General features: G+C 72.0%; 56 protein-coding genes (2 of these 56 running past the window's edge). 22 read left to right on the top strand and 34 right to left on the bottom strand.

Going from position 1 to position 56,549, the window contains the following annotated elements; all coding sequences use genetic code 11:
* The 8 genes from trpC to Acor_RS05775 all read right to left on the bottom strand — a co-directional run.
* Positions 1-218 carry the 5' portion of an indole-3-glycerol phosphate synthase TrpC gene (trpC, locus tag Acor_RS05810; RefSeq protein WP_155335488.1) on the bottom strand. It extends 604 nt beyond the left edge of the window, so 218 of the gene's 822 nt are visible here — the first part of the coding sequence; its start codon is at positions 216-218; its stop codon lies beyond the left edge, outside the window.
* A gap of 130 nt (positions 219-348) precedes the next feature.
* Positions 349-753, bottom strand: coding sequence for a DUF2752 domain-containing protein (locus Acor_RS05805; RefSeq protein ID WP_155335487.1), 405 nt, complete (start codon positions 751-753; stop codon positions 349-351).
* Positions 754-799: 46 nt separating this feature from the next.
* On the bottom strand, positions 800-1,384 hold the full coding sequence (locus Acor_RS05800; RefSeq protein ID WP_155335486.1) for a DUF4190 domain-containing protein: 585 nt from the start codon (positions 1,382-1,384) through the stop codon (positions 800-802).
* Between the two features lie 118 nt (positions 1,385-1,502).
* Positions 1,503-2,039: a Trp biosynthesis-associated membrane protein gene (locus Acor_RS05795; RefSeq protein ID WP_170316802.1), complete on the bottom strand. Its 537-nt coding sequence runs from the start codon at positions 2,037-2,039 to the stop codon at positions 1,503-1,505.
* Complete coding sequence (hisI, locus tag Acor_RS05790; RefSeq protein ID WP_155335484.1) at positions 2,036-2,383, bottom strand: phosphoribosyl-AMP cyclohydrolase; 348 nt, start codon at positions 2,381-2,383, stop codon at positions 2,036-2,038. Before hisI ends, Acor_RS05795 begins: the two co-directional genes overlap by 4 nt.
* 39 nt (positions 2,384-2,422) lie before the next feature.
* Positions 2,423-3,154, bottom strand: a complete 732-nt coding sequence (locus tag Acor_RS05785; protein ID WP_155335483.1) for a hypothetical protein — start codon at positions 3,152-3,154, stop codon at positions 2,423-2,425.
* Positions 3,147-4,838 carry a ThiF family adenylyltransferase gene (locus tag Acor_RS05780; RefSeq protein WP_155335482.1) on the bottom strand — a complete coding sequence of 564 codons (1,692 nt, stop codon included), beginning with the start codon at positions 4,836-4,838 and terminating at the stop codon, positions 3,147-3,149. The genes Acor_RS05785 and Acor_RS05780 overlap by 8 nt, the downstream gene beginning before the upstream one ends.
* A complete protein-coding gene (locus Acor_RS05775) occupies positions 4,831-5,391 on the bottom strand; it encodes a hypothetical protein (RefSeq protein ID WP_155335481.1) in 561 nt (186 codons plus the stop codon). Before Acor_RS05775 ends, Acor_RS05780 begins: the two co-directional genes overlap by 8 nt.
* 118 nt (positions 5,392-5,509) lie before the next feature.
* On the opposite strand from Acor_RS05775, the gene Acor_RS05770 reads away from it, so the two are divergent.
* Positions 5,510-6,649, top strand: a complete 1,140-nt coding sequence (locus Acor_RS05770) for a helix-turn-helix domain-containing protein (protein WP_155335480.1) — start codon at positions 5,510-5,512, stop codon at positions 6,647-6,649.
* A 3-nt stretch (positions 6,650-6,652) separates the two neighbouring features.
* Here Acor_RS05770 and Acor_RS05765 read toward each other — a convergent pair whose 3' ends face one another.
* A complete protein-coding gene (locus Acor_RS05765; protein WP_155335479.1) occupies positions 6,653-7,381 on the bottom strand; it encodes a cache domain-containing protein in 729 nt (242 codons plus the stop codon).
* Between the two features lie 3 nt (positions 7,382-7,384).
* Positions 7,385-8,110: a FadR/GntR family transcriptional regulator gene (locus Acor_RS05760; RefSeq protein WP_155335478.1), complete on the bottom strand. Its 726-nt coding sequence runs from the start codon at positions 8,108-8,110 to the stop codon at positions 7,385-7,387.
* A gap of 83 nt (positions 8,111-8,193) precedes the next feature.
* On the opposite strand from Acor_RS05760, the gene Acor_RS05755 reads away from it, so the two are divergent.
* The 4 genes from Acor_RS05755 to Acor_RS05740 are packed head-to-tail and all read left to right on the top strand — an operon-like array spanning position 8,194 to position 12,058.
* Positions 8,194-9,213: an ABC transporter ATP-binding protein gene (locus Acor_RS05755; RefSeq protein ID WP_155335477.1), complete on the top strand. Its 1,020-nt coding sequence runs from the start codon at positions 8,194-8,196 to the stop codon at positions 9,211-9,213.
* A 15-nt stretch (positions 9,214-9,228) separates the two neighbouring features.
* Positions 9,229-10,434, top strand: coding sequence for an ABC transporter substrate-binding protein (locus Acor_RS05750; protein WP_155335476.1), 1,206 nt, complete (start codon positions 9,229-9,231; stop codon positions 10,432-10,434).
* A complete protein-coding gene (locus Acor_RS05745) occupies positions 10,434-11,267 on the top strand; it encodes an ABC transporter permease (RefSeq protein ID WP_155335475.1) in 834 nt (277 codons plus the stop codon). Before Acor_RS05750 ends, Acor_RS05745 begins: the two co-directional genes overlap by 1 nt.
* Positions 11,264-12,058, top strand: a complete 795-nt coding sequence (locus Acor_RS05740; RefSeq protein WP_155335474.1) for an ABC transporter permease — start codon at positions 11,264-11,266, stop codon at positions 12,056-12,058. Before Acor_RS05745 ends, Acor_RS05740 begins: the two co-directional genes overlap by 4 nt.
* Positions 12,059-12,065: 7 nt before the next feature.
* Here Acor_RS05740 and Acor_RS05735 read toward each other — a convergent pair whose 3' ends face one another.
* Both Acor_RS05735 and Acor_RS05730 read right to left on the bottom strand, forming a co-directional pair.
* Positions 12,066-13,826, bottom strand: coding sequence for an ABC transporter ATP-binding protein (locus Acor_RS05735; RefSeq protein WP_155335541.1), 1,761 nt, complete (start codon positions 13,824-13,826; stop codon positions 12,066-12,068).
* Between the two features lie 2 nt (positions 13,827-13,828).
* Positions 13,829-15,625 (bottom strand): ABC transporter ATP-binding protein, encoded by a 1,797-nt coding sequence (locus Acor_RS05730; protein ID WP_170316801.1) that lies wholly within the window; start codon positions 15,623-15,625, stop codon positions 13,829-13,831.
* Between the two features lie 236 nt (positions 15,626-15,861).
* On the opposite strand from Acor_RS05730, the gene Acor_RS05725 reads away from it, so the two are divergent.
* Positions 15,862-16,515: a TIGR03085 family metal-binding protein gene (locus Acor_RS05725; RefSeq protein WP_155335472.1), complete on the top strand. Its 654-nt coding sequence runs from the start codon at positions 15,862-15,864 to the stop codon at positions 16,513-16,515.
* Between the two features lie 15 nt (positions 16,516-16,530).
* Here the strand turns inward: Acor_RS05725 and Acor_RS05720 are convergent, their stop codons facing one another.
* The gene (locus Acor_RS05720) at positions 16,531-17,718 is read right to left on the bottom strand and encodes an SAM-dependent methyltransferase (protein WP_218034142.1); all 1,188 of its coding nucleotides are present in this window, start codon (positions 17,716-17,718) and stop codon (positions 16,531-16,533) included.
* Between the two features lie 171 nt (positions 17,719-17,889).
* Complete coding sequence (locus Acor_RS05715) at positions 17,890-18,129, bottom strand: hypothetical protein (RefSeq protein WP_155335471.1); 240 nt, start codon at positions 18,127-18,129, stop codon at positions 17,890-17,892.
* A gap of 212 nt (positions 18,130-18,341) precedes the next feature.
* On the opposite strand from Acor_RS05715, the gene Acor_RS42000 reads away from it, so the two are divergent.
* The 3 genes from Acor_RS42000 (at position 18,342) to Acor_RS05710 (ending at position 19,785) form a co-directional block, all read left to right on the top strand.
* Complete coding sequence (locus tag Acor_RS42000; RefSeq protein ID WP_170316800.1) at positions 18,342-18,509, top strand: hypothetical protein; 168 nt, start codon at positions 18,342-18,344, stop codon at positions 18,507-18,509.
* A 127-nt stretch (positions 18,510-18,636) separates the two neighbouring features.
* A complete protein-coding gene (locus Acor_RS41995; RefSeq protein WP_170316799.1) occupies positions 18,637-18,798 on the top strand; it encodes a hypothetical protein in 162 nt (53 codons plus the stop codon).
* A gap of 345 nt (positions 18,799-19,143) precedes the next feature.
* Positions 19,144-19,785 (top strand): GOLPH3/VPS74 family protein, encoded by a 642-nt coding sequence (locus Acor_RS05710; protein WP_155335470.1) that lies wholly within the window; start codon positions 19,144-19,146, stop codon positions 19,783-19,785.
* A 3-nt stretch (positions 19,786-19,788) separates the two neighbouring features.
* Here the strand turns inward: Acor_RS05710 and hisF are convergent, their stop codons facing one another.
* From hisF to hisD, 8 genes are read right to left on the bottom strand one after another with little or no spacing between them, the layout of a single operon-like run.
* The gene (hisF, locus tag Acor_RS05705; protein ID WP_155335469.1) at positions 19,789-20,559 is read right to left on the bottom strand and encodes an imidazole glycerol phosphate synthase subunit HisF; all 771 of its coding nucleotides are present in this window, start codon (positions 20,557-20,559) and stop codon (positions 19,789-19,791) included.
* Positions 20,556-20,942 (bottom strand): RidA family protein, encoded by a 387-nt coding sequence (locus Acor_RS05700; RefSeq protein WP_155335468.1) that lies wholly within the window; start codon positions 20,940-20,942, stop codon positions 20,556-20,558. The genes hisF and Acor_RS05700 overlap by 4 nt, the downstream gene beginning before the upstream one ends.
* Positions 20,939-21,673: a bifunctional 1-(5-phosphoribosyl)-5-((5-phosphoribosylamino)methylideneamino)imidazole-4-carboxamide isomerase/phosphoribosylanthranilate isomerase PriA gene (gene priA / locus Acor_RS05695; RefSeq protein WP_155335467.1), complete on the bottom strand. Its 735-nt coding sequence runs from the start codon at positions 21,671-21,673 to the stop codon at positions 20,939-20,941. The genes Acor_RS05700 and priA overlap by 4 nt, the downstream gene beginning before the upstream one ends.
* Position 21,674: 1 nt before the next feature.
* Entirely contained in the window at positions 21,675-22,025 is a 351-nt protein-coding gene (locus Acor_RS05690; RefSeq protein WP_155335466.1) for a hypothetical protein, read from the bottom strand.
* A gap of 18 nt (positions 22,026-22,043) precedes the next feature.
* Positions 22,044-22,679, bottom strand: a complete 636-nt coding sequence (gene hisH / locus Acor_RS05685; RefSeq protein WP_155335465.1) for an imidazole glycerol phosphate synthase subunit HisH — start codon at positions 22,677-22,679, stop codon at positions 22,044-22,046.
* Positions 22,676-23,269 (bottom strand): imidazoleglycerol-phosphate dehydratase HisB, encoded by a 594-nt coding sequence (gene hisB / locus Acor_RS05680; protein ID WP_155335464.1) that lies wholly within the window; start codon positions 23,267-23,269, stop codon positions 22,676-22,678. The genes hisH and hisB overlap by 4 nt, the downstream gene beginning before the upstream one ends.
* Positions 23,266-24,339 (bottom strand): histidinol-phosphate transaminase, encoded by a 1,074-nt coding sequence (locus Acor_RS05675; RefSeq protein WP_155335463.1) that lies wholly within the window; start codon positions 24,337-24,339, stop codon positions 23,266-23,268. The genes hisB and Acor_RS05675 overlap by 4 nt, the downstream gene beginning before the upstream one ends.
* On the bottom strand, positions 24,336-25,640 hold the full coding sequence (gene hisD / locus Acor_RS05670) for a histidinol dehydrogenase (RefSeq protein ID WP_155335462.1): 1,305 nt from the start codon (positions 25,638-25,640) through the stop codon (positions 24,336-24,338). The genes Acor_RS05675 and hisD overlap by 4 nt, the downstream gene beginning before the upstream one ends.
* A 133-nt stretch (positions 25,641-25,773) precedes the next feature.
* On the opposite strand from hisD, the gene Acor_RS05665 reads away from it, so the two are divergent.
* On the top strand, positions 25,774-27,318 hold the full coding sequence (locus Acor_RS05665; RefSeq protein WP_155335461.1) for a dolichyl-phosphate-mannose--protein mannosyltransferase: 1,545 nt from the start codon (positions 25,774-25,776) through the stop codon (positions 27,316-27,318).
* On the opposite strand, the gene Acor_RS05660 is transcribed toward Acor_RS05665, so the two are convergent.
* Entirely contained in the window at positions 27,319-27,804 is a 486-nt protein-coding gene (locus tag Acor_RS05660; protein WP_155335460.1) for a hypothetical protein, read from the bottom strand. It abuts the gene before it with no gap.
* 152 nt (positions 27,805-27,956) lie between these two features.
* A complete protein-coding gene (locus Acor_RS05655) occupies positions 27,957-29,216 on the bottom strand; it encodes a S8 family peptidase (RefSeq protein ID WP_155335459.1) in 1,260 nt (419 codons plus the stop codon).
* A gap of 134 nt (positions 29,217-29,350) precedes the next feature.
* On the opposite strand from Acor_RS05655, the gene Acor_RS45345 reads away from it, so the two are divergent.
* Both Acor_RS45345 and ybaK read left to right on the top strand, forming a co-directional pair.
* Complete coding sequence (locus Acor_RS45345; protein ID WP_155335458.1) at positions 29,351-31,984, top strand: CHAT domain-containing protein; 2,634 nt, start codon at positions 29,351-29,353, stop codon at positions 31,982-31,984.
* A 5-nt stretch (positions 31,985-31,989) separates the two neighbouring features.
* Entirely contained in the window at positions 31,990-32,481 is a 492-nt protein-coding gene (gene ybaK / locus Acor_RS05645) for a Cys-tRNA(Pro) deacylase (RefSeq protein ID WP_155335457.1), read from the top strand.
* Here the strand turns inward: ybaK and Acor_RS44020 are convergent.
* Entirely contained in the window at positions 32,478-33,323 is an 846-nt protein-coding gene (locus tag Acor_RS44020) for an SEC-C domain-containing protein (protein ID WP_246238445.1), read from the bottom strand. The genes ybaK and Acor_RS44020 overlap by 4 nt on opposite strands.
* A 47-nt stretch (positions 33,324-33,370) precedes the next feature.
* Between Acor_RS44020 and Acor_RS05635 the strand changes: the two genes are divergently transcribed.
* The gene (locus tag Acor_RS05635; protein WP_155335456.1) at positions 33,371-34,762 is read left to right on the top strand and encodes an amidase; all 1,392 of its coding nucleotides are present in this window, start codon (positions 33,371-33,373) and stop codon (positions 34,760-34,762) included.
* Here the strand turns inward: Acor_RS05635 and Acor_RS05630 are convergent.
* Positions 34,734-35,213, bottom strand: a complete 480-nt coding sequence (locus Acor_RS05630) for a hypothetical protein (RefSeq protein WP_155335455.1) — start codon at positions 35,211-35,213, stop codon at positions 34,734-34,736. The two genes, Acor_RS05635 and Acor_RS05630, sit on opposite strands and share 29 nt — an antisense overlap.
* Before the next feature lie 87 nt (positions 35,214-35,300).
* Here Acor_RS05630 and murA point away from each other — a divergent pair, with 87 nt between their 5' ends.
* Positions 35,301-36,602, top strand: coding sequence for a UDP-N-acetylglucosamine 1-carboxyvinyltransferase (murA, locus tag Acor_RS05625; RefSeq protein ID WP_155335454.1), 1,302 nt, complete (start codon positions 35,301-35,303; stop codon positions 36,600-36,602).
* 47 nt (positions 36,603-36,649) lie between these two features.
* On the opposite strand, the gene Acor_RS05620 is transcribed toward murA, so the two are convergent.
* Both Acor_RS05620 and Acor_RS05615 read right to left on the bottom strand, forming a co-directional pair.
* Positions 36,650-38,917, bottom strand: coding sequence for a transglycosylase domain-containing protein (locus Acor_RS05620; protein ID WP_155335453.1), 2,268 nt, complete (start codon positions 38,915-38,917; stop codon positions 36,650-36,652).
* A 108-nt stretch (positions 38,918-39,025) separates the two neighbouring features.
* A complete protein-coding gene (locus Acor_RS05615) occupies positions 39,026-39,751 on the bottom strand; it encodes an NUDIX hydrolase (RefSeq protein ID WP_246238444.1) in 726 nt (241 codons plus the stop codon).
* 98 nt (positions 39,752-39,849) lie between these two features.
* On the opposite strand from Acor_RS05615, the gene Acor_RS05610 reads away from it, so the two are divergent.
* From Acor_RS05610 to Acor_RS44015, 7 genes are all read left to right on the top strand, one after another.
* Entirely contained in the window at positions 39,850-40,614 is a 765-nt protein-coding gene (locus Acor_RS05610) for a phosphorylase family protein (protein ID WP_155335452.1), read from the top strand.
* 106 nt (positions 40,615-40,720) lie between these two features.
* On the top strand, positions 40,721-42,118 hold the full coding sequence (locus Acor_RS05605; RefSeq protein WP_246238443.1) for an amino acid permease: 1,398 nt from the start codon (positions 40,721-40,723) through the stop codon (positions 42,116-42,118).
* 116 nt (positions 42,119-42,234) lie between these two features.
* Positions 42,235-44,145, top strand: a complete 1,911-nt coding sequence (locus tag Acor_RS05600) for a serine/threonine-protein kinase (protein ID WP_155335451.1) — start codon at positions 42,235-42,237, stop codon at positions 44,143-44,145.
* 21 nt (positions 44,146-44,166) lie between these two features.
* Complete coding sequence (locus Acor_RS05595) at positions 44,167-45,807, top strand: serine/threonine-protein kinase (RefSeq protein ID WP_155335450.1); 1,641 nt, start codon at positions 44,167-44,169, stop codon at positions 45,805-45,807.
* A gap of 30 nt (positions 45,808-45,837) precedes the next feature.
* A complete protein-coding gene (locus Acor_RS05590) occupies positions 45,838-46,557 on the top strand; it encodes an AzlC family ABC transporter permease (RefSeq protein ID WP_155335449.1) in 720 nt (239 codons plus the stop codon).
* Positions 46,554-46,865 (top strand): AzlD domain-containing protein, encoded by a 312-nt coding sequence (locus tag Acor_RS05585; RefSeq protein WP_155335448.1) that lies wholly within the window; start codon positions 46,554-46,556, stop codon positions 46,863-46,865. The genes Acor_RS05590 and Acor_RS05585 overlap by 4 nt, the downstream gene beginning before the upstream one ends.
* Before the next feature lie 26 nt (positions 46,866-46,891).
* Positions 46,892-48,190 carry a protein kinase domain-containing protein gene (locus Acor_RS44015; RefSeq protein ID WP_155335447.1) on the top strand — a complete coding sequence of 433 codons (1,299 nt, stop codon included), beginning with the start codon at positions 46,892-46,894 and terminating at the stop codon, positions 48,188-48,190.
* Here the strand turns inward: Acor_RS44015 and Acor_RS05575 are convergent.
* From Acor_RS05575 to Acor_RS05565, 3 genes are read right to left on the bottom strand one after another with little or no spacing between them, the layout of a single operon-like run.
* Positions 48,187-49,116 carry an RluA family pseudouridine synthase gene (locus Acor_RS05575; RefSeq protein WP_155335446.1) on the bottom strand — a complete coding sequence of 310 codons (930 nt, stop codon included), beginning with the start codon at positions 49,114-49,116 and terminating at the stop codon, positions 48,187-48,189. The two genes, Acor_RS44015 and Acor_RS05575, sit on opposite strands and share 4 nt — an antisense overlap.
* Positions 49,109-49,588 carry a signal peptidase II gene (gene lspA, locus Acor_RS05570; protein ID WP_246238442.1) on the bottom strand — a complete coding sequence of 160 codons (480 nt, stop codon included), beginning with the start codon at positions 49,586-49,588 and terminating at the stop codon, positions 49,109-49,111. The genes Acor_RS05575 and lspA overlap by 8 nt, the downstream gene beginning before the upstream one ends.
* Positions 49,589-49,638: 50 nt before the next feature.
* Positions 49,639-50,079, bottom strand: a complete 441-nt coding sequence (locus Acor_RS05565; RefSeq protein ID WP_155335445.1) for a TraR/DksA family transcriptional regulator — start codon at positions 50,077-50,079, stop codon at positions 49,639-49,641.
* Between the two features lie 493 nt (positions 50,080-50,572).
* On the opposite strand from Acor_RS05565, the gene ileS reads away from it, so the two are divergent.
* Positions 50,573-53,713, top strand: a complete 3,141-nt coding sequence (ileS, locus tag Acor_RS05560; protein ID WP_155335444.1) for an isoleucine--tRNA ligase — start codon at positions 50,573-50,575, stop codon at positions 53,711-53,713.
* A gap of 181 nt (positions 53,714-53,894) precedes the next feature.
* Here ileS and Acor_RS05555 read toward each other — a convergent pair whose 3' ends face one another.
* The 3 genes in view from Acor_RS05555 to Acor_RS05545 are tightly spaced (at most 53 nt apart) and all read right to left on the bottom strand, a layout consistent with a single transcriptional unit that may run on beyond the window.
* On the bottom strand, positions 53,895-55,361 hold the full coding sequence (locus tag Acor_RS05555) for a hypothetical protein (protein ID WP_155335443.1): 1,467 nt from the start codon (positions 55,359-55,361) through the stop codon (positions 53,895-53,897).
* Between the two features lie 53 nt (positions 55,362-55,414).
* Complete coding sequence (locus Acor_RS05550; RefSeq protein ID WP_155335442.1) at positions 55,415-56,338, bottom strand: DivIVA domain-containing protein; 924 nt, start codon at positions 56,336-56,338, stop codon at positions 55,415-55,417.
* Between the two features lie 44 nt (positions 56,339-56,382).
* On the bottom strand, positions 56,383-56,549 hold the 3' portion of the coding sequence (locus tag Acor_RS05545; RefSeq protein ID WP_155335441.1) for a YggT family protein. 127 nt of this gene lie beyond the right edge of the window; 167 of the gene's 294 nt are visible here — the last part of the coding sequence; its start codon lies off the right edge, out of view; it ends in the stop codon at positions 56,383-56,385.

Genomic DNA, 56,549 nt, shown 5'->3' with positions numbered 1-56,549 from the left:
GCGGCCGGGTCGGCGATGGCGGCGAGCGCGCCCTTGGACGGGCTGGACCGCTTCACCTCGGCGATCACCGAGACCCGGTCTCCGCCCAGCGCCGCCCGCACGTCACGGGGGGCGGGCGCACGTCCGGCGCGCTGCTTGAGCTCGTCGATCGACACGGTCTGCCGCCGCTCGGCGAGGTCCTCAAGGACCCCTTCGATGATCTCGTCGAGAACGCTCACGAACTCCGGGTCCCTCCGATTGACTGCGCTCGCGGGGCGGCCCCTGCATCGGTATCAGCCGGTGCGCCTGCCCCGCCTTGCCCTGCCGATGGTATCGGCCCGTCCGGCCCCGCCCGGCCACCGGGTGCCGTCACGGCGCGAGAATTCGCCCGAACGGGAGATTACGGACGAGCCAGAACAGCAGGGCCACCGCGAGGAACCCCCAGACCACCACCGGACCGGCCAGCGCGGTCCGCATCGGACGGCCGGTCCAGCTCGCGCGGGCCCACCGGAACCACAGGTAGACCAGCACCGGCGCGGTCAGCGTGAACAGCGGGTTGAGGTCCAGCGCGGTGAGCGGGTCGCCGTGCGCGACGGCGTGGACCGCGCGCAGCGCGCCGCAGCCCGGGCAGTAGAAGCCGCTGACCGCCAGGAACGGGCAGGCCGGGTATTGCCCGGCCGCGTTCGGGTCGACGGCGGCGACGTATCCGGCGGCGGCGACGGTGACCGCCGCCACCCCGGCGGGCAGCAGCGAGCGCCGCGTCGCCGTCTTCATCCCGACAGCTTAACCAGGCCCGGCCCCCCGCGCGGGCCCACCGGACTTAGTAGCTGCTGCTGAAGCCCTCGGTCGTTCCCGCGATCCCGACCAGGGCCAGGATGGCGGCGCCGAACGCCAGCCACAGGATCACCCAGAGCGCGATCGTGATGTAGGAGGTGACCAGGCCGGCCACGGCCATGCCGCGCCCCTCCTCGCCGCTCTCCTTGATCCGCGCCATCGCGATGTGGCCGAAGATCGCGCCGAGGATGCTGGTGACGCCGCACAGCAGCAGGCCGACGATGCCCATCACCAGGGACGCGACGGCGAGGCCGTTGGTCGGGCGGGCGGGCGGGTAGCCGTACCCCGGCTGCTGGTAGCCCTGCTGGTAGCCGGGCTGCGGGACGGCCTGGTAGCCCTGGTCGTAGCCGCTCGGCTGGGTGTAGCCGGGCTGGCCGTAGCCGGGCTGGGGCTGGCCGTACTGGTCGTAACCGGGCTGCTGCCCGTAACCCGGTTGCTGGCCGTAGCCAGGCTGGGGGTACCCCCCGGAATCCCCGTAGCCGGGCTGAGGCTGACCGTAACCGGGTTGCTGGCCGTAGCCCGGCTGCCCCCCGTGCTCCCCGGTGTCGCCCGGCTGGTTCCCGTAACTCATGTGAATGACTCCTAGCGGTCATCGTGAGAGGTGCGGGGCGCAGCCTAGCGATTTGCCTGGGTTACTTGGTGGTTACGTTCAATTGTGTGGACAAGTTGTGACCAGGTCTCCCCGTGTGTCATCTATGGTCGTCAGATTCGGCCGTGGGGTCCAGTCCCGCGTCGAGCGCGTCCCACAACTCTCGCTCTCCGGATGCCCTCATCGGGGTACGGCTGCCGCGCGCGGGAGCGGCCCACCGGGTGGCGCGGGCGACGCCGTACAGACCGGCCAGGACGAGCAGCGCTCCCCCGGCGACGGCGACCTGCGGCCACAGGGTGAGCTCGGCCGTGGCGGCGTCGGGCGCGAGGCCCGCGCTCCAGGCGGGCAGCGAGGCCAGCACGACGGCGGCGCCGCACAGGGCGACCAGGCCGGCCAGGACGGACCGCCACACGCCGCGGGCGGCCAGCACGGCGACGGATCCGGCCAGCGCGGCGAGCGCGACCGGGGTGAGCGCGGCGGCCACCTCGCCGCCGGTGAGCGCCGCGGCGGGCAGGCCCGGCGCGGCCGCGTCGAAGGTCAGCCGCGCCCAGTCCCGGCTTCCGGCGAGCAGCGCGAGCCCGCAGCCGGCCGCGCACGCGATCAGCCAGAGCGTGACCGCCCGCCGGGCCGGGTTCACGAGACGGTCACTTCGAGGGGGTCCGCGTCGAAGCAGGTCCGGTCGCCGGTGTGGCAGGCGGCCCCGACCTGGTCCACCCGGAGCAGGATGGTGTCGCCGTCGCAGTCGAGGGCGGCGTGCTTGACCCACTGCACGTGCCCGGAGGTATCACCCTTCACCCAGTACTCGCCCCGGCTCCTGGACCAGTAGGTGGCCCTGCCGGTGCTGAGGGTGCGGTGCAGCGCCTCGTCGTCCATCCAGGCCAGCATGAGCACCTCGCCGGTGTCGTACTGCTGGACGACGGCGGGCACCAGGCCATCGCCGGTGCGCTTCAACCGGTCTGCGATCTTCTGGTCCAACGGCATGCCGTAATTCTGCCTCATGCCAGCCCCCGACCAGCGACTTCACCGCCAGGTGATCTGGACGTGGCACAGCCGCTCGATCGCCGACCGCCAGCCTTCCAGGCGGCCGAGCACGAGGTCGGGGTCGGCTTCCCCCGCCACCGATTCGAGCGTCACCTCGATCTCCTCCGGCCGGGCGGACACCAGATGAGAGGCCACTCCGGCCTGCGGCAGGATCGCGGCCAGCAGGTGCTCGGCGACCAGGAGCCGATCGTGGGAGGGCGCGACCGTGCACAGCCAGGCGTCGTCGACCGCCCAGGGTTCCGGATCGATCCGGACCGGGCCGGACGCGCCGAGGACGTCGGTGGCCGCGATCAGCAGGGTCTGCCGCCCGGCGCGCCGCACGGTCACCGAGCCGGTGGCGACCACGCCGTTGAACCGGGGCAGGGCGGGCGCGGCGATGGTCTCCTCCACGTCGGGGCCGCCCGGCAGCCAGCCCCGGCCGAAGGCGACCAGCAGCGGCGCGGCCTCGACGCCGAAGTCGGCGGCGAGCGAGGCGATCTGCGGGGCGAACTCGGCCAGCAGGGTGCCCAGTTCGGCCGCCGGGACGTCGGCGGCCTCGGCGGAGGTCCCGGTCATCCGGCCGAGCAGGCGGGCGGGATCGGCGGGGTCCGGCGCGGGCGCGCCGGGGTAGCCGCTCTCCCGCACGCGGTGCAACGTGCGGGAGAGCGTGTGCCACCAGCCCGCGCTCAGCTCGCCCCCGGGGCGGCCGGGATAGAGCGCGGACTCACTCACCCGGCGCCGCCTCCCGCCGGTAGGCGGCGAGCAGGTCCGCGCCGGGCGCCTCGGCGGTGTAGGCCGTGGGATCGGTCCGCCCCTCCTGTTCGCCGCAGACCGGGCACGCCTCGTCCCGGCTCGGCGCCAGCCAGATGCTCTGGTACGCGTACTGCCCGTAGGTGTCCGCCAGCACCGACGCGAAGATCCAGTAGTCCGGCCGGTTGGCGAACACGGCGTAGTTGGCGCCCCGTTCCCGGACGCCCGCCGCGAACCGCATGGCGGCCACGTCCTCGGAGTCCGGGTGCAGCAGCCCGAGCGCCAGTTTGCCGGCGACCGAGCTGACGTGGTGGATGTCGACCAGCAGGCCGGGTTCGGCGATCAGCCGCCCGGTGCCGTAGTCGGTCCGCCGGAGCGGCGACTCCTGCTCGGCGGTGGCCGCCCGTACGCCGCCGGTGCTGCACCCCCAGCACGGCAGCCCGGCGGCCACCATGATCACCTCGCCGCCCTCGGCGCCCCGGTAGAGGGCGGGGAACACGGCCGGCTTGCCGAACCAGTAGGCGAGATGGTCCAGCCGCCCCTGCGCCTGGTTGTCGTCGGTGGCCGCGACCACCAGGTCGCACCCCTCCACCAGCTTGGCCAGGTCCTCGATCGGCAGCCCGTCCAGGGCCGCCGCATACCCGGCCACCTCGGCGGCGGGGTTGACCGCGCGGACCAGCCGCGCCAGCGCCTCGACTTTCGGCGTGCCCACGTCATCCACCCGATACGCCGACCTGCCGAGGTTCTCCGCCGCCACCTCCTCCGGGTCCACCAGCGTGAACGCCCCCACACCCGACCGGGCCAGCACCTCCGTCAGGTAGGAGCCGACCGACCCCGCCCCCACGACCAGCACCCGCCGGTCGGCCAGCGCCGGCGACAGCAGGCCCGCGCTCCGCGCCTGCAGCGGAACCTTCGCCGGCCGGGACCGCAGCCGCCCGACCACCCGTTCGAGCCGGTCCTCGCCGGGCACGCCCAGCTCCCAGTCCAGCGGGATCGGCCCGGACTCGCCCAGGAACACCAGCGGCGCGGTGGCCGGGTAGTCGGCGCCGAACAGGATCGTGACCAGCCCGAGGCCGCCGATCTCGCCGGTCGTGCCCAGCATGGCCGAGTCGCCGACGGTGATCAGCGCGGGCTCGTCCACCGCCGTGAACCCCGCCCGGGTCAGCGCCCGGCGCACCGGCAGCACGACCGGCCGCATCGGCGTCAGCCGCAGCCCCGACTCGGACTGGCTGGCCCCGAAGAACGACATCCGGCAGCCGTCCAGCACCAGCTCGTGCCCGTCCAGCGCGGTGGTCACGTCGTGCGTGACGATCGGCGCCAGATACCGGGTCAGCGCCGTGTTCAGCTCCAGCGACCGGGCGAACTCGCTCCGGTCCTGCCCCGACGGGTACGGCATGCCGCGCGGATGCGAGTGGATGATCCCCTTGAACCGCGCGGCGGTGCGCCGCTCGACCTGGTTGATCTCCTGGATCAGCCAGTCGGTGTTGTGGTAGCGCACCGAGGTCACGTCCGCGGACCTGTCGTGCACGAACTGGGTGACCGTGTCGCTGCCGGGGATGCCGAGCAGCGCCCCGCCCTGCTCCGGCGTGACCGCGCCGAGGGTGGCGGCGATGCCGTCCAGGGCGTAGTCGGCGACCCGGACCACCGGCAGGCGGGCGCTAGTCATCGAGGTTGTTGACGGAGAAGGGGAAGGTGTATCCGGCCAGCACCACGTCCATCCCGGTGGCCCAGAGGACCGACTTGGAGTAGGCCTCCTCCAGCGAGGGCTGGCCGGAGTTGTTGTCGTCGCTGAGGCAGATCCGGCCGTCGGAGTACAGGTGGCCCTGGTGCACCCCGACGTGCCCCTGCAGCTGCGGTTCCAGCAGGTAGACCTGGTAGTTGCGGCCGTCGAACTTGGCGAACAGCGTGTAGACCCGGCCCATCTGCGACCTGATCGAGTAGCACCAGCCCCGGCTGGGCCGGTCCACGAAGACCGTGTTGCGGGGCATGTGCCCGGACGCGTACCGCTGGTCGTTGAGTTCGCGGGTGTCCAGCGCGACCGCGAAGGTGCCGAGCTGGACCTTGGAGAGCGGCTGGTCGGCGGGCGCGTTGCCGGTGTAGATCTCGCCCTCGCGGCCGACGGTGATCTCCTCGGACGGCCGCCGGGCGTGCGCGGAGCCGGTCTGCTGGGCGTCGTGGATGATCCGCCGGAGCTCGTTGAGGTCTGGTGCGTTACTCACGCTTAATCTCCTTCTAGTTGGATATAGGCATCTTGATATAGTCGGGAATAGTTAAAGAAGGGTTGCGGAGTTGACTTGACAAGAGGCAACTCCGGAAACCAGACACCGGGGGCATTAGTTGGCTATCGATCTGTTCGGGCCGGAGCTCCGGCAGCGCCGGGAGGCCGCCGGGCTCTCCCTCTCCCAGCTGGCCGCCGGAGTGCCCTGCAACAAGGGCACGCTGAGCAAGATCGAGAGCGGCAAGGCGCGGCCCGGCGAGCTGGTGGCCCGGCGCTGCGACGAGATCCTGGTCGCGGGCGGCCTGCTGGCCGAGCTGGCCCGCGCCGACCGCACCCGGGCCAAGATGGCCGCCCCCCGCGACCAGCCCACGCCGGCCGGGGGCCTGCGCCATCCCCCGGAGATGCTGCTCCCCGCTCTGGAGGAGGCCATCCGCGACCTGCGCGGCATGGGCCGCCGGCTGGCCGCCCCCGCCGTGCTCCCGATGGTGTCCGCCCAGTTCGAGCTGCTCACCGAGCTGGGCGACGTCGGCGTGCTGCCCGGCTACTACGCCGAGTACGCCAGCTGGCTGGCCCAGGAGTCCGGGCAGCCCCGCCAGGCGCTGGACTGGCTCAAGGAGACCACCAGGCTGGCCGGCCTGTTCGGCGACCGCGACCTGGGCGCCTACGCGGTCGTCCGCCGGGCCGAGCTGATGCTCCCCGGCGACCACCTCGGCGCGGCCGAACTCGCCGCCGGGGTCCGCCGCCGCCCCGGCCTGTCCTTCCGCGTCCTGGCCCTCGCCGCCCACACCGAGGCCCGGGGCCGGGCCAGGTACGGCGACGAGCGCGCCTGCCAGGCGGCCCTGGAGGAGGCGGCCGGATTCCTGACCGCGGCCCCCGAGACCGAACTGCTCGGCCCCACCTCGGTGGGCGACCTGGGCGCCGCCGTCCGCGGCTGGTGCCTGTACGACCTGGGCCGCACCGCGGAATCGGCCGGACTCCTGGAAACCGCCCTGACCACCGTCCGCCCGGACGGCCTGCGCGCCCGGGGACTCCTGACGGCCCGCCTGGCCCGCGCCCACCTGCGCGCCGACCGCCTGGAGGAGGCCAGGAGGACCGCCTCGCGGGCCCTCGGCCTGGTGGCCCGAACCCACTCGGCGAGCACCTACGACCAGCTCCGCGAACTCTCCGGCGACCTGGGCGAATGGTCACGCCACGCGCCCGCCCGCGAGCTGCGCGCCGAGATCGCGACCGCCCTGCGCGGGCTCCCGCTCACCGGCTGAGCGTCAGCGGTCGGCGGCCACCAGCGTGAAAGGCAGGTCGCCGATGGCGTGTTTGGTGAAGCCGGGCGCGCCCCGGTAGGCGGAGCCGGCGATCCAGCGGGCGGTGTTGGAGGCGACCACGCGCCCCTCCGCGTTGGTGAGCAGGGCCGGGGCCGGGATCTCGCGCAGGGCGGGATCGACGGCCGCCTCGAACCGGCGGACGAACACGTCGGCGGCGGCGACGCCGATGAACGCGCCCGCCACGGTGACCGGGGCCGAGAAGGTGAGGCTGTACTCGTCGGTGCAGAGGTAGTCCACGTAGGGGCCGCAGATGGTGTGCTCGGCACCGGCCAGCGGTCCGGCGTACCAGTCCCAGTGGGTGTAGTCGTAGAAGGCGCTGCTGGACGGGTCGAGGTCGCGGAGTAACTGGACCGGGCGGCCGGACGGGTTCTCCTGCCACCACTCCAGGTACCAGGCGGCGTCGGCGAGCAGGCCTGGGGCGGCGATGAAGCCGATGCCGGCGATGAGGGCGCTCAGGCGGGCGGAGTCCAGGCGGTTCCACAGCAGCGGGCGGAGAGTGGCCAGGTCCGCCGCGACGGGTTCTCGGCCGGCCTGCCGTACGGACAGGACGGTGGCGGCGGTGGCGGCGCGGACCTCGCGCAGGGTGGTGAAGACCTCGCCGGCGACCTGGCCGACGCGGGCGAGCGCCGCGTCCACGACGTCGGCGGGGCGACCGGCCTGAAGTTTGGTCATGTGCTACTCCTGCAGCCGCAGCCGAAGCTCGATGAGGTGGTCCACCGCGTCCAGCACGTGGCGTTCGGCGAGCTCCCTGGCCTGGTCCCCGGCTCCGGCCCGGATGGCCTCGACGATGGCCCGATGCTGGTCGAAAAGCTGTCTTTTCGTCATCTCATGGTGCTCGTCCCGGGAAAGCCACAGCAAGGGTCCGATGTCAGCCTGTAACCGGATCTCCTCCTGAGTGAGTCGCGCCGACTGGGAGGCGGCGGCGATCTCCACGTGGAACCGGCCGTCCAGGCGGCGCAGCCGGCCGTCCCAGTCGGCCTTGGCCATCTCGTCCAGCGAGCGCAGCAGCGGGGCCAGGTCGGAGGGGAGCGCGCGCTGGGCGGCCAGCCGGGCGGCGGCTCCGGCGATGGCGGCGTAGTGGTCGCCGAGGTCGCGCAGCTCCTCCACCGCGTAGCCGCGCAGCAGCAGGCCGAGGTCCAGGTCGGAGGGGAGGCGGACGAAGCTGCCGCCGCCCCGGCCCCGGCGGGTCTCCACCATGCCCTGCTGGCGCAGCGCCATCAGCGCCTCCCGCAGGGTGACCGTGGAGACGCCGAGCTGCCCGGCCAGCTCGGCCTCGCTGGGGAGCTGCTCGCCGTCGGCGAGCAGGCCGAGCGCGATCGCGTCGGCGAGGCGGCGGACCACCGCCTCGACCCTGGCCGTGCTGTCGACCGGCGCGAAGACGGCCAGCCGCGCCGTGTTCATCTGGGCCCCCTCCTCGATCGTTAACACCTGTGATACCGGATCGTGTCTTGTTGCGAAACATTTAACACCATATGTTTAAGTTCATGGCAGACCAGGCGGTGGCCCTGCGCGGGCTGCGCAAGAGCTTCGGGAGTGTCGAAGCGGTCGCGGGGGTGGACCTCGACATCGCGGACGGGGAGTTCTTCGCGATGCTCGGCCCGTCCGGCTCCGGCAAGACGACCGTGCTGCGGATGATCGCCGGATTCGAGACCCCGACCGCCGGAACCGTCGAGCTCGCCGGCCGGGACGTCACCCGGCTGGCCCCCTTCGAGCGGGACGTGAACACGGTCTTCCAGGACTACGCCCTGTTCCCGCACATGAGCGTGCTGGAGAACGTCGAGTACGGACTGCGCGTCAAGAAGGTCCCCAACCGCCGCCAGAAGGCCCTCGAAGCGCTCGCCTCGGTCCGCCTGGAAGGCTACGGGAAACGCCGCCCCGGCCAGCTCTCCGGCGGCCAGCGGCAGCGGGTCGCGCTGGCCCGCGCCCTGGTCAACCGCCCCCAGGTGCTGCTGCTGGACGAGCCGCTCGGCGCGCTCGACCTGAAGCTGCGCGAGGAGATGCAGGTCGAGCTGAAGGCGATCCAGCGCGAGGTCGGCATCACCTTCCTGTTCGTCACCCACGACCAGGAGGAGGCGCTGACCATGAGCGACCGGGTCGCGGTGTTCGACGCGGGCCGGATCGAGCAGGTCGGCACCCCCGCCGAGGTGTACGAGCGACCGGCCAGCGCGTTCGTGGCCGGCTTCGTCGGCACCTCCAACCTGATCTCCGGCCCGGCGGCCCAGGCCGTGCTGGGCAAGGACGGCACCTTCAGCGTCCGCCCCGAGAAGCTGCGCGTCGCGGCGCCCGACGAGCCCGTCGCCGACGGCGAGCACAGCGCCACCGGCCTGGTCACCGAGGTCGTCTACGCGGGGCCCGCCACCCGGTTCGTGGTGGACCTGGACGCGGGCGGGCGGCTCATCGCCCTCCAGCAGAACCTGCAGGTCTCGTCCATGGACGTGATGGGCCTGCGCGGCACCAGGGTCCGGCTCGTGTGGCACCGCCGGCACGAGTTCGCGATCGTCTAGCTATCAGGAGACTCCATGCGATCAACCCCCCGCATCGCCGCCGCCGTCGCAGCCCTGGCCCTGGCCGCCGCCTGCGGTTCCACCGAACCCGCCGGCACGGCCGCCCCCGCGCCCGGCGTGACCGGCTTCGTCCCCCCGAAGATCGACGCGCTGGCCTCCCTGGGCGCCGGTGAGGGCCAGGTCAACCTGGTGGCCTGGGCCGGCTACGTGGAGGACGGCTCCACCGACCCCAAGGTCGACTGGGTCACCGAGTTCGAGAGCTCCACCGGCTGCCAGGTCAACACCAAGACCGCCGGGACCTCCGACGAGATGGTCAACCTGATGAAGACCGGCGAGTACGACGCCGTCTCCGCCTCCGGCGACGCCTCGCTCCGCCTGATCGCCGGCGGCACGGTCGCCCCCGTCAACACCGCGCTGATCCCCAACTACGCGGACGTGTTCTCCGGGCTGAAGGACAAGCCGTGGAACTCGGTCGGCGGGGTCGCCTACGGCGCGCCGCACGGGCGTGGCGCGAACCTGCTGATGTGGCGGACCGACACGGTGAACCCGGCCCCCGACTCGTGGAGTGTGGTGTTCGACCCGGCTTCGCCGTACAAGGGCAAGGTGACCGCCTACGACTCGCCGATCTACATCGCGGACGCGGCCGTCTACCTGATGTCCACCAAGCCGGAACTGGGCATCAAGAACCCGTACGCGCTGGACGACAAGCAGTTCCAGGCCGCGGTGGACCTGCTCAAGCAGCAGCGGACGATCATCGGCGAGTACTGGTCGGACTACACCAAGGAGATCCAGTCCTTCAAGTCCGGCGACTCGGTGGTCGGCACCACCTGGCAGGTCATCGCCAACCTGGCGACCGCCGAGAAGGCCCCGGTCGAGGTCACCCTGCCCAAGGAGGGCGCGACCGGCTGGTCGGACACCTGGATGGTGGCCGCGAACGCGAAGAACCCCAACTGCGCCTACAAGTGGCTGGACTGGATCATCTCCCCGAAGGCGAACGCCCAGGTGGCCGAGTGGTTCGGGGAGGCCCCTTCGAACGCCAAGTCGTGCGCGGAGACGGCCGACCCCAAGCACTGCGACACCTTCCACGCCACCGACGAGGACTACTTCTCCAAGATCTACTACTGGACCACGCCGATCCCGCAGTGCCTGGACGGGCGCACCGACGTGACCTGCAAGGACTACTCGGAGTGGACCCGGGCCTGGACTGAGATCAAGGGCTGATGAGGCGGCGACTGGCGACCTGTCTGCACCGGCACGCCGGGGTACGGCTGTCGCTGCTGCTGTCGGCGCCGATGGCGTGGCTGGGGCTGGCCTATCTGGGCGCCCTGGCCGCGCTGCTGGTGACCGCCTTCTGGTCCACCGACACCTTCACCGGGAACCTGGTCAGGACGTTCACCTGGGTGAACTTCGAGGATCTGGTCACCGGTGAGGTGTATCGGACGATCGCGCTGCGCTCGCTCGGGGTGGCGGCGGCGGTGACGGTGATCGACCTGGTGGTCGCGTTCCCGATGGCGTTCGCGATGGCCAAACTGGCCTCGCCGCGGGCGCAGCGCTGGCTGGTGATCGCCGTGCTGACCCCGCTGTGGGCGTCGTACCTGGTCAAGGCGTACGCGTGGCGGGTGCTGCTGTCCACCGGCGGGATTCTCGGCTGGGGGTACGGGCTGGGGGCGACCGTGCTGACGCTGTCGTACCTGTGGTTGCCGTACATGATCCTGCCGATCTACGCCGGGCTGGAGCGGCTGCCCAACTCGCTGCTGGACGCGGCCGGTGACCTGGGGGCGCGCGGCTGGCGGACGTTCCGGACGGTGGTGTGGCCGCTCACCTTCCCGGCCGTCGCCGCCGGGTCGATCTTCACGTTCTCGCTGTCGCTGGGCGACTACATCACCGTGAAGATCGTCGGCGGCCGGTCGCAGCTGATCGGCAACGTGGTCTACGACAACATCGGCGCGGCCAACAACCTGCCGTTCGCGGCGGCGGTGGCCACCGTGCCGGTCCTCATCATGCTCGTCTACCTGGCGGCGGTGCGCCGGACCGGAGCGCTGGAGAACCTGTGAACCTGTCCCGTACGGCCCGCGCCGGGCTCTGGACGGCGCTCGCGGCCGGGCTGGCCGTGATCTACGTGCCGCTGGCCGTGGTGGTGCTCAACTCCTTCAACGCCGACCGCACCTTCGGCTGGCCGCCGCCGGGCTTCACCCTGGACTGGTGGGCGGCGGCCTGGCGCTCCACCGGCATGCGCGAGGCGCTGTGGACCTCCGTGCAGGCGGCGTCGGGGGCGACGCTGATCGCGCTGGTGCTGGGCACGATGGCGGCGTTCGCCGTGCAGCGCTACACCTTCTTCGGCCGGAACACGGTGTCCCTGCTGATCGTGCTGCCGATCGCGCTGCCCGGCATCGTGACCGGCATCGCCCTGAGCAACACCTTCCACTCGGTGCTGGGCGTGCCGCTCGGGCTGTTCACGGTGATCGTCGGGCATGCCACCTTCTGCGTGGTGACGGTCTACAACAACGTGCTGGCCCGGCTGCGGCGGCTCGGCCTCTCCATCGAGGAGGCCTCGGCCGACCTGGGCGCGGACACCTTCACCACGTTCCGGCTGGTGACCTTCCCGATGCTGCGCTCGGCGCTGCTGGCGGGCGGGCTGCTGGCGTTCGCGCTGTCCTTCGACGAGATCATCGTGACCACGTTCACGGCCGGGGCGGGCGTGCGCACGCTACCCGTCTGGATCTTCGAGAACCTGTTCCGGCCCAACCAGGCGCCGGTGGTGAACGTGGTCGCGGCGGCGCTGATCCTGCTGTCGGTGCTGCCGATCTGGCTGGCCCAGCGGATCACGGGTGAGGCCACCCGCTGATCACTCGTCAGGAGCGGGTGGCGGTGGCCCAGGAGGCGTACAGGTCGGCGTAGACGCCGGGTTCGCGGACGAGGTCGGCGTGCGGGCCGCGCTGCACGATCCGGCCGTGGTCGAAGACGATGATCTCGTCGGCGGCCTCGGCGGTGGACAGGCGGTGCGCGATCGAGATGGCGGTGCGGCCCCTGGTGACGCCGTCCAGCGCCCTGGCCAGGCGGACCTCGGTGGCCGGGTCGACCGCGGAGGTGGCCTCGTCCAGCAGCAGCAGGTCCGGGTCGGCCAGGTAGGCGCGGGCCAGCGCGACCAGCTGCCGCTCCCCCGCCGACATGGACTCGCCGCGCTGCCCGACAGGGGTCCGCAGGCCGTTCGGGAGGCCGTCCAGCCATTCGGTCAGGCCGAGTTCGTCCAGGGCGGCGGCGAGTTCCTCGTCGGTGGCGGCGGGACGGCCGTACCGGATGTTCTCGGCCAGGGTGGAGTCGAACAGGAAGCCGTCCTGCGGGACCATCACCACGCGCTCGCGCAGCGAGGAGAACTTGATCTCGCGCAGGTCCACGCCGTCGATCAGGACCCGGCCGGAGGCGGGGTCCATCAGGCGGGTGAGCAGCTTGGCGAAGGTGGTCTTGCCCGACCCGGTCTCGCCGACGACGGCGACCCTGCTGCGGGGCGGGATGGCGGCCGAGACCTCGCGCAGCACCGGCGGCCCGTCGGGGTAGGCGAAGCCGACGTTCTCGAAGGCGACAGAGATGGGGCCGCGGGGCAGCACCGCGCCGTCCTGCGGGTCGGCCACGTCGGCGGGGGTGTCCAGCACGCCGAGGATGCGCCGCCAGCCGGCGATCGCGTTCTGTGCGTCGTTCAGGACCTCGGTGCCCATCTGCAGCGGCATGATGAACAGGGTGATCAGGAACAGGAAGGCGATCAGCTCGCCGGCCGTGATGGTCTTGTCGGCGCCCAGCGCGACGCCGAGCACCAGAACCCCGGTCAGCGCGATCGAGGCGACCAGCTCGGTGATCGGGAAGGTCAGGCCGATCACCCGCTGGGCCCGGATCTGCGCCTTGCGCTGCGCGTTGATGGCGGCGTCGATCCGGTCCGAGGTGCGGTCCTCCGAGCCGTACGCGCGAATGACGGCGCTGCCCACCACCGACTCGCTGACCCCGGCCAGCACGTCGCCGGTGCGCTCGCGGACCACCGTGTAGTTGCGCGCCACCAGCCGCTGGAAACGCGGCAGGGCCAGCACCACGGGCAGGAAGCAGCCCCAGACCACCAGGGTGAGCTGCCAGGAGTAGATCGCCATCAGCACGGTGGCGATGCCCAGCTGGCCCAGCGCCACGATGATCATCAGGCCGCCCCACTGCATGAACGTGCTGATCTGGTCCACGTCACCGGTCACCCGGGAGACCAGCGCGCCGCGCCGCTCGGTGTTCTGGGTGAGCACCGACAGGTCGTGCACGTGCCGGAAGCCCTTGCCGCGCAGGGTGGCCAGCCCGGACTCGGTGGCCCGGTAGAGGCGCACGTTCATCAGGTAGCTGGCCAGGGCGGTGAGCAGCACGGCGGCGGCGCAGGCCAGCAGCGCGTTCCGGATGAACGCCAGGTCGGGGGTGGCCTTGGTGAGGCCCTCGTCGATCACCTGCTGCACCGCGATCGGAACGATGATCTTCCCGGCGGTGGCCAGCACCGCCAGCAGGAGGGTGCCGGCCAGGCCGCGGCGGAACTCCGGCGAGAGCCGGAACCCCTGCCGGACCGTCTCGACCGCGGATCGCTCCAGCGCCTGCATGGTCACGCGACCACTTCCCCTTCGAGCTCACCGTTCAGTTCGTCGTCCAGCTCGGCCGCGGCGGCCCGCTCGGCCTCTTCCCGCTCGTACGCGGTGACCAGGTTGCGGTAGCCGTCGCACCGGTCCAGCAGCTGCTCGTGCGCGCCGTGGTCGGCCACCACGCCCTGCTCCAGGTAGATCACTTCGTCGGCCAGCGCGATGGTGGCCATCCGGTAGGCGACCACGATCACGGTGGACGCCTGCTCCCGCAGGCCGACCAGGATGCGCTTCTCCACCTGCGGGTCCACGCTGGAGGTGGCGTCGTCCAGGATCAGCAGCCGGGGCTCCCTGGCCAGCGCGCGGGCCAGCGCGAGCCGCTGCCGCTGCCCGCCGGAGAGGGTGGCGCCGCGCTCGCCGACGCGGGTGTCCAGGTTGTCGGGGAGCGCGCTGACGAAGCCGTCGGCCTGGGCCAGCCGGAGCGCCGCCCAGACCCGCTCGTCCGGCAGGTCCGCGCCGAGGGTGACGTTGCCGCGCACGGTGTCGTCGAACAGGAACGTCTGCTGCGGCACCAGCGAGACGCTGGCGGCGACCCCGCCGCGCGTCACCTCCCGCAGGTCGGTGCCGTCGACGGTGACCGCGCCCTCGTCGGGGTCGATCAGCCGGGCCAGCAGCTGGATGAGGGTGGACTTGCCGGCCCCGGTCGGGCCGACCAGGGCGATCGTGCGGCCGGGGGCGGCCTCGAAGGCGACGCCGCGCAGCACGGGGGCGTCGGGGTCGTAGCCGTAGGTGACGGCGTCGGCCCGGATCCTGGCGGGGGTGTCGGCGGTGAGGCCGGCGGTGCCGTACTCCATCGAGCCGGTCGCGTCCAGGACCTCCTGGACGCGGGTCCAGCCGACGACGCTGCGCGGGAGCTCGGCCAGCACCCAGCCGAGCGCCCGGATCGGGAAGGCCAGCAGGGTGAACAGGTAGGCGACCTGGATCAGCTCGCCCGACGTGACGTCCTGGGATCCCAGCCGGTACGCCCCGGCCAGCAGCACCGCCAGCACGCCCAGCGTGGGCAGCGCCTCCAGCAGCGGGTCGAACAGGCCGCGGATCCGGCCGACCGCGATGTTGGCGTCCCGCAGGTCGTCGGCCCTGGCCTGGAAGCGGGCCGCCTCAGCGTCCTCGCGGCCGAGGGTCTTGACCACCAGCGCGCCGTCGAAGCTCTCGTGGGCGACCTCGCTGACCGAGGCGCGGAGCTCCTGGGCGCGGGTGGCGAGCGGGGAGAGCTGCCGCTGGTAGACCAGGTTCAGCAAGGCGATGGCAGGAAATATCAGGAATCCGACGATGGCCAGCACCGGGTCGGTGATCACGATCGCGACGGCGGCGGCGACCAGCATGACGATCACGCCGACGGCCATCGGCAGCGGCGCGAGCGGGCCCCAGGCCGCCTCGGCGTCCGAGCTGGCGATGGAGAGTAACTGGCCGGTCGGGTGGCGGTGGTGCCAGGCGAGCGGGAGGCGCAGGTACTGCCGGGTGGCCGCGCGGCGGGACCTGGCCTGCATCCGGAACTGCATGATGCCGGCCAGGATGCGGCGGCCCATCACGCCGAGCGCCTTGAACAGCGCGGTGCCGATGATGAGCAGGGCGGCGGTGGCCATCGCGCCGCTCGGCGCGCCGCCGCCGAAGGCGGGGAGCACCGCGTGCTCGGTGGCCCAGCCGAGAGCCCAGGCGGCCAGGACCGTCATCACGCCGTAGACGGCGCTGGCGAACACGGCCCCGGCGAAGATGCCGGGCTCGGCCCGGATGGCATGGCCGATGACCTTGAACCCCTGGCGCATGACTGCGGATGAGACCTTTGTCGGCACGCGGGGTCCTCTCGTCGGGGCTGGGCAGGCTGCCAAGGACTGACAGTACATAAGGGGACAGACATCCTGGATCAGCCCATTGGCTGACACCGAGGCAGGTCGTTGGTCCTAAGCATTGGAAATTGTCGAGATCCGTCGGAATATTCCCCGGCGCTCCCGGTCTCTTGTTCGAACTCAGCCAGAACGTCACTCGGTCTAGGCTGGGGCGCGTGACCCAGGCGAACCAGGAATCCCACGCGCGCGCCGAACGCGCCGCCCTCAGCGACCTGTTCGATCAGCTCGGTCCGGACGCGCCGACCCTGTGCGCGGGCTGGACCACCGCCGATCTGGCCGCCCACCTGGTCGTCCGGGAGCGGCGCATCGACGCGGCGGCCGGCATCTCGGTGAAGTTCCTCGCGCCGTACACCCGGTCGGTGCAGGACGGCCTGACCGCCAGGCCCTACCCCGAGGTCGTCGGCAAGTTCCGGGAGGGGCCGCCGCGGTGGACTCCCTACGGGCTGATCCCGGGCCTGGACGCGCTGGTCAACACGGTCGAGTTCCTGATCCACCACGAGGACGTGCGCCGGGCGCAGCCCGAGTGGGAGCCGCGCGCGCTGCCCCGGGACCTGGACGACATGCTGTGGCGGCGGCTGAAGGCCGGTGGCCGGCTGTTCTTCCGCAGGTCGCCGGTGGGCGTGGTGCTGCGCCGCGCCGGAACCGGCGAGAAGGCGGCGGCGAAGATGGCGGAACCGGCGGTCGTGGTGACCGGCGAGGCCCAGGAGCTGATGCTGTTCGGGTTCGGCCGTCAGGACCACGCCCGGGTGAGCCTGGACGGCGACCCGGACGCGGTGGCCCTGCTCATGAAGGCCCGGCTGGGGATGTAGTCCCGGCAGGGGTTGTCAGCGGGCGAGTGTGATCTGGTGGACGCTCATCCGGCCCTGCTCGAAGGCGAGGGCTCCGCCGACCAGGTAGAGCCGCCACACCCGGGCCACCTCCGGGCCGACCAGCGCGACCGCCCGGTCGTAGTTGTGCGCGAAGGTCTCGTACCAGGCCCGCACGGTCCTGGCGTAGTCCTCGCGCATGCTCTCCACGTGCACGGCCTCGAATCCGGCCTCCTCGAACATGGCGACGGTCCGGCCGACCGGGCGCATGTGCATGCCGGGCGCGATGTACCGCTCGATGAAAGGGCCGCCGCCGGGGGCGTTCGCGCCGCGGGCCATCTGCTGGACGACCACCCGGCCGCCGGGCCTGACCATGCGGAACAGCGTGGCCGCGTACGCCGGGTAGTTCTCCTCGCCGACGTGTTCGCCCATCTCGATGGAGGAGATCGCGTCGTAGGGCTCGCCGGCGATGTCCCGGTAGTCCTGGAGCCGGACTTCGACGCCGGCGCTCTTGGTGCGGATGAAGGCGCGCTGTTCCCGGGAGACGGTGACCCCGGTGGCGCGCGCGCCGTACTCGCGGGCCGCGTACAGGATCATGGAGCCCCAGCCGCAGCCCACGTCGAGCAGGCGGTCGCCGCGCTGCAGGTCCAGCTTCCTGCAGACCAGGTCGAGCTTGCGCCGCTGGGCGTCGGCCAGGGTGTCGCCGGGGCCCCAGCGGGCGCACGAGTACGCCATCGACGGGTCCAGGATCAGCTCGTAGAACTCGTTGGACAGGTCGTAGTGGTGCGCGATGGCGTCCGAGTCACGCCCCCGGGTGTGCCGCCGCCCGCGCAGCTTCGCCTCGCTGGCGGGCACCGGCGGACGCGGGCCCAGCACCTCCGGCATCGCCCGCAGCGCCCGCACCAGCGCGGCCGGACCGGGCTTGGCGCCGCGGTTCGCCCACACCCGCCGGAAACCGTCCGCCAGATCCCCCTCCACGTCGAGATCGCCGGTGACGTACGCGCGAGCCAGGCCGAGCTCTCCGGGACTCCAGAGCAGCTGCCGGAGCGCCTGCGGCGACCTCAGGACCACGACGGGGGCCCCGGCGGGCCCGGCGGAGCCGCCGTCCCAGGTGCGCAGCGCCACCGGCGAGTAGCCCCCGAACAGCTCCTCGATCAGGGGCATCAGGCGCCCGGCGACTCCTGAGGCGACCGCGATCTCCGTCATGTCTCTGCCCTCTCCAGGTCGAAGCCAAGCAGGGTAACCTCCGCGCGCCGCTGGATCCATGTGTACGTGGTGCGCGAGGCCAGCATACGATCATGCGGCACGTGATCGACTGGAGTTCGATCCGCTGGCCACGGCCAGCCCGGTCGGCCGCCGATCGGATTGCCCGGGGCGCTAAGTGCCAGAGATGGCGTCCAGCTCGTCGGCGATCTGCTCCACCTCGGCGCGCAGCCGGCGCAGTGCCGCGCGGGCCGCCGGGTCCGGCAGGGTGTGGATCTCGACGGTCAGTTCGACCACGAACTCCTTGAGCTTGCGGGCCAGGCTCACCGCCTCCACCGCGCCGGGGCGGCAGGCCAGCACCACCCGGAGGGCGGCGGCGAGACGAGCGGGGGAATCGTCCACGCTGGGGTCCATCCGCGGGTTCACTCCTCGACGGCCGATGATGAATGGTTCATCCGGGCAACCCTGGGGCAGCCGGGCCGGAGAGATCTCATCCTGTGATGGGATCCGGCGATATTTCCGTCGGCGCGGACGAGTTCCGGGCCTTGAAGATCTCCGCAAATGCCCTACAGTTCCGCCCGAAATGGGGCAGAGTGAGAGCAGCGCATCACGGTTGGAGCCCCTCCATGAAAGTCAAGCAGCTGGTGACCTACGCGATCGTCGCGTTCGTGGTCTTCTATTTGTTCACCCAGCCGACCGGCGCCGCGAACGCCGTACGTGGGGTGATGGACGGCATCGGCACCGGCGCGGGCGCGCTGGCGCAGTTCTTCAACTCCCTGTTCGCGGGCTCGTAGCGGGCCGCGGGGCGGCCAATTCTTGACGGATTAGGGGGCGGAAGGTCCTCCTCTCTTCCCGGCTAGTTATGATCATTCGGGTTGCCGGGTACATAGCAGCGGGAAACTGACCGCAGGAGGCCCCCTGATGCAGGTCAAGAAGGTGCTCACGTATGCGGGTATCGCGTTCGTGGTCTTCTACCTCTACACGCAGCCGTCTGCCGCAGCTGCGGCCGTGAGAGGTGTGTTCGACGGTGTCAACACAGGCGCCACGCAGTTGGCGACTTTCTTCACGCAGGTTCTAGGGTGATCTGACCCGGCCCGTGAGTCCGCTCACGGGCCTGATTTTTGCGGCTCGGTCCGGGGAGCGCGCCAATTCCGCCCGGACATGACGGTTGTGGTCGAGGGGTCGGCCTGCGCACGCCGTCAGCGTGCCCAGGCTCGATCACCTGACACCATGTCAGGCGACTCCCCCCCAGTATCCACTACAGAGCGTCACTTGACCACCACACGTACAGAATCCGACTTAGTGCACAAAAGTCACTGAAAACGCATTTATTCCACGGGTCCCAGTGGGGATGTCGCGGAAATTCCCGCGAACGAACTCCATAGCCGTAATGACAGATTTAACAATTCGCCGATAACATCACCGAACGTGGCTGAAGGTGATCTTCCAGCAGCGCGTCTGGCCGACGATCTGTATTTCGTCATGCACGACGACGTCAGTGGGCGAGGACGGCTCCATCCCCGGCTGACCGGTCTCGGACTGGCCGCCGCCATCCTCGGCGAGCTGATGCTCGCCGGGCGCGTCACAGTGCGCCTGGTGCCGGGGCAGGTCCAGCTCGCCGTGGTCGAGGCGGGCCCGACCGGCGACGCGCCGACCCAGTTCGCGCTGAACCATATCCAGGCCGAGCCGACCCACCCGCTCGGCACCTGGCTGCTCTTCCTGGCCCGTACGGCGCACGCCGACATCGCCGCCCGGATGACCGAGGCCGGGCTGCTCCGCCCGCCGGGACGGCGGCTGCTGGCCAAACAGCTCCAGGCGCCGGTGGCGGCCAACACGGCCGCCTGGCCGGTCGGCCGCCTGAACCTGGCCATCGAGCGCCGCCAGCCGCTCCGGATGCAGGACGCCGTGCTGTTCGGGCTGGTGGTCGCCACCGGCGGCGGGCAGCTGGTGCTCTGGGACCAGAACCCGCGCTACCTGCGCGAGTCCATCGCCGCCCTGCCGGAGACGCTGCAGCAGCTGATCGCCCAGACCGAGGCCGCCTGCGGCGACGCCGTCATCAGCAGAAGGTGACGCTCACCGGACCGGGCACCCCGCGGCCCGCAGCGTCTCCTTCACGTCGCCGATCTTGAGTTCGCCGAAGTGGAAGACGCTGGCCGCCAGCACCGCGTCCGCGCCCGCCTTGACCGCGGGCGGGAAGTCGGCCAGCCGGCCCGCGCCGCCAGAGGCGATCACCGGGACGGTGACCACCGCCCGGACGGCTTCGATCATCTCGATGTCGTAGCCGTCCTTGGTGCCGTCGCCGTCCATCGAGTTGAGCAGGATCTCGCCGACGCCCAGCTCCTGGCCGCGCGCCGCCCACTCGACCGCGTCGATGCCGGTGCCGCGCCGCCCGCCGTGCGTGGTCACCTCGAAGCCGCTCGGGGTGGGCGGTCCCTCCACCACCCTGCGGGCGTCCACCGACAGCACGACGCACTGCGCGCCGAACCGCCACGACGCCTCGCGCAGCAGTTCGGGGCGGGTGATCGCGGCCGTGTTGATGCCCACCTTGTCGGCGCCGGCCCGGAGCAGGCGGTCCACGTCCTCGACCGCGCGCACGCCGCCGCCCACGGTCAGCGGGATGAAGACCTGCTCGGCGGTCCTGCGGACCACGTCATACATGGTCGAACGATCCCCACTCGACGCGGTGATGTCCAGAAATGTCAGTTCATCGGCGCCTTCCGCGTCGTAGCGGCGGGCCAGCTCCACCGGGTCGCCCGCGTCCCTGAGGTTCTCGAAGTTGACGCCCTTGACCACCCGGCCGGCGTCCACGTCCAGGCAGGGGATCACCCGCACCGCGACCGTCATGGCCGGTACGCCTCGACTTCGACCTCGACCAGCATCCTCGGGTCGACCAGACCGGCCACCTGGACACTGGTGCAGGCCGGGCGTACCTCGCCGAACAGGTGCCCGTGCGCGTCGCCGGCCGCGTCGAAGTCGGCCTTGTCGACCACGTACATCCGGGTGCGGACCACGTCGTCCAGGCTGGCCCCGGCCTTCACCAGAGCGTCCAGGGCCACCCCGAAGGCGGTGATGGTCTGGTTGTATGCGTCGCCGACGTGCTGGACCTCGCCGCCCACCACGGCGGTGCAGCCGGAGACCAGGACGTGCGGGCCGGCGATCACGGCGCGGGAGTAGCCGTAGCGGTCCTCCCAGGGGCCGCCGGAGGCGATCCGGGTCGCGGGGATCATGCGCGCACCGCCGCGAGCGCCGACTCCAGGGTGAACTGCCCGGCGTACAGGGCCTTGCCGACGATGGCGCCCTCGACGCCCAGCGGGACCAGGGTGGCCAGCGCCTCCAGGTCGGCCAGCGACGAGACGCCGCCGCTGGCGATCACCGGCCGGTCGGTCCTGGCGCACACCTCGCGCAGCAGGTCCAGGTTGGGGCCGCGGAGCGTGCCGTCCTTGGTGACGTCGGTGACCACGTAGCGGGGGCAGCCGTCGGCCTCCAGCCGGTCCAGCACCTCCCACAGGTCGCCGCCCTCCTCGGTCCAGCCGCGGGCGGCCAGCGTGGTGCCGCGCACGTCCAGGCCGACCGCGATCCGGTCGCCGTGGGTCGCGATGATCTTGGCGCACCAGGCCGGGTCCTCCAGCGCGGCCGTGCCGATGTTGACCCGGCGGCAGCCGGTGGCCAGCGCCGCCGCCAGCGAGGCGTCGTCGCGGATGCCGCCGGACAGCTCCACCTGGACGTCGAGCTTGCCGACCACCTCGGCCAGCAGCTCCCGGTTGGCGCCCCGGCCGAAGGCGGCGTCCAGATCCACCAGGTGGATCCACTCGGCCCCGGCCCGCTGCCAGGCGAGCGCGGCGGCGAGCGGGTCGCCGTACGAGGTCTCCGACCCCGCCTCGCCCTGCACCAGGCGGACGGCCTGTCCGTCCGCCACGTCCACGGCGGGTAGCAACACCAGCGACCCGGTTTCAGACATTTCACGACCTCCGGTCGAAGAAGACGGTGACGAGCACCGGGATCAGCAGGATCGACACCCCGAAGACGGCGAGCCTGGCCATCCAGGTGTCGAGGAGGACCCAGGCCAGGGCCTGGATCAGGAACCACAGAACCGCCATCACAGCGTTCTGGGTGCGCCGCCGTCGCGCCAGGTAGCCACCTTGCCTGGCCACCCGTACCGGCTTGGGCAGTGGCTTGGCCAGCACGGCGGTGAGCCGGCCGCGCAGTTCCCTGCGCCGGGCGGCGCGGGCCTCGCGCCTGGCCCGCTCGGCGGCCAGTTTCTCCCGCTCCGCGTCACGGGCGGCTCGCCGCCTGGCTCGTTCCTTGCTCATGGAATGATCATCACAGGCTCATCGCAGGGTGGCGAGCCAGTTCGCCAGCAGCGTCGCGCCCGCGTCGCCGGATTTCTCCGGATGGAACTGGGTGGCCATCAGCGGCCCGTTCTCCACCGCCGCGACGAAGGGTACGCCGTGCTCCGCCCAGGTCACCAGCGGCTGGGTGAAGCCGGGCCCGGCCTGGAGCTCCCAGTGCCTGACCCCGTAGGAGTGCACGAAGTAGAACCGGGTGTCCGCGTCCAGGCCGCGGAACAGCACCGACTCGGCGGGGGCGGCGACGGTGTTCCAGCCCATGTGCGGCAGCACCGGCGCGTCCAGGCGCTCCACCGTGCCGGGCCACTCGCCGCAGCCCTCGGTGTGCACGCCGTGCTCGACGCCCTTCTCGAACAGGATCTGCATGCCGACGCAGATGCCCAGCACCGGCCGCCCGGCCGCGAGGCGGCGGCCGACGATCCGGTCCCCGCGCACCTCCTTGAGCCCGGCCATGCAGGCGGCGAACGCGCCGACGCCGGGCACCACCAGGCCGTCGCACTCCAGCGCGGCCTCGTAGTCGGCGGTCACGGTGACCTCGGCGCCGGTCCTGGCCAGCGCCCGCTCGGCCGAGCGCAGGTTGCCCGAGCCGTAGTCCAGGACGACGACGCGCCTGGTCACAGCACGCCCTTGGTGCTCGGCACGCCGACCGACCTCGGGTCAGGCTCCGACGCCGCGCGCAGGGCCCGGGCCAGCGCCTTGAACTGCGCCTCCACGATGTGGTGCGCGTTGCGCCCGTACGGCACCCGCACGTGCAGGCAGATCGCCGCCTGGGCCACGAACGACTCCAGGATGTGCCGGGTCAGCGTGGTGTCGTAGTCGGGCCCGATCATCGGCGCCATGCCGTCCGGCTCGCTGTGCACCAGGTACGGCCGCCCGGACAGGTCCACGGTGACCTCGGCCAGCGCCTCGTCCAGCGGGCAGGACGCGTTACCGAACCGCCGGATGCCCGACTTGTCGCCCAGCGCCTGGCGGAACGCCGCGCCCAGCGCGATGGCGGTGTCCTCGATCGTGTGGTGCGAGTCGATGTGCAGGTCGCCCTGGGTCTTCACGGTCAGGTCGAACAGGCCGTGTTTGCCGAGCTGGGCGAGCATGTGGTCGTAGAAGCCGACCCCGGTGGACACCTCGACCTCGCCGGTCCCGTCGAGGTTGACCTCGACCAGGACCGAGGTCTCCTTGGTGGCGCGCTCGATCCGACCGACTCTCATCAGAGAACCCCTTCCAGCGCGGCGCGGAAGGCCGCCATCTCATCACTTGTGCCGATGGAAACGCGCAGCCATCCGTCCGGCCCGGTCTCCCGGATGAGGACCCCGCGGTCGAGAATCCCCTCCCACACCGCGTGCCGATCCGGGAACATACCGAATAGCACGAAATTAGAGTCACTATCTGCGACCGTAAGGCCACGTTTCCGTAGCCAGGCCACGGTGGCGTCCCGCTCGGCGCGCAGCGCGTCGACCGTGCCGAGCAGCTCGTCGCGGTGGGCCAGCGCGACCCGGGCGGCGGCCTGGGTCAGCGTGGACAGGTGGTACGGCAGCCGGACCAGCAGCATCGCGTCCACCACGGCCGGGTCGGCGGCCAGATACCCGACCCGGGCCCCGGCCAGCGCGAACGCCTTGGACATGGTCCTGGACACGATCAGCCGGGGGTGTCCGGGCAGCAGGGTCAGCGCCGACGGGGTGCCGGCCCTGGCGAACTCCGCGTACGCCTCGTCCACCACCACCATGCCGGGCGCGGCGGCCAGCACCCGCCGGATCACCTCCAGCGGCAGCGCGGTCCCGGTCGGGTTGTTCGGCGAGGTCAGGAAGACCACGTCGGGGCGGTGCTCCTCGATCAGCGCGACCGCCCGGCCGGGGTCCAGCGAGAAGTCCTGCTCGCGCCCGCCCTCGATCCAGCGGGTGCTGGCGCCGGCCGCGATGATCGGGTGCATCGAGTAGGACGGCTCGAACCCGATCGCGGAGCGGCCGGGCCCGCCGAACGCCTGGAGCACCTGCTGCAGGATCTCGTTGGAGCCGTTGGCCGCCCACAGCTGCCGGCCGGTCAGCCCGTGGCCCAGATAGTCGGCCAGGTCCTTGCGCAGCTCGACGGCGTCCCGGTCCGGGTAGCGGTTGAGCGTGGCCGCGCCGCGCCTGATCGCCTCGGCCAGATCCGCGATCAGCGCCGCCGACGGCGGGTGCGGGTTCTCGTTGGTGTTGAGCCGCACGGCCACGTTGAGCTGCGGCGCGCCGTACGGCTGCTTGCCCCGCAGGTCGTCCCGGATGGGCAGATCGTCAAGAGTGGTCACGGGGCGGGGATCTCCCAGTCGAAGCGGGCACGGATGGCGGCGCCGTGGCCGGGCAGGTCCTCGGCGTCGGCGAGGGCGCACACGAGCGGGGCGGCTTCGGCGAGCGCCGCCCGGGTGTAGTCGATCACGTGCACGCCGCGCAGGAAGGTCTGGACGGACAGGCCGGAGGAGTGGCACGCGCACCCGCCGGTGGGCAGCACGTGGTTGGAGCCGGCCAGGTAGTCGCCCAGCGAGACGGGCGCGAACGCGCCCACGAAGACGGCTCCGGCGTTGCGCACCCGGGCCGCCACGGCGGCGGCGTCGGCGGTCTGGATCTCCAGGTGCTCGGCCGCGTAGGCGTCCACCACCCGGAGGCCGTCCTCGATCGAGGAGACCAGCACGATGCCGGACTGGCGGCCGGCCAGCGCGGCCGAGATGCGCTCGGTGTGCCTGGTGGCCGCGACCTGGGTGGAGATCTCCTTCTCCACCGCCTCGGCCAGGTCCTCGGAGTCGGTGACCAGGACGGCGGCGGCCAGCGGGTCGTGCTCGGCCTGGCTGATCAGGTCGGCGGCCACGTGCACCGGGTCGGCGGTCGCGTCGGCAAGCACCGCGATCTCGGTGGGGCCGGCTTCGGCGTCGATCCCGATCCGGCCCTTGAGCAGGCGTTTGGCGGCGGCGACCCAGACGTTGCCGGGGCCGGTGACCATGCTGACGGGAGCGCAGTCGGCGGTGCCGTAGGCGAACATGGCGACCGCCTGGGCGCCGCCCACCGCGTAGACCTCCTCGACGCCGAGTAGGGCGCAGGCGGCCAGGATGGTGGGGTGCGGCAGCCCGTCGGCCTGCGGCGGCGAGGCCACGGCCATCGACTCGACGCCGGCCTCCTGGGCGGGGACCACGTTCATGATCACGCTGGACGGGTAGACGGCCAGGCCGCCCGGCGCGTACAGACCGACCCGGTCGACCGGAACCCAGCGTTCCGTGACGGTGCCGCCGGGGACCACGGTGGTGGTGACGTCGGTGCGGCGCTGGTCCCCGTGGACCAGGCGGGTGCGCCGGATGGCCTCCTCCAGTGCTGCCCTGACCTGCGGGTCCAGCCCGGCCAAGGCGGCCTGGGCGGCCTCGGCGGGCACCCGGGCGGTGGGGAGGTCGACGCCGTCGAATCGCGCGGTCAGCTCCCGTACGGCTGCCGCGCCCCGATGGCGCACGTCCTCACAGATCGGCCGCACCTTCTCCAGGGCGGCTTCCACGTCAAGGTCGGCGCGGGGCAGCACGTCGCGCAGGTCCCGGGGCAGCGGGCCGCGCAGGTCGATACGGGAAATCACCCGCCCAGTCTACGGACGGGCAGGCCGTAATCCGGTTCTGTCCACGATTCGGACATGTCGCCCCGGGCCAGATGATCACCCAGATAGCGCATAGAGGGTTAATTCACCTCATGAACCTCAATACTATTACCCAATGGCTGAATCACCGACGGCGCGCGACCGCCTTTTACCGCCATTCCAGGGCAGCGTCCTCTGGGGGTGGGCGGGGCCACTACTCGTGACCGTGTTCGGGGCTTTCCTCCGCCTACGTGACCTTGGCAAACCCCACTCGGTGATGTTCGACGAGACGTACTACGCCAAGGAAGCGCTTTCACTGCTCAAATTTGGCGTAGAGCGCAAGTCGGTGGAGAAGCCTGACATCCCGCTACTCAACGGTGGCGAAGTGTTCGCCCACTGTCCGGCCGTCGCGGATTGCGCCAGTTACGTGGTGCACCCACCGCTCGGCAAGTGGATGATCGCCCTGGGCGAGCTGATCTTCGGCGTCAACCCGTACGGCTGGCGGATCGTGACCGCCGTGCTGGGCGTCCTGTCGATCCTGATCCTGGCCAGGACCGCCCGCCGGATGACCCGCAACACCCTGCTCGGCTCGCTGGCCGGGCTCCTGCTCGCCATCGACGGCCTGCACCTGGTGCTGTCCAGGTCCGCGCTGCTGGACAACTTCCTGACGTTCTGGCTGATCGCCGCGTTCGCCTGCCTGGTCGTCGACCGGGACCGAACCCGGGAGCGCCTGGTCGCCTGGTACGAGTCGTCCGGCCTGGACGAACACGGCCCCAAGCTGGGCTGGCGGCCGTGGCGGCTGGCCGCCGGGCTCTGCCTGGGGGCGGCGATGGCCACCAAGTGGACCGGCCTCTTCTTCGTCGTGGCGTTCACGATCATGGTCTTCGTCTGGGACCTGGGGGCGCGCCGGGCGGTCGGGCTGCGCCGGCCGCTCGCGGGGGCGTACCGGCTGGATCTGCCGCTGACGGCGGCCTGGACGTTCGTGCTGCCCGGCGTCATGTACGTGCTGTCGTTCGCGGGCTGGTTCGCCACCGAGGGCGGCTACGGCCGCAACTGGAGCCAGGCCACCGCGCACGGCCCGGTCTTCTTCGTGATCGACTCCTTCCGGTCCTGGTTCAACTACCAGTACGCGGCGCTGAACTTCCACACCGGCCTCAGCAAGGCCCACGACTACCAGTCCTGGCCCTGGTCCTGGCCGCTGCTGCAACGCCCGGTGCTGTTCTTCAACGAGCAGGCCCCCGGCTGCGACGTGTCCTCCTGCAACCAGGCCGTGCTCGCCGTCGGCACCCCCGTCATCTGGTACGGCGGCCTGCTCGCCCTGATCGCGATGATCGCCTGGTACACCGCCACCCGGGACTGGCGGGCCGGCTCGGTCCTGCTCGGCTACGCGGTCGGCTGGCTGCCCTGGTTCTACTTCGCCCTCGCCGACAACCGCACCATGTACATCTTCTACGCGCTGCCGATGCTGCCCTTCCTGATCCTGGCCATCGTGCTGGCCGCCGGGCTGCTGATCGGCCCCGCCGACGCGCCGCCGTCCCGGCGCGCCGTGGGGGCCGCGATCGTCGGGGTGTTCACCCTGTTCGCGCTGGCCAACTTCTGGTGGCTGCATCCGATCCTGACCGCCGAGAACATCCCGCACGCCGAGTGGTATCGGCGGATGCTGTTCGGCAGCTGGGTCTGATCACAGCGAGATGGGGCTGGTCACCACGTTGACCCCGTCCGGGGTGCGGAAGTGCAGCCGGAACCGGCCGAGCGGGATCGGCCGGATGGTGAAGCCGCCGACCTCGTCGACCGGCACGCTGGCGTCCCGGCCGGACACCAGCACCACCCGCACCTCCCCCGGCCGGGGCGGGATCAGCTGGCCCTGCAGGGCGTCGCCGGTCACCCCGATCTCGATCAGCACGCCGGATCTGCTCTCGAACGAGATGTCGCGCAGCGCGGCCACCTCGGCCCGCACCAGCACGCCTGGCGCGGCGTGGCCGAGCCCGGAGTCGTAGGTCAGCTCGGCCAGCTCGGCGTCCACGTGCTGCCAGGTGAACACGGCCCGGCCGAGTTCCAGCACCTCGGCGGGGACGCCGTCGACGGCCTGGAACAGGGCGGCCAGTTCGGCCATGAGCACGTCGTCGGACTGGTCGGACGGCTCGTCGGCGGGCGGGTGCTCACGCATGGCACCCATCCTGCCCGCGTCCGGCCCGGGACGCACCAGGTGTCTCACCCGGCGCGTCACACGGCATCGGAGAATGAACAGTTGACATGGAGACGCCCCTCCCGGCGGCCCCGGAGCGGTGGCCGGGATCGAGTCCCGGCCACCGCCACGAGTCACTTCGTGGGCGGACGGTGCTCGGCGACGACCTGCGCGGCCACGGTCCTGAGGTCGGTCCCCGGCTCCTCGCCGCGTCTGGCGAGCATGCCGGAGAACCGGGCGGCCGCGAAGGAGGTGCCGCTCCACCGGGCGAAGCCGGAGTCGAACGAGGCGCGCCCCAGGGAGGTGGTCCCGCCCTCCAGGTCCGGCCGGAGGATCTCCACCCGGCCGGCGAAATAGGTGCTGGCCACGTCCACGCCGTCGACCGCGGCGTCCACCCAGGGCAGGTTCGGGCTGAACGGAGCCTTCTCCACGATCATGTCGTCGTGGGTGGCGCCGACCGCGATGACCTCGTCGTAGGCGGCCGGCCAGACCGGCGTGCTGGCGGTGACGTCGGCGAACTTGGGCCGGTCGGAGCGGGGCCGGCGGGCTCCGTGGTTGCCGGCCGCGGCGACCAGGATCATGGTGCCGGCCAGCCGTTCCACGGCCCGGGTGAGGACCAGCGGCGGGGAGTGGTCGGCGGTGACGCAGCCGAACGACAGGTTGAGGATGTCGACCTTGCCGAGGAAGCTCATCATGGCCTCGGCGACGTCCCAGGAGGAGACCGAGACGCCCATGTCGTCCAGGACCGCGCGGACCACGAGGCGGGCGTTGGGCGCCTCCTGGAGGATGGACCCGCAGACGAACGCGCTGTGCCCGGCGAGCGACGGGTAGGGCTCGGGCCCGCCGAAGATGGCCTCCGGCGGCGCCTCGTAGCGCCCGGCCAGCTCCGGGTGCGCGGCCAGCCGGGTGTCGAGGACGCCCACCCGCAGGCCCGCCCCGGTGACCGGCGGAATCGTGACGGCCGGGCACGGGGTCGGCCGGTCCTCGCCGCCGCCCGTGTACGGCGACCCGGCGACGCCGTCCATCAGGCGGTGTTTGCCCCAGGTCGGGACCCAGCCCTCGAACTCGTCGGCGAAGCTGCGGCGCAGCGCGTACAGCACCAGGTCCAGGTCGGGCACCACGCTGTCCGGGCCGAACGCGGCCAGGCGGTCCGCCCAGGCCGCCCTGGCCAGCTCCTCGTCGGCGCGGAACGGCCCGGCCGCCTCCGCCAGGCCGGGCAGGTCGACCAGGACCAGGTCCAGAGCCCGGCTCACGGCCACCTCGCGCCAGGTCAGCCCGGCCAGCTTCACCAGGCGTTCGCGGACCAGCTCGGCGTGCCGGAGATCGACGACGATCTGGTCCTGGCTCCACGCGCCCATCGCGCCGCGGTAGACGTTTCTGGGTATCTGGGACATGACTTCGCTCCTGAAAAGTGTTGGTACGCGGCCGGTTGCCGGATGTTGCTCTATTGACGGAGGCGAGTGACCCGGATTTGATACATCTCCCGCGGGATCCCGCCGGAGAAAATCCGCCTCGGCAGATTCGGAGGATGACGACGACCACGCCCGACGCCCTGGCGCTGGCCGAGGCCGACCCCCAGCGGGCGATGGCCTTCGCCGCCGCCCTGGCCCGGCGGGCCCGCGCGGCCCGCGACCCGCTGGCCGAGTCGACCGCCAGGCGCGCGCTGGGCATCGCCTCGGTGCACCTGAACCAGCTGGTGACCGCCAGCCGGCACCTGAACGCGGCGATCCGGCTGGCCGAGCGGGCCGGCTCCGCGGAGCTGGCGGCCGAGGCCCGGCTCCGGCTGGCCTTCGTGACCAGCGTGGGCGGCCGTCCGCAGCAGGCGCTGCGGGAGATCGAGGAGCTGCTGCCCGGCCTGCACGGGGTGCTCAGGGCCAGGGCCGAGGCGCAGCGGGCCGCCGTCTACAACCATCTGGGGCGGCGGGCCGACGCGCTGGCCTGCTACCGGGCCGCGATCCCGGTGCTGCGCCGGGCCGGCGACCAGCTGTGGCTGCAGCGGGTGCTGTCCAACCGCGGCATCATGCACGGCTACCAGCAGGATTTCACCGCCGCCGAGACCGACTTCCGCGAGGCCGAGGCGCTCTGCCGGGAACTCGGCCTGGACATGTCGCTGGCCATCGTGTGGATGAACCGGGGCTGGATGACCGGCTCGCGCGGCGACGTGCCGGCCGCGCTGCGCTACTTCGACCAGGCCGAGGCCCGCTTCCGCGCGCTGGGCACCCACCAGCTGGGCTGGCTGCTGACCGACCGGGCCGAGCTGCTGCTGTCGGTCGGCCTGGTCGCGGAGGCGCGGGCGGCGGCCGAGGAGGCGGTGGCCGAGCTGGAGCGGCTGCGCCGCGCCATCCTGCTGCCGGAGGTGCGGCTGCTGCTGGCCCGCGCCGCCACCATGGCCGGCGACCACGAGGGCGCGCTGCGCGCGGCCCGCACCGCGGTCCGCGAGTTCGCCGCCCAGCAGCGCCCGGAGTGGCGGGTGCTGGCCTCCTTCGTGGTGCTCAGGTCCCGGCTGGCCGCCGGCCGGCCCGGCATCCCGGTACGGCGGCTGGAGACCCTCGCCGACGACCTGGACGCGGCCGGCTGGACCGCCGCGGGCGTGGAGACCCGCCTGCTGGGCGCCCGCCTGGCGCTGGGCCGGGGCCAGAGCGCGCGCGGGCGGGAGCTGCTGGCGCGGGCCACCAGGGCGCGCGGCCGGGGCCCGGCCCTGCTCCGGGTCCGCTCCTGGCAGGCGGCGGCGCTGCTGCGGCTGTCGGCGGGCAACCGGGCCGGCGCGGCCGTGGCGATCAGGACGGCGCTGCGGATCCTGGACGAGCACCGCGCCTCGCTGGGCGCGACGGACCTGCGCGCCTACTCCTTCGGGTTCCGGATCGAGCTGGCCGAGCTCGGGCTGCGGATGGCCTTCGCGCACGGCTCGGCGGCCCGGGTGCTGGCCTGGGCGGAGCAGGGCCGGGCCAGCCACCTGCTGATGAAACGGGCCCGCCCGCCCGAGGACCCGTGGCTGGTGGGGGCGCTGGCCCAGCTGCGGGCCACCGCGAGCGACCTGGCGGCGAGCCGGAACCCGAAGGTCGCGCAGCGGCAGGCCGCGCTGGAACGGGAGATCCGCGACTACAGCCGGCGGCGGCACGGCGCTGCCGGTCCCGCGGCGGGACCGCCCCGGGTGGCCCGGCTGGCCGAGGCGCTCGGCGAGCAGGCCCTGGTCGAGTACGTCCAGCTGGACGGCGCGCTGCACGCCGTCACGGTGGTCGGCGGCAGGACCCGGCTGCACGACCTGGGCCCGCTGGCGCCGATCAGGGACCTGGTGGAGCGGGTGCCGTTCGCGCTGCGGCGGCTGGCCCGCGCCGAGGGCGCCCCGACCGGCCCTTCCACCACCGCGTCCGGTCCTTCCGCCCCGGCCGGCCCTTCCGCCGCCGCGCAGATGGTCCGGCACGCCGCCGCCCGGCTGGACGCGCTGCTGCTGGCCCCGCTGGCGGCCGAGCTCGGGGACCGGCCGCTGGTGCTGATCCCGACCGGGCCGCTGCAGTTCCTGCCCTGGTCGGTGCTGCCGTCCTGCGCCGGCCGGGCGGTCAGCGTCGCGCCGTCGGCGGGCCTGTGGCACACTGCGAGCGGGCGCTCCGGCGGCGGGCATGTGGCCGCGGTCGCCGGTCCCGGGCTGCCGGGCGCGCACGAGGAGGCGGCCGCCGTCGCCGCCCTGTACGGGACCAAGCCCCTGGCCGGCGAGGACGCCACCGCCGAGGCGGCGCTGGCCGCGCTGGACGGCGCCATGCTGGCGCACCTGGCCGCGCACGGCCGGGTCAACCTGACCAACCCGCTGTTCTCCGCGCTCCGGCTGGCCGACGGGCCGCTCACCGTCTACGACCTGGAACGCCTGGCCGAGCCGCCGCGCCTGGTCATCCTGGCCGCCTGCGAGAGCGGCAGGTCGGTGGTGCGGGCCGGGGACGAGCTGCTCGGCCTGAGCGCCACCTTCCTGGCGCTGGGCACCCGCTGCATCATCGCCTCCCTGGTCCCGGTGCCGGACGCGCAGACGACCCCGCTGATGGTCGCCCTGCACGGCCTGCTGGCCGAGGGCCGATCCGCGGCGACCGCGCTGGCGCTGGCCCAGGAGCGGGTGGCGGGGGTGGCGGCGGCCGGGTTCGTCTGCCTGGGCGCCGGTTCGGCCACACTAGGCTGAACTCCGTGGCGAAGAAGAAAGGCGGGCAGGGCACCCCGGCGACGGTGGCCCTGGCACAGGCGAAGGCCGAGTTCACCCTGCACCCCTACGATCACGACCCCGGCGCGGAGGCGTACGGGGACGAGGCCGCGACCGCGCTGGGCGTGCCGGCGGACCGGATCTTCAAGACGCTGGTGGCCGAGACCGAGGCCGGGCTGGCCGTGGCGGTCGTGCCGGTGGCCGGCAAGCTGGACCTGAAGGCGTTCGCGGCGGCGCTCAACGGCAAGAAGGCCGCGATGGCGGAGGCCGCCAAGGTGGAGCGGGTGACCGGCTACGTGGTCGGCGGGATCAGCCCGCTCGGCCAGCGCAAGCGGCTGCCCACGGTGGTGGACGAGTCGGCGCTGGGCTTCGACACGATCTACTTCTCGGCGGGGCGGCGCGGCCTGCAGATCGAGACCGCGCCCGGCAACCTGGTGCGGCTCACCCAGGCGGTCACCGCGCCCATCTCACGCGGCTAGACCGGCGACCCGCAGCACTTCTTGTACTTGCGCTCCGCGCCGCACCAGCAGGGGTCGTTGCGGCCGGGCGGCCAGGCGATGTCGTCGCCGGGGTCGGCCTGCTCGACCGAGCCGCCCGAGGTGATCCTGACCACGGCCACCCGCGCCTCCAGGTCGGCCTCCCTGAACCCCTTCTCCAGGGCCTTGAGATCGGCCCCGGGCGGGTAGGGCAGCCGCACGGTCGGCTTGCGCGCCACCTCCGGCTGGACCGTGCGGGGCCGCTCCGGCTCCTTAGGCTCGGGCGCGCCGGCCAGATACGCCGTGACCTCCGGGTCCTGCGGACCGCCGAACCGGTTGCGCAGCAGGCTCAGGTAGCGCACGGTCGCCTCGGGGCGGCCGAGATCCATCGCCAGGGTCAGTCCCTCGTCCAGCAGCGCCTTCGCGAAGCCAGGATCCGCGGTGCCCGCCACCATGGCCGCCGCCGGATAGAACTCCTCGTCCCGCTCCCCCGTCGGCAGCCCGGCCAGCTCCCGCTGCCGGGACCTGAGCAGCCGCAGCGCCGTCTCGTCCTCGCCCACCTGGGCGTGGAGTTCGGCCATCGGCAGCCGTAGCGCGCCGCGCAGGCCGGGTTCGGCGTCGGCGAGGTCGCCCAGCACGCCGAGGGTGTCGCGCTCCCAGCCGTCCAGGGTGTACTCGTCCACCAGCACCTCGACGTAGGCGCGCAGGCTCACGTCGCCGCGCGCCCTGGGGTCCAGCAGCGCGCCGGCCAGAAGTTCCCAGGCGGCCCGCTCCTCCCCCCGGTCGTAGGCCCGGTCGAGGGCCCGGTCCAGGTCGAGCGGCTGGAAGAGGTGATCGGGAAGCACCCCAGCACCCTACCCCCGCCGTCCCCGGCCCCTGGCAGGATGGGCGGATGAGCACGTTGCACGAGGCCTCGGCCGTGGAGTTGTCCGGGCTGCTGCGGGAGCGGAGCGTGAGCGCGGTCGAGGTGACCGAGGCGCACCTGCGGCGGATCGAGGCGGTGAACCCGGCGGTCAACGCGATCGTCACCCTGGTCGCCGACCAGGCCCTGGCGCGGGCCGCCGAACTCGACGCGGGGCCGTGGCGTGGCCCGCTGCACGGGCTTCCGGTCGGGCACAAGGACCTGGTGGACACGGCGGGGGTCCGGACCACGTACGGCTCGCGCCTGTTCGCCCACCACGTGCCCACCGCCGACGACCTGCTGGTGACGCGGGTCAGGGAGGCCGGCGGGGTGATGCTGGGCAAGACCAACACGCCCGAGTTCGGCACCGGCTCGCATACCGTCAACGAGGTCTTCGGCGCCACCCGCAATCCCTACGATCTGAGCAAGTCCGCCGGGGGCAGCAGCGGGGGCGCGGCCGCCGCGCTGGCCACCGGGATGGTGGCCCTGGCCGACGGCTCCGACATGGGCGGCTCGCTGCGGAACCCGGCCTCCTTCTGCAACATCGTCGGCCTGCGCCCGACCCCCGGCCGGGTGCCGTTCCGGTCGGCCACGGCGGCCTGGTACACGCTGGGCGTCTCCGGGCCGATGGCCCGCACGGTCGCCGACGTGGCCCTGTTCATGTCCGCCATCGCGGGCTTCGACCCGGTCTCCCCGCTGGCGATCCGGGAGGGCGGCGAGGTGTTCGCCGCGCCGCTCGACCGCGACTTCACCGGGACCAGGATCGCGTTCAGCCCCGACCTGGGCGGCCTGCTCGTCGACACCGAGACGGCCAAGGTGACGGCCAGCGCCGTCCAGGTGCTGACCGGGCTGGGCGCGACCGTCGAGACCGCCGACCCGGACCTGGACGGCGCCGAGGAGACGTTCCGGACCTACCGCTCCTGGTACTACGCGCTCAACTTCGGCGACCTGGCCGGGGTCGGGCCGAACGTGGCGTGGAACGTCGAGCAGGGCCGCGAGGTCACCGGCAACGAGCTGGCCAGGGCAGAACGCCTGCGCTCCGCCCTCTACCACCGGATGAACGCCTTCTTCGACCGGTTCGACTTCCTGGTGGCCCCGGTCAGCCAGGTCCCGCCGTTCCCGGTCGAGGATCCGTACGTGACGGAGATCAACGGCCGGCCGATGCCGGACTATCTGGCCTGGATGCGCTCCTGCTACTGGATCAGCGTGCTCGGCGGCCCCGCCCTCTCGGTGCCCTGCGGGTTCACCGAAGGCGGCCTCCCGGTCGGCGTGCAGATCATCGGCCGCCCGTGGGCCGACCTGGACGTGCTCCAGCTGGGCCACGCCTTCGAGCGGGCCACCGGGCACGGCCGGATCACTCCGCCCGGCGTTCCCGGTACGTGATCGCGAACTCCAGCGCCCAGAACGCGCCCGCCGCCAGCACCGGCCAGAACATCAGCACCCCGAACGCGGTCAGCCCGAGCCGGTCCTGGCTGTCCAGCTGGCCCGCCGTGGCGGCCTGCACGATCTCGCCGCCCATGGACGAGCCGATCTGGTAGGCCACCAGGCCGGCCACGATCCCGCCGGCGGCCAGCCCGGCGACCGAGGCGATCGCCCGCTCCCCCGCGAACCGGTACGCGACCAGCCCGCAGACCAGCCCGAACGCGCCGCAGACGAGCGCGAACCAGCCGTCGGCGGCGATCAGCGTCTGCGTGTTCGGATCGGCGACCAGCCAGTCCGCCTCGACCCGCACATACCGGGTGCGCGGGGCGAGCGCGGACCACGCGAAACCCGCCGCGACCCCCAGAACCGCCAGCACCAGGACCGTTCCCGCGAAGTACTTGAGCTGCCGCACCGTCCCGATGGTACAGAGCCCGCCGGGAATGCGACGCGTCGCGAGCTGTGCTGCCCCGGCCCGGCCCCCCGCCGTTAGCATTGCTCCGTGAACGAAGAGGCGTGGCATATCGAACCTTCCGGACCGCTACGGGGGGACGTCGAGGTCCGAGGGTCCAAGAACGCGGTTTCCAAGCATATGGTCGCGGCGATGCTGGGCACCGGCCCGAGCACGCTGCACAACGCCCCCGAGGTCGGCGAGGTCGGCCTCACGGCCGCCATGCTGGAAGCCCTCGGCATCCACGTGGAGATCTCCGACGGGGAGATCACCATCGAGCAGGGCCCGGAGATCCGTCCCCGGGTGCCGGAGAAGTACACGGGGCTGAACCGCATCCCGATCCTGATGCTGGGCCCGCTGCTGCACCTGGCGGGCGAGGCGTTCGTCCCGATGGTGGGCGGCGACCCGATCGGGCGGCGGCCGGTCAACTTCCACCTGGAAGCGCTGCGCTCGATGGGCGCGGAGATCATCGAGGACGAGAACGGCATCACCGCGAAGGCGACCCGGCTGCACGGCACCCGGATCACGCTGCCGTACCCGAGTGTCGGCGCGACCGAGACGATCCTGATGACGGCCGTGCTGGCCGAGGGCAAGACGGTCATCAAGGGCGCCGCGATGGAGCCCGAGGTGGTCGAGCTCGCGCTGTTCCTGCAGCGGATGGGCGCGATGATCGAGCTCAGCCCGGACCGGCGGATCGTGATCGAGGGCGTGGACCGGCTCCGGGGAGCCTCCACCTGGCTGGCCGGCGACCGGATCGAGGCGTTCTCCTACCTGGTGGCCGGTCTGGTCACCGGGGGCGAGGTGCGGGTGCACGGCTGCCCGCAGGACCGGCTGGTGACCGCGATCACCACGCTGGCCCGGATGGGGGCGCAGTTCGACATCACCGACGACTGGCTGACCGCCTCCGCCCCGGACGGGCTGCGCGCGGCCGCCGTGCAGACCGACACCCACCCCGGCTTCATGACGGACTGGCAGACGCCGCTGATGGTGCTGTTCACCCGGGCCGAGGGCATGTCGGTGCTGCACGAGACGGTCTTCGAGAACCGGCTGGTGTACGTGCCGGCGCTGCAGAAGATGGGCTGCGAGATCGAGGTGTTCGCGCAGTGCCTGGGCGGGCCCGCCTGCCGCTACCACGACACCAACGCCAAGCACTCCGCGGTGGTGCGCGGGGTGTCCAAGCTGCGCGGCGCGGACGTCACGCTGCCGGACATCAGGGCCGGGTTCTCGGCGGTGCTGGCCGCCGCCGTCGCCGACGGGACCTCGACGCTGCGCGGCGTCAACCACATCGAGCGCGGCTACCACCGCCCGTTCGAGCAGTTCACCTCACTCGGCCTGAAGATCCGCCGGGGCTGATCCACCGAGGTCCGGCCGCTTGCCGAAGCGGCCGGACCCGCCGGACGTCACCAGTCGGGGAACCCGCCTTCGTCGCGGTCGCCCCGGTCGTCGCCCCCGTAGTCGCCGCGGTCGTCGTAGTCGCCGTAGTCCCCATAGTCGCCGTGGTCCCCATAGTCGCCGTGGTCGTCGTATTCCCGGTCCCGGTCGCGGCGCTCGCGCCGGTCCCGCCGGTCGCGCCTGCGGTCCTGCCGCTCCCGGTCCCGCTCCAGCTCCCGCAGCCCCGGCGTGAAACCGCCGCCGAACCGCGACATGTCCGGCGCCACGAACGAGGTCGCCGACGTCTCGCGCAGCGCCGACTGCATCGAGTCCACCCAGATCGGCCCCGGCAGCGACGCACCCTGCACCGACCCGTAGTAGGAGCCGCCGATCTCCACCCCGGTCAGCGGGTACTTGTAGGACCCCCGGATGTCGCCGACGCTCACCGCCGCCGCCAGATCCGGGGTGTACCCGGCGAACCAGGCCGAGGTGTAGCTGTTGTTGGTGCCGGTCTTCCCGGCGGCGGGCCGCCCGATCGACTGGCCCTGCATGGTGCCCTGGGTGAACACCCCCGACAGCACCCGGTTGACCGCGTCGGCCACCGGCTCCTCGACCGCCTGCGAGCAGCTCGGCGGCACCTTCACCTTGCGGCCGTCCCGCTCGATGATCTCGATGATCGAGATCGGCTGGCAGTACCGGCCGCGCGCGCCGAAGGTGGCGTACGCGGCGGCCACCGTCAGCGGGTCCATCTCGTTGACGCCGAGGGTGAAGGTGGGCACCTCGGCCAGCGCCCCGCCGTCGGCCCGCCGCACGCCCACCGCCTCCGCGGTCTTCACCACCTCGCACAGGCCGACGTCCCGCTCCAGCATCATGTAGAAGATGTTGGACGACTTCCAGGTGCCCAGCTCCAGGCTGTACGGGCCGCCCTTGCCCTCGCCGCTCGCGTTGTAGATCGTCGCGCTGGGGGCGTTGACCTTCTCGCCGGCGCAGTTGGTGAACCCGTGGGAGGGGACGTACGCGCCCGGGGTGTTGAAGCCCTGGCCGAAGCGCCAGCCCTTGGCCAGCGCGGTGGCCAGGGTGAAGATCTTGAAGGTGGAGCCGGCCTGGAAGCCCATGCCGCCGCCGTGCGCCCGGTCGGCGGGCAGGTTGATGCTGGTGGCGCGCTCGGGGTTGCGGCCGTACTTCTTGCTGGCGGCCAGGGCGCGGACCTCGCCGGTGCCCGGCACGATCATCGCCTCGGCGGCCACCTCGGTGTCCTTGGGCGAGACCCGGGACGAGATGGCCTGCTCGGCGGCGCGCTGGGCGATCGGGTCGAGGCTGGTGCGCAGGGTCAGGCCGCCGCGCTGCAGCCGCCGCTCCCGGTCCGCCTGGCTGTAGCCGAAGGCGGGGCTGGTCAGCACCTCCGCCTGGACGTACGCGCAGAAGAACGGGAAGGCGCTGGCCGCGCAGCCGCCCTCCTCGGCCTGCATGCGCAGGCCGAGCGGCGCCGCCTTGGCCTGCGCGGCCGCCGCGGCCGTCACCATGCGCAGCTGCGCCATCCGGTCCAGCACCAGGTTCCGCCGCTCCAGCAGCCGGTCCCGCTGCTCGGTCCCGAGCGAGGGATCGGTCCCGTACGGCGTGCGAACCGCCCCCGCCAGGGTGGCCCCCTGCACCAGGCTCAGCTGGGCCGCGTCCACCCCGAAGAACCGCTGCGCCGCGGCCTGCACCCCGAACGCGCCCGCCCCGAAGTAGGCGATGTTCAGGTACCGCTCCAGGATCTCGTCCTTGGTGTAGTGCTCCTCCATGGACAGCGCGTAGCGCAGCTCGGCCAGTTTGCGGCGGATGCTCTGCACCCGGGCCGAATCCCGGTCCCGCTCCGACTCGGCCCGGTTGACCAGGATGTTCTTGACCAGCTGCTGGGTCAGCGAGCTGCCGCCCTGCTTGATCCCGCCCGCCTGCGCGTTGGCCACCAGGGCGCGCAGGGTGCCCTTGACGTCCATGCCGGCGTGCTCGTAGAAGCGGGAGTCCTCGATGGCGACGATGGCGTTGCGCATCGGCCGGGACACCTGCCCGATCGGGACGGACTGCCGGTTCTGGTAGTAGAACTGGGCGATCTGGGCGCCGTTCTTGTCCAGGATCCGGGTGAGTTCCGGCAGCGGATCCTCCCGGGGCGGCGGCGGCAGATCGGTGAACGTCTCGGCCGTGGCGTTGCCGACCACACCGGCCCCCACCACCATCGGCACGACCACGGCGGCGGCCAGCAGCCCGCCGACCGCTCCGCACAGTGCCAGCCCGCCCGCAGCGCCAACCCGCGCCATCGCAGTTCCCCCCGCTCGAACATAAAACGACCAGGGGGAGCGCATGCAGCGTCAACGTAACACAAGGCGTCACCGAACCCGAATACGTCGTCACCCAGTGTGAACGGGTCAGACGACCTCATCGCGCGACGCGCCGGTCCGCAGCAGCGGCGGGATCAGGAAGCGGGCGCTGCCCCGCCGGTACAGCGCGGCCGGCCGGCCGACCTCGGGAAAGCGCTGTTCACCGGTCGGTTCCAGGAATGCCTCCGCGCGTGTCATCTTCCTGCGGAAGTTGCTCGGGTCCAGCTTGAACCCCCACACCACCTCGTAAATCCGCCGCAACTCCCCGACCGTGAACGGTTCCGGGCAGAACCTGGCGGCGACAGTGGTGTGCTCCAGCTGGGTTCTGGCGCGTTCCAGCGCGTCCCGCAGGATCGTCCGGTGGTCGAAGGCGAGGATCATCCGACCCTCCAGCACCTCCGCGACCGGCGTCCAGGCCGCCTGCCGCGCGTCGGTCCCCGCCACCGGCCTGGGCAGGTCAGGACCGAGCGCCAGGTAGGCGACAGTTATCACCCGTCCGCGCGGGTCCCGGTCCGGGTCGCTGTAGGCGCGCACCTGCTCCAGGTGCAGCTCCCGCCCGTCCAGCGAGGTCTCCTCGCGCAGTTCCCGCAGCGCGGTCTGATCCAGCGTCTCCCCCGGCCGGACATAACCGCCGGGCAGCGCCGACGCGCCCCGGAACGGCTCGTTCCCCCGCTCTATCAGCAGAATGTTCAACTCGCCGTCGCGCACCGTGAATATCACCAGATCCACGGTCACCGAACACACCTCCGGGTCGCGCCCGGTCGTACCGATCACACCCCCAGCCTAGCTAAGAGTCACCTTGACTCAAAGTCGGCTGACCGATTATGGTCACACCCACCTTAACTTAGTTCAAGAGGCCGAGGAGAACAGCGGTGGACGGCGGCGTCAGCACCACCAGAACCGGCATCGGTGTGATCACGACCACCCCGGGCGAGATGGGCGCGGTGCGGGACGTCCTGGACCTCACCCTGACGGCCAGCGGGACCATCCCCTGCTACGAGGGCACCGTACACGCCCGGGGCACCTCCACCCGGGTCGCCGCGGTGCGCGCCCCGGGCGCCACCGACGCTTTCACGCACCTGGCCCGGAACTACGCGCCCGAGATCGTGGTCTTCACCGGCCTGGCGGACGGCCTCGACCCCCGGCTGTCCCCCGGCGACGTCGTGGCCGCCACCGAGATCATCGAATACGACTTCCGCTGGGAGACCTCCACCGAGACCAGCCACTGGGGTTCGGCGCGGAACGGCCCGGGGAGCCTCACCCACGCCGTCAACTGCTTCTTCACCGACTACGGCAGGCCCGCGCACTTCCAGACCGAGGACGCGCGCGGCGTCACCCGCGCCCACCGGGTGCTCAACGGGCCGATCGGCACGGGCCACGCCGTGGCCGCCGAACCCCTCGGCGACCTGCGCGCCGTCAACGACCGGCTGCTGGCCGCCGACGCGGCCGCCCTCGGCCTGGCCCGCGCCTTCGACGATCGCGAAGAATCGCTCGGCACCCGCGGCTGGGTGGTGATCCGCGGGATCGCCGGCAGCGCCGCCCAGGCGCGGACCGACACCTCCGAGGCCACCGCCGCCTGGCACGCCGCCGCCGTCCTGCAGTCCCTGATCCCCTACCTGCTGCTGAACACGCGCTGATCGAATCGGTCATCGGACGTCCATCTTCCGGTGCTCAGAAGAGTGGCTCCCGGGGGGAGGCGAAGGCCGCTGGTTAGGGTCGGAGCGATCTTCGGGGGGAGTCGCGGTGGACGAGAAGGCGGCCGGCGGGACCGGCGAGGGATATGTTCATGCGCTGGGGAACCGCCAGGTCCAGATGATCGCGATCGGCGGGGCGATCGGCGTCGGGCTGTTCCTGGGCGCCGGCGGCCGGCTCGCCGCCGCCGGTCCCGGGCTGATCATCTCGTACGCGCTGGCCGGCCTGGCGGCGTTCTTCGTGATGCGCGCCCTCGGGGAACTCGTGCTCTACCGCCCGGTCTCCGGCTCCTTCGTGGAGTACGCCAACACCTTCATCGGGCCGTGGGCGGGCTTCGCCAGCGGCTGGATGTACTGGGTGAACTGGGCCGCCACCGGCGTCGCGGAACTGACGGCCGTCGCCATCTACGTCGGGAAGTGGGCGCCCGACTTCCCCCGCTGGCTGACCGCGCTGATCGCGCTCGGCCTGGTGCTGACGGTGAACCTGGTGTCGGTGCGGCTGTTCGGGGAGCTGGAGTTCTGGTTCGCGCTGCTGAAGGTCGCGGCCATCGTCACCTTCCTGGTGGTGGGGCTCTACCTGGTGCTGTTCTCGGTGAAGGGCGCGTCGGCGGGGCACCTGACCGCCCAGGGCGGCTTCTTCCCGCTGGGGTTCGCGCCGGTGCTGATGAGCCTGCAGGCGGTCGTCTTCGCGTACTCGGCGATCGAGGTGGTCGGCATCACGGCCGGGGAGACCAAGGACCCCCACAAGATCATGCCCAGGGCGATCAACAGCGTGCTGTGGCGGATCGCCGTCTTCTACATCGGGTCGGTGCTGCTGCTCGTCATGGTGCTGCCCTGGACGGCCTACAAGGCCGGCGAGTCGCCGTTCGTGACCGTCTTCTCGCACCTGGGCGTCGCGGGGGCAGGTGACATCATGAACCTGGTGGTGATCACCGCCGCCATGTCGTCGTGCAACTCGGGCCTGTACGCCACCGGCCGCATCCTGCGCTCGATGGCCCTGAAGGGCGAGGCCCCCGCCGTCACCGGCGTGATGAACAGCCGGCACGTGCCGTACGGCGGGATCGTGTTCACCGCCCTGGTGTTCCTGGCCGGCGTGGCGCTCTACTACTTCCTGCCGGGGCGGGCGTTCAACATCGCCGTCGCCGTCTCCTCGCTGGGCGTGATCACCACCTGGGGGACGTTCCTCTACTGCCAGATCAAACTGCGGGAGGCGTGCCTGCGCGGCGAGATCGAGCGCCCGTCCTTCCGGATGCCGGGCGCGCCGGTCACCAACTGGGCCACACTCGGCTTCCTGGGCCTGATCGTGGCGCTGATGCCGTTCGCCGACGAGGACCAGCGGATCGCCTTCTATCTGATCCCCGTCATCGCCGGCGCCATCGCGCTCGGCTGGAAAGCGGTCAATTCCCGCCGCAACGGGCACGTCCACTCCACCACGGATCCCCTCATCTGACCCACCCGGCACAACCTCGGAATAATCTGTCTCGCATCCCAAGATCAGGGCAGTGGTCCCTCGTTTGATCCATTTGCCATCCGTGGGACGATTCTTGGGTTTCGAGAGGGGTGTGGATGTCGAACGCGGAAGGCCGACTCGTCGGAGGCCGGTACCAACTGATCGAGCCCATCGGCCGGGGAGGCATGGGCATCGTCTGGAAGGCCCACGACGAGCTGCTCGACCGCACGGTCGCCGTCAAAGAGGTCAGGTACGACAGTGCCATGGGCGACGAGCTGGAGGAGCTCAACCGCCGGACCATGCGGGAGGCCAGGGCTGCCGGTCGGCTCACGCACCCGAACGTGGTCGTGGTGCACGACGTGATCGAGGAGGACCGCCGGCCCTGGATCATCATGCAGCTGGTGGAGTCCCGATCGCTCGGCCAGGTGATCCGCGAGGACGGGCCGCTGCCGCCCGCCCGGGTCACCGACATCGGCCTCCAGGTCCTGGACGCGCTCCGCGCCGCGCACGGCCAGGGCGTCCTGCACCGGGACGTCAAGCCGGAGAACGTGCTGCTCACCGATGACGGCCGGGTGGTGCTCACCGACTTCGGCATCGCCCGGGTGGAGACCGACTCGACCATGACCAGGACCGGCCTGGTCGGCACCCCCGCCTTCATCGCCCCGGAGCGGTTACGCGGCGGCCCGGCCCAGCGCGAGTCCGACCTGTGGTCATTGGGCGCGACCCTGTACGCGGCCGTGGAGGGCCGCCCGCCGCACGACAAGGGCATGGCGATGGCCACCATGCACGCCGTGCTGAACGACGAGCCCGACCCGGCCGTGCACGCCGGCCGCCTGGGCGTGGTCCTGGACCGGCTCCTGGTCAAGGAGCCCGCCGACCGCCCCGGCTACGACGAGACGGTGCGGCTGCTGCGCCAGGCCAAGAGCGAACCGCCCCCCACCAAGGCTTTCGCGCCGGTCCAGGCGGCCCCGCCGGCTCCGGCGCTCCCGGCCAAGGCGGTGAAGGCCAGCGAGGCCGACACCGGGCCGGTCGAGCTGCCGGTCCCGGCCCCGCGGCAGGAGTCCCCGCGCGCGGAACCCCCGCGGTCCTGGTCGCCGGAACCGGAAGAGAAGCCTGGGCGTGATCCCGTGCCGGCCGCCATCGTGCGGAAGGATCCGTACCCGCCGGAGACCGGGTCGCGGGCGACGCCGGCGACCTGGGAGCGCAAGGAGGAGCCGGCCGAGGCCGCGCCGAACTGGAGCGACGGCGACGACGCGGACACCGCGCGGTCGAAGAAGCGGCCGGTGCCGTATCCGGACTGGAACATCAATCCGCCGCCGCGGCGGCCGGTTGCGGTCCGGGCGGCGCTGGTGATCGTGCCGGTGCTGCTGGTCGTCGCCGGGGTCGGCGTCTGGCTGGGCGCCCAGCAGGCGGACGAGGGCGGCGCGGGCCCGGCAGGCGGCGCGTCCACGTCGGCCGCCCAGATCCCGTCGTCCGCCGGGCCTTCCGAGGACCCGGCCAGCGGTGAGCCGTCAGATTCGGCCAAACCGTCGGAATCGGCCAAACCATCTGACCCGCCCAAGCCGTCCGCGTCGGCCGAGGCGGGCGCGCTGCCGGACGGCTGGAAGACCCACAAGGACAGCTCCGGCTTCTCGCTGGCCCTGCCGAAGGGCTGGAAGCTGGACCGCAGGGACGGGTCGAACGTGTTCTTCCGCGGGCCGCTGGAGGGGGCGTACCTGCAGATCGGGTTCACCAGTTCGCCGCAGAAGGACGCGGTCAAGGACTGGAAGGAGCAGGAGTCGCGGACACGCGGCAACTGGCCCGGCTACCAGCGGGTCAAGATCGAGTCGGTGGACTACTTCGACGAGGCCGCCGACTGGGAGTTCACCTGGGAGCCCGGTGGTTCGACCGGCCACATCCTCAACCGCGGCTTCGTCACCGACAAGAAGCACGGATACGCGATTCTGTGGAAGACCAGGGACAAGGACTGGAAGAAGCACTTTCACTACTTCGAGACCTTTGCCGCTACCTTCAAACCGGATAAGTAACGTCCCGGCGAAGGGAATCCTGTGGCGGAGGCGCGGCGCCTGGCGGGCAGGTACCAGCTGCTCGAACCCATCGGCCGGGGCGGCATGGGCGTGGTCTGGCGGGCCCACGACGAGCTGCTGGACCGGGCCGTGGCGGTCAAGGAGGTCCTGTTCGCCGCGATGAGCGAGCAGGACAGGGCCGCCTTCAACCGCAGGACGATCAGGGAGGCCCGCGCGGCCGGGCGGCTCTCGCACCCGAACGTGGTGGTCGTGCACGACGTGATCGAGGAGGACGGCCGCCCCTGGATCGTGATGCAGCTGGTGGACTCCCGCTCGCTCGGCCAGGTCATCCGCGAGCACGGCCCGCTCGTCCCGGAACGCGTCGCCGCGATCGGCCTGCAGATCCTGGACGCGCTGGGCACGGCCCACGCCGCCGGCGTCCTGCACCGCGACGTGAAACCCGAGAACGTGCTGCTCAGCGGCGACAACCGGGTGGTGCTCACCGATTTCGGCATCGCCACCATGGCCGAGGAGCCCGGCCTGACCCTGACCGGCGGCGTCACCGGCACACCCGCGTTCCTGCCGCCGGAACGCCTGAACGGCGAGCCGGCCACGCCTGAGTCCGACCTGTGGTCGCTCGGGGCGACCATCTACGCGGCGGTGGAGGGGCGGTCGCCGTACGACCGGGGGACGCCGATCGCCAGCATGGCCGCGGTGCTGCACAGCCAGCCGCATCCGCCGCAGCGGGCCGGGCCGCTGGTCCCGGTGATCGAGGGGCTGCTGCGCCGGGATCCGGCCCAGCGGATCGACGCCATCGAGGCGGCGGCGCTGCTGAAGCGGGCGGCGGCCGGGACCATGCCGGTCGGGGTCTGGCAGAACACCACCCCGCCGTGGACGCCCGATCCGCGTTCCACCATGCCGCCCTCCGGGTGGGTGCCCGGGCCGGTGACTCCGCCGCACCGGCGCAGGATCGCCTTCGTGCTGGTTCCGGTGCTGGTCGCCGCGCTGGGCGTGGCCGGCTGGTTCGGCTACCGGGGCCTCACCGGAGCCGGGTCGGGCGTCGCCGGGCTCCCGACCTCGGAGACGGGCACGGTACCGACCGCCGAGCAGGCCATTGATCCGACCGCCAAGCCGACCACTCAGCCGACCGCTGAGCCGTCCCTTGAGCAGACCGCTGAGCCGACCGCTGAGAAGCCCTCGGAAGAGCCCGCGCCCTCCGCCTCGCCGATCCGGGGGCTTCCTGAGGGGTGGCAGGCCTACCGGGACAGGCTCGGGTTCGCGATCGCGCTGCCGCCGGGCTGGGCCGCCGAGCGGGTGGCCGGCGCCGCCCGGGTCCGGTTCCGCGGCCCTGGCATGCCCGGTTATCTCCAGGTCGACCTCACCCCGTGGGAGGAGGCCGACCCGCTCCAGGCTTTGGAGACGGTGGAGCGGAACTCCACCTCGAAGGGCCTGCTGCCCGAATACCAGCGGATCGACATCGGGGCGACCGAGTACCAGGGCGTGCCCGCCGCCGACTGGCAGTTCACCTTCGCCACCTCGGCCGGGCGGCAGCGCGTCATCGACCGCGCCTTCCGGATCGGCGACGCCTGCTACGCCCTCTACTGGCAGGTCCCGGAAGCCAGCTGGAAGGCCGGCCGGGCCTACTTCGACACCTTCACCCGGACGTTCCGCCCACCCGCCTGACATTCACTGACAGCTCCTACTATTGCCGACATGCATGACACGGAACGGCGGCAGCGGACCGCCGCGATCCGGGACGGGATCGGCGTCGGTCTCGCCGTAGGGGTCTCCGGGGTGGCGTTCGGGGCCGCCGCGATCACCGCCGGGCTGACCGTGGCCCAGGCGTGCGCGCTCAGCCTGTTCGCCTTCACCGGCGCGTCCCAGTTCGCCCTCGCGGGCGTGGTGGCGGCCGGCGGCGGCCTGCTGGCGGGCACCGCGGGAGCACTCCTGCTGGGCGCCAGGAACAGCTTCTACGGCCTGCGCCTGGCGCTGGTCCTGGGTGCCTCCCGGCAGCCCCTGCGCACCCTGGTGACCGCGCAGGGCGTCATCGACGAGAGCTCCGCCGTCGCGTTCGCCCAGCCGACCCCGGCGGCGGCCCGCGCGGGCTTCTACACCACCTTCGGCACCCTCTACCTGACCTGGAACCTGACCACCGCCCTCGGCGCGTTCGGCGCGTCCCAGGTGAGCGACCCGGCCGTGTTCGGCCTGGACGCGGTCGGCCCGGCCACCTTCCTGGCCCTGCTCTGGCCCCGGCTGCGCGGCGACGCGGACACCCCGCCGCCGGAGACCGCCCAGCTCCGGATGATCGCCGGTGGCGGCGCGGCCGTCGCGCTGCTGGCGACCCCGTTCGCCGCTCCCGGGGTGCCGGTCCTGCTGGCGGCGGGGGCGGCGCTGGTGGTCATGCTCACCCCGGAGAGGTCGGCCCCCGAATGACCGTCTGGTGGGCGATCGCCATCACCTGCGCGGGCTGCTACCTGCTCAAGCTCGCGGGCCTGGCCGCCCCGCGCCGGGTGCTCGACCATCCCGGCGTACGGCGTTTCGCCAGGCTTGTCCCGGTGGCCCTGCTGGCGGCGCTGATCGCCGTACAGACCTTCGGGCACGGTCAGGAGCTGCGGCTGGACGGCGCGCGGCTGGCGGGCATGGCGGCGGCCGTCGTGGCGCTGCTGCTGCGGGCGCCCTTTCTGGTGGTCCTCATCGCGGCCGCGGTCGTGACCGCTTTGACACGTTTGATGGGCATGTGACAGTTAATCGTGGGTAGCCGGTGGCCATGGCGGACGCAGGCACCCGTGAGTTCGCGGCAAGCAGTCCCGGCCCGCGCCTGGTGGCGGGCCGGTACCGGCTGATGGAGCCGCTCGGCCGGGGCGGCATGGGCACCGTGTGGCGGGCCCTGGACGAGAGCCTCCAGCGCGAAGTGGCCATCAAGGAGCAGGACGCCCTGCGCGAGCTCACCGCCCACGAGCGGCAGATCTACACGGTCCGGACGTTCAGGGAGGCGCGGGCCGCCGGGCGGCTGAGCCACCCGGCGGTGGCGGCCGTCTACGACGTGTTCGAGGAGGCCGGGCATCCGTGGATCGTGATGCAGCTGGTCAGCTCCCGGACGCTGGGCGAAGTCGTACAGGCGGAGGGGCCGTTGCCGCCCCGGCGGGTGGCCGAGATCGGCCTCCAGCTGGTGGGCGCGCTGACGGCGGCGCACGCGGCGGGCGTGCTGCACCGGGACGTGAAGCCGGACAACGTCCTGCTGGCCGACGACGGCCGGGTGGTGCTGACCGATTTCGGCATCGCCACGCTGGAGGACGACTCGCCGGTGACCAGGACCGGCGCGCTGATCGGCACCCCCGCGTTCATCGCGCCCGAGCGCGCGTCCGGCGGGACGGCGCAGCGGGAGTCCGACCTGTGGTCGCTGGGCGTGACCCTGTTCGCGGCGGTGGAGGGGCGCTCCCCGTTCCAGCGCGGGCACGCGCTGGCGTCGCTGGCCGCGGTCATGTACGAGGGGCCCGGCCCGCTCTGCCGGGCGGGCGCGCTGGCCCCGGTGCTGCTCGGGCTGCTGCGCAAGGATCCGGCGCGGCGGATGACGGCCGAGGAGGCGGAGCGGGCGCTGCGGGCCATCGTGGACGGGACCGCGCCCGCGCCGACCGAAGAGGTCCCGCTGCCGGTTCCTGGGCCGGTCTCGCCGCGCCGCAGGCGGTGGTGGCCGCTGGCCGCCGCCACCGGGACCCTGTTCATCGGGCTCGCGGCGGGGGGTATCGCGTATCTGACGGCGGAGGGCGACGGGCGGGCCCGCGTCCCCGAACCGGCGGTGTCCTCCGTCGTGGATCCGCCGAAGACCTCGGAGCCGCCGCAGGAACCGGCGCGGGACCCGGCCCCGAGCGAGAACCGGCGGCCCGCCGAGAAGCCCTCGAAGAAACCGAGCCCCTCCCAGGAGCCCTCGGAAGAACCCACCGAGCAGCCCACCGACGAGCCCCCGGACGATCCTTCCGACGAGAGCGACGGAATGGTGGATCCGGACGCGGGCGAACTCCAGGCCCAGATCGAGGCCGGAATCGTCCCGCCGGGAGACGTGCTCTAGGAGTCGTCGCCGACGCGGTCCAGCGCCTCGGCGAGGTCGGCCGGGTAGTCGGTGGTGAACGAGACCCACTCGCCCGTGGCCGGGTGGTCGAAGGCCAGTGAGACCGCGTGCAGCCACTGCCGGGTGACGCCGAGCCGGGCCGCCAGGGTGGGGTCCGCGCCGTACTGCAGGTCGCCGACGCAGGGGTGGCGCAGCGCGGACATGTGCACCCGGATCTGGTGGGTGCGGCCGGTCTCCAGCCGGATGTCCAGCAGGGAGGCCGAACGGAACGCCTCCAGCGTGTCGTAGTGCGTGACCGAGTCCTTGCCGCCGGCGACCACGGCCCAGCGGCCGTCGCCGGACGGGTGCCGGTCGATGGGGGCGTCCACGGTGCCGCGCAGCGGGTCCATGTGGCCCTGCACCAGGGCGTGGTAGCGCTTCTCGACCGTGCGCTCCTTGAAGGCCCGCTTCAGCGCCGTGTACGCGCGCTCGCTCTTGGCCACCACCATCGCGCCGGTGGTGTTGGCGTCCAGCCGGTGCACGATGCCCTGGCGTTCGGCCGCGCCGCTGGTGGAGACCCGGTGCCCGGCCCCGAGCAGCCCGCCGATCACGGTCGGCCCGGTCCAGCCGACGCTCGGGTGGGCGGCCACCCCGATCGGCTTGTTGACCACCACGATGTCGTCGTCCTCGTACAGGACCGTCATGCCGGGGACCGGCTCGGCGACCGCCACGGGCGCGGACGGCGGCGGCGGGACGGTGACGTCCAGCCAGGCCCCGCCGCGGACGCGGTCGGACTTGGCCGGAGCGGCCCCGTCCACCAGCACGTCCCCTGACGCGATCAGCTCGGCGGCCCGGGTGCGGGAGAAACCGAACAGGCGGGCCAGCGCCGCGTCGAGCCGCTCGCCCTCCAGCCCTTCGGGCACCGGCAGACTACGCAGATCAGCCATCCTTCCGCGCCTCCGTCTCCCGCGAGCCGTCGATCTGGTAACCGCGCCAGGCCAGGAAGACCGCCAGGATGCCGCCGCAGACGATCGACGAGTCGGCCACATTGAAGATCGGGAACCCGGTCGCGGGGAACACCTGCACGAAGTCCACCACATGGCCCTGGAACGGCGCGGGCGCCCGGAAGATGCGGTCGGTCAGGTTCCCGAACGCGCCGCCGAGCAGCAGCCCGAGGGTGATCCCCCAGGGCAGGCTGCGCAACTGCCGCGCGGTCCTGATGATCGCGATCACCACCACCGAGGCGATGATCGTGAAAATGATCGTCATCCCGGTGCCGATGCTGAACGCGGCCCCCGGATTCCGGATCACGTTGATCACCAGTGCGCCCGGCACGACCACGACCGGCGGCCCGTTCTCCAGGTGCTCGACCACCAGATACTTGGTGACAAGATCGAACACATAGATGAGGACGGCCACGGCGGCCAGCAAGCCGACCCGCCGCGCCCGAACCTCCCCGGCTGCGTCACTCAGCGGCGTTCCTCCCGCTGCTTGCACGCCACGCACAGCGTCGCCCTCGGGAACGCCTGCAGGCGTTCCTTGCCGATCGGCCGTTGGCACGATTCGCACACTCCATACGTCCCTGCGTCGATGCGGGCGATCGCCCGCTCGTTCTGCGCGAGCACATCGCGCGCATTCAGGGTAAGGGCGATCTCACGTTCGCGCTCATAGGTCTTGGCCCCGGCGTCGGCCGGGTCGTCGCCCGCTCCCTCGCTGGCGTTGCCGGCCGCGAGTTCGGTCTCGGCCCGCAGAATCTCGGTGTGCAATTCGTCGATTTCCGCCAGCAACCGCTCGCGTACGTCGGCGAGCTCGTGGGCGGACCAGATGTCGTCAGTGACAGAACCCCCCGTGGCGGAACCCCCGGAAACGGAGTTCCCCGTGATGGCGCTCTTAGCCGCGCGCGTGGCCATGTGGCCTCCCCATGAACAGTGATCAAGCAGTCCGGGCAGCATAGGTGGCGGATTGGAGCGCGGCAATCGACTCGCCGATGCATTTACGCCATCCGTACCAGGGTCGGAATGCTCCTCCCCCTATGCCGGGTACATCCTGAACAACCGCACCCCGTCCCGTGTTCCGCCGTTGCTACCCGAATACGGGCGCGGTTATCGGGAAGCCCGGGGCCTGTCTCTGCGTTATCGTGAGGTCTGCAAGGCGTTGATGGGACGAGTACCTCCGCACCCACTCGCAGGAGCGACCCGGGGACGGTGCGAGCCCGGGGCGAGTAGCGGGGGGAAGATCACCCCGGAGCCGCCGGAAGAACGGCTTTACCTCTGGTAGAGGCCCAGTAGACCCGGCCGCGACTGAATCAAGTGGGCCCCCGCGAGGGCGGCCAAGGAGGGTGGTACCGCGGAGCCGACCCCGGCTTCGTCCCTCCACGCCCTGTCGAATCAGCGTGGAGGTCCGGTGTCTTCCCACTCTTTCCGTCCGCTACCCGCGCAGGTGGACCTGCCGGCCCTCGAACACGAGGTGCTGGAGCGGTGGCGCGACGGCAAGGTCTTCGAGCGGTCGCTGGAGCAGAACGCCGGCGGCCCGTCCTGGGTCTTCTACGAGGGCCCCCCGACCGCGAACGGCATGCCCGGCGTGCACCACGTCGAGGCGCGCGTCTTCAAGGACATCTTCCCCCGGTACAAGTCGATGCGCGGCTTCCATGTGCCGCGCAAGGCCGGCTGGGACTGCCACGGCCTGCCCGTCGAGGTGGCCGTCGAGAAAGAGCTCGGCCTGTCCGGCAAGCCCGAGATCGAGTCGTACGGCATCGCGGAGTTCAACGCGAAATGCCGCGAATCGGTGCTGCGCCATGTGGACGCGTTCGAGGAGATGACCGAGCGGATGGGCTACTGGGTGGACATGTCCCAGGCCTACCGCACGATGGACCCCGCGTACGTGGAGGCCGTCTGGTGGTCGCTCAAGGTCATCTGGGACAAGGGGCTGCTGTTCCGGGACTTCCGGATCACCCCGTACTGTCCGCGCTGCGGCACCGGCCTGTCCGACCACGAGCTGGGCCAGCCCGGCGGGTACGAGACCGTCTCCAGCCCGTCGGTGTACGTCCGGATGCCGGTCACCGGCGGCCGGTTCGACGGCGTCGACCTGCTGATCTGGACGACGACGCCGTGGACGCTGGTGTCCAACACCGCCGTCGCGGTGCACCCGGACGTGACGTACGCGGTGGCCGAGAAGGACGGCGAGCGCCCGGTCATCGTGGCCGAGCCGCTGCTCGCGTCGGCCCTCGGCGAGGGGTGGACGGTCCGGGAGCGGTTCATCGGCGCCGGGCTGGAGCACACGCCGTACCAGCGGCCGTTCGAGCTGGTCGACATCCCCGGCGCGCACTTCGTGGTGCTGGGCGACTATGTCACCGTCGAGGACGGCACCGGTCTGGTGCATCAGGCTCCGGCGTTCGGCGCGGAAGACCTGACCGTCTGCAAGCGCTACGGCCTGCCCGTGGTCAACCCGATCGGCCCCGACGGCCGGTTCCTGGCAGAGGTGCCCCAGGTCGGCGGCGAGTTCTTCAAGGACGCCGACGAGGGCCTCACCGCGGATTTGCGCGAGCGCGGCCTGCTGTTCCGGGGCAGCCACTTCGACCACAGCTACCCGCACTGCTGGCGCTGCCACACCCCGCTCCTCTACTACGCGCTCCCCTCTTGGTACATCAGGACCACCCAGATCAAGGACCGCCTGCTCGCCGAGAACGAAGACACCAACTGGTTCCCCGAGACCATCAAGCACGGCCGCTACGGCGAGTGGCTGCGCAACAACGTCGACTGGGCCCTGTCCAGGTCCCGCTACTGGGGCACCCCGCTGCCGCTGTGGACCTGCGATGAGGACCACGTCACCTGCGTCGGCTCCCTGGCCGAACTGGGCGCCCTCGCAGGCAGTGACCTGTCCGCCCTCGACCCGCACCGCCCGTACGTGGACGACGTCACCTTCCCGTGCGCCGACTGCGGCGGCGAGGCCCGCCGCGTCCCCGACGTGATCGACGTCTGGTACGACTCCGGCGCGATGCCGTTCGCCCAGTGGGGCGCGCCGCACGTCAACAAGGAGGTCTTCGAGGCGTCCTACCCGGGCCAGTTCATCTGCGAGGCGATCGACCAGACCCGCGGCTGGTTCTACTCGATGATGACCGTGGGCACGCTCGTCTTCGACCGCTCCGCCTACGAGAACGTGCTCTGCCTGGGCCTGATCCTGGCCGAGGACGGCCGCAAGATGAGCAAGCACCTGGGCAACGTGCTCCAGCCGATGCCGCTGATGGACGAGCACGGCGCCGACGCGCTGCGCTGGTACATGGCCACCTCCGGCTCGCCCTGGTCGCCGCGGCGGATCGGCCACGGCCCGCTGGAGGAGATCGTCAGGAAGGTCCTGCTCACCTACTGGAACACCGCCTCCTTCTTCACCCTCTACGCCAACGCCTCCGGCTGGCAGCCCGGCCGGACCCCGGCCGGCGACCGGCCGCTGATCGACCGCTGGGCCCTGGCCGAACTCCAGCGCACGGTGGCCGAGGTCACCGCCGCCCTGGAGGTCTTCGACACCGCCCGCGCCGGCCGCCGGATCACCGAGTTCCTGGACGACCTGTCCAACTGGTACGTCCGCCGCTCCCGCCGCCGCTTCTGGACCGGCGAGGAGTCCGCCTTCGCCACCCTGTACGAGTGCCTGGAGACGGTCACCCGGCTGATGGCCCCGATGGTGCCGTTCACCACCGACCACGTGTGGGACGTGCTGCGCGGCCCCGACGCGCCCCCCTCGGTGCACCTGGCCACCTGGCCGGAGGTGCGGCCCGAGCAGCTCGACCCGGCGCTGTCGGAGCAGATGGCGCTGGTCCGGCGGCTGGTCGAGCTGGGCCGCTCGGCCCGCGCGTCCTCCTCGGTCAAGACCCGGCAGCCGCTCGGCCGCGCCCTGATCGGCGCCCCGGGCTGGCCGGGCCTGTCCGGCGAGCTGCGCGACCTGATCGCGGACGAGCTGAACGTGCTGGCCCTGGAGGACATGTCGGGCTTCTCCGCTGACCTGGTGACGTTCACCGTCAAGCCCAACTTCCGGGCGCTGGGCAGGCGGTTCGGCTCCCAGACCAAGCTGGTCGCCGCCGCCATCACCGCCGCCGACCCGGCGGCCCTGGCCCAGACCCTCAGGTCCGGTACGGTCGCCACCCTCGACGCCGGCGAGCTCGGCGCGGTGCCGGTCGGCCCGGACGACGTGATCGTGACCGAGCAGCCCAAGTCGGGCTGGGCGGTGGAGACCGGCGCGGTCGACACCGGGACCGGCGAGACCGTCGCGCTGGACCTGGCGATGACGCCGGAACTGCGCAGGGCCGGGCTGGTCCGGGAGGTCGTCCGGCTGGTCCAGGAGGCCCGCAAGGCGAGCGGCCTGTCCATCACCGACCGGATCGAACTGCGCTGGGCGGCGGGCTCGGACGAGCTGGCCGAGGCCCTGCGCGGCGGTGGCGGCACAGTGGCCGAAGAGGTCCTGGCCACCTCCTTCGCCGAGGCCGACCTGGACACCGAACTGGTCATCCACCAGGACGCCGAACTTGGCCTGACCTTCCAGCTCCGCAAGGTCTGACCCACGAAACGAGGGCCCGGCGGATTCCTCCGCCGGGCCCTCGTTCGTTCAAGTCATTACCATCGGCGCGGGCCCAAGCAGCGGGTTCGTCGAGCCACCACCTACCAGCGCGAGCCGAAACAGCGGGTTCTTTGAGCCGTTACCTGTCGGCGCGAGCCGAAACAGCGGGTTCTTTGAGCCGTTACCTGTCGGCGCAGGCCGAGCACTGGGTGAGGCCGGCCGCTTCCGCTTCGGCCTTCGTCATCGTCTCGATTCCGGTGCCGTCGTCGCCGACCAGCGAGCAATCCGCCCGGTGGTATCGCCGGGTGCCGACCAGCACGTGAACGACGTCGTCGTCCCCGGCGGTCTCCCCGCTGTCAGCCTTGGCGTCGCTCCCGCCGTCGCTCCGGCTGTCATTCCGGCTTTCGTCCCGGCTGCTGCCCCGGTCGCGGCTTTCGTCGTTGGCCGGGACGGGCCGGGTGGCCTCGACCGTGGCGTCGGCGGGTTCCGGCCTTCCGGCAGGTTCCGGCTTCTCTTTTTCCTTGACCGCCGCGGATTCGGCGACCACCGGCTCGGGCTTGGCGGGCTCGGGGTCGGGCGCGGGCGGGGTCGGGACCTGAGTCGGCGTCGCAGTGGGACGCGAGAAGGCGGACCATTCAGACGAGGCGGGCGGCAGCGTGGGCACCACCGGCACGGGTGGCGCCGACGGCAGGGGAACAGCCACAGTGGGATTGACCGCTTCAGCACCAAAACGGCTGGAATTCACGGCCTCGGAGCCGAAACGGCCGGAATCTGCGGCCTCAGCACTAAAACGGCCGGAATCGGCAGTCTCGGCACCAAAACGGCTGGGATCGGCTGCTTCGGAGCTGGACGGGCTGGGCGAGGAGCTTGGCCGGCTCGGCGGGCTGGGCACCGAGGCTGACACCGTGGGCGTGTCCGCGATGGATCTGGCGGAGGCCGCCGACCCGGCGCGCCCGGGAGCGGTCTCGGCCGGCTCCACCGGGGCGAGGCCCTCGGTGACGCAGGCGGTGCACGGCGAGAAGCCCTCCTCGCGGGCCTCTTCGAGAGTCAGCTCCTCGATCTCGCGATCGGCGAGCTGACGGCAGTTGGGCAGATGGAACCGCTTCCGCCCGGGAATGACCAGCACGATCGAATCCGGCCCGAGTCCACCGCCCGGCAGGGGACGGGGAATCGGCGGACGCGACCGGCGCTCCTGATCCTGGGCGCCCGACCCGGGAAAGGCGACCTGCTGGGTCGCGGCCGACGGCATGGGAGCCGCGACCGGACCGGGCACGGGTGCGGCCATCATCGGATTAGCCATCGGATTAGCCATCGGATTGACCATCTGCTGCGTCATCTGCTGCTGCGGCACCCCGCCGTAGCCGGGGCCGCCGGCGTGCGCCATCTGCGGCGACGACTGCGTCATCGGCTGCTGGTGCATGGGCTGCGGCGGCAGCTGGTTCGGCACCGGCTGGGGGGTGGCGGCCTGAGACCGCCCGCCGGCCGGGAACAGCTCGTGCCGCCTGAGCAACGCCCCGATCAGCAGGCAGACCGCGGACAGCACGCTGACCACGATCGACCACATCACGAGGAACGGCTGTGCCAGGACGACACCCGCGATCAGCAAGACGATCGCGGCGAGGACCAGGGCGGCACTGACAAGGATCACTGGGGGGATCTCCGAACTACCGAACGCGTTACCGAACCTCTACCGGACGGATGTTACCGGCGGTCTCCGTGCGGTCCCTCGGGGTTCTGGAACGCGCCCGAATGCTGCGGGTCGCCACCGAACGGGTTCGGCGCGGGCATGGGCTGGCCGCCGGGCGCGATGGCATGCGCCATCTGCTGCGGACCGGACACCTGCCCCGGCATCTGACCCTGGTTCGAGGCCACGATCGGGAAGCCGCCACTGCCCTCGGCGGAGACGTTCAGCTCGGCGAGCTGGTTCTCCAGGTACAGCTTGAGGCGGCTGCGGTACTCCCGCTCGAAGCTGCGCAGCTCCTCGACCTTGCGCTCCAGCTCGTCCCTGGTCTGCACCAGCGACCCCATCGCCTGCCGGTGCCGCTCCTGAGCGTCACGTTCCAGCGTCTCCGCGCGGGCGCGCGCGTCGCCGATGATCTGCTCGGCCTGGCGGCGGGCCTTGCCCAGCACCTCGTCGGCCTCGCGGCGGGCCCGGGTCACGGTCTCGTCCGCCTCACGGCGGGCGTCCGCGATCGCCTGGTCGGCCGTCTGCTGAGCGAGAGCCAGAACGCGAGCCGCGGTGTCCATGTTGTCCTCGGCGGGCGGCAGGCCCATGCCGACGGGGACGGGCTCCTGACGCACCGGCTCGGGCTGGCGCATCGGCTCCGGCTGCGGGATCATCATCTCCGGCTTGGGCTCGGCGACCGGCGCGGGCGCCATCTGCATGCCCCCGGACATCATGCCGCCGGACATGCCTCCCGCCATCCCGCCGCCCATGCCACCGGGCACCTTGCCCCGCAGGCACTCGGCCAGTTTGGCGCGAAGCTCCTCGTTCTCCTGGATGAGGCGGTCGAGTTCCGCCTCAACCTCGTCGAGGAAGGCGTCCACCTCTTCCTCGTCGTAGCCCGGCCTGAGCCGGGTCGTACTGAACTGCTTGTTCCGCACATCTGCGGGCGTCAGCGGCATTTGGGTCTCCTTGGCGCGCTTGGAGTCTGTCCGGAGAGAAGTACCTATCCTCGACCAAACGCGGACACGACTTGGATCAAGACCAAGACCACAATGAACAGCACTGTGAAGCTTAGGTCAAAGGCCACCGTACCCAACCTCAGGGGAGGAATGAAACGGCGGAGGAACTTGAGAGGTGGATCCGTGGCCGTATATGTGGCCTCGGCCAGCA

It is taken from the genome of Acrocarpospora corrugata, from assembly GCF_009687845.1.
GTDB classification, from domain to species: Bacteria; Actinomycetota; Actinomycetes; order Streptosporangiales; family Streptosporangiaceae; genus Acrocarpospora; species Acrocarpospora corrugata.
Note: the sequence above shows the minus strand (reverse complement) of the source record. Positions and strands in the feature narration are given on the sequence as shown.

Coding starts and splice junctions, on each gene's coding strand:
- Acor_RS05665 (WP_155335461.1), top strand. CDS start 25,774: ATGGCTGAATCACCGACGGCGCGCGACCGCCTTTTACCGCCATTCCAG.
- Acor_RS44015 (WP_155335447.1), top strand. CDS start 46,892: ATGGCGGACGCAGGCACCCGTGAGTTCGCGGCAAGCAGTCCCGGCCCG.
- Acor_RS05620 (WP_155335453.1), bottom strand. CDS start 38,917: ATGGCGCGGGTTGGCGCTGCGGGCGGGCTGGCACTGTGCGGAGCGGTC.
- priA (WP_155335467.1), bottom strand. CDS start 21,673: ATGTCTGAAACCGGGTCGCTGGTGTTGCTACCCGCCGTGGACGTGGCG.
- Acor_RS05750 (WP_155335476.1), top strand. CDS start 9,229: ATGCGATCAACCCCCCGCATCGCCGCCGCCGTCGCAGCCCTGGCCCTG.
- Acor_RS41995 (WP_170316799.1), top strand. CDS start 18,637: ATGCAGGTCAAGAAGGTGCTCACGTATGCGGGTATCGCGTTCGTGGTC.
- hisI (WP_155335484.1), bottom strand. CDS start 2,383: ATGCCGTTGGACCAGAAGATCGCAGACCGGTTGAAGCGCACCGGCGAT.
- Acor_RS42000 (WP_170316800.1), top strand. CDS start 18,342: ATGAAAGTCAAGCAGCTGGTGACCTACGCGATCGTCGCGTTCGTGGTC.
- Acor_RS05760 (WP_155335478.1), bottom strand. CDS start 8,110: ATGAACACGGCGCGGCTGGCCGTCTTCGCGCCGGTCGACAGCACGGCC.
- Acor_RS05600 (WP_155335451.1), top strand. CDS start 42,235: ATGTCGAACGCGGAAGGCCGACTCGTCGGAGGCCGGTACCAACTGATC.
- Acor_RS05575 (WP_155335446.1), bottom strand. CDS start 49,116: ATGGCTGATCTGCGTAGTCTGCCGGTGCCCGAAGGGCTGGAGGGCGAG.
- Acor_RS05755 (WP_155335477.1), top strand. CDS start 8,194: ATGGCAGACCAGGCGGTGGCCCTGCGCGGGCTGCGCAAGAGCTTCGGG.
- Acor_RS05735 (WP_155335541.1), bottom strand. CDS start 13,826: ATGCAGGCGCTGGAGCGATCCGCGGTCGAGACGGTCCGGCAGGGGTTC.
- Acor_RS05715 (WP_155335471.1), bottom strand. CDS start 18,129: ATGGACCCCAGCGTGGACGATTCCCCCGCTCGTCTCGCCGCCGCCCTC.
- Acor_RS05660 (WP_155335460.1), bottom strand. CDS start 27,804: ATGCGTGAGCACCCGCCCGCCGACGAGCCGTCCGACCAGTCCGACGAC.
- Acor_RS05805 (WP_155335487.1), bottom strand. CDS start 753: ATGAAGACGGCGACGCGGCGCTCGCTGCTGCCCGCCGGGGTGGCGGCG.
- hisF (WP_155335469.1), bottom strand. CDS start 20,559: ATGACGGTCGCGGTGCGGGTGATCCCCTGCCTGGACGTGGACGCCGGC.
- Acor_RS05565 (WP_155335445.1), bottom strand. CDS start 50,079: ATGGCCACGCGCGCGGCTAAGAGCGCCATCACGGGGAACTCCGTTTCC.
- Acor_RS05765 (WP_155335479.1), bottom strand. CDS start 7,381: ATGACCAAACTTCAGGCCGGTCGCCCCGCCGACGTCGTGGACGCGGCG.
- Acor_RS05700 (WP_155335468.1), bottom strand. CDS start 20,942: ATGATCCCCGCGACCCGGATCGCCTCCGGCGGCCCCTGGGAGGACCGC.
- Acor_RS05690 (WP_155335466.1), bottom strand. CDS start 22,025: ATGAGCAAGGAACGAGCCAGGCGGCGAGCCGCCCGTGACGCGGAGCGG.
- Acor_RS05635 (WP_155335456.1), top strand. CDS start 33,371: ATGAGCACGTTGCACGAGGCCTCGGCCGTGGAGTTGTCCGGGCTGCTG.
- Acor_RS05745 (WP_155335475.1), top strand. CDS start 10,434: ATGAGGCGGCGACTGGCGACCTGTCTGCACCGGCACGCCGGGGTACGG.
- Acor_RS05585 (WP_155335448.1), top strand. CDS start 46,554: ATGACCGTCTGGTGGGCGATCGCCATCACCTGCGCGGGCTGCTACCTG.
- Acor_RS05780 (WP_155335482.1), bottom strand. CDS start 4,838: ATGACTAGCGCCCGCCTGCCGGTGGTCCGGGTCGCCGACTACGCCCTG.
- Acor_RS05590 (WP_155335449.1), top strand. CDS start 45,838: ATGCATGACACGGAACGGCGGCAGCGGACCGCCGCGATCCGGGACGGG.
- Acor_RS05800 (WP_155335486.1), bottom strand. CDS start 1,384: ATGAGTTACGGGAACCAGCCGGGCGACACCGGGGAGCACGGGGGGCAG.
- Acor_RS05655 (WP_155335459.1), bottom strand. CDS start 29,216: ATGTCCCAGATACCCAGAAACGTCTACCGCGGCGCGATGGGCGCGTGG.
- Acor_RS45345 (WP_155335458.1), top strand. CDS start 29,351: ATGACGACGACCACGCCCGACGCCCTGGCGCTGGCCGAGGCCGACCCC.
- Acor_RS05730 (WP_170316801.1), bottom strand. CDS start 15,625: ATGCGCCAGGGGTTCAAGGTCATCGGCCATGCCATCCGGGCCGAGCCC.
- Acor_RS05720 (WP_218034142.1), bottom strand. CDS start 17,718: ATGACGGAGATCGCGGTCGCCTCAGGAGTCGCCGGGCGCCTGATGCCC.
- Acor_RS05550 (WP_155335442.1), bottom strand. CDS start 56,338: ATGCCGCTGACGCCCGCAGATGTGCGGAACAAGCAGTTCAGTACGACC.